Consider the following 57,419-nt stretch of genomic DNA (forward strand, 5'->3'; position numbering starts at 1 on the left):
GCCGAGCGCACGCCGTGTGCCAGCAGCTTGTCGCGCACATAGCGGCCGTTCACATAGCAGTACTGCCAGTCGGCACGCGAGCGGGCAGCATCGGGCAGGCCTGCACGGCCATGAATGCGCATGGGGCCGATGGCCAGATCCACCTCTCGGCTGGTGCGCACGAACTCTTCGCCCAGCACATCGGCGAGGCGCTGTGCCGGCGTGCCCGGTCGCAATTGCTCGACCAGCTTGCCCTCGTGCCACACGCTGAAGCCCACGTCCGGGCGGGCCAGGGCATGGCGGCGAACGGCTTCCAGGCAGTGCGCCAGCTCGGTGGCGTCACTCTTGAGGAACTTGCGGCGTGCCGGCGTGCTGAAAAACAGTTCGCGCACCTCCACGCTGGTGCCCACGGCGCGTGCTGCCGGGCTCAGTTCACCGGAGCGCGCATCCAGGCGATGGGCATGGGCCGCATCCGGCGTGCGGCTGGACAAGGAGGTGTCGGACACCGACGCAATCGCAGCCAGTGCTTCGCCACGGAAACCCATGGTGGCCACATGCTCCAGGTCATCCAGCGAGCGGATCTTGCTGGTGGCATGACGACGCAGGGCCAGGGGGAGCTCTGACACTGGGATACCGCAGCCATCGTCTTCCACGAGGATCTGGCGCACGCCACCGGCCAGCAGCTTCACCGTGATCTGGCTGGCGCCGGAATCCAGGGCGTTGTCAACCAGTTCACGCACGACGGACGCCGGGCGTTCCACCACCTCGCCGGCGGCGATCTGGCTGATCAGTTCGTCAGGCAGCTCCTGGATTGTGCGGCGCGCTGGCGCTGGCTCAGGGGATGAGGTGTCCGAAAAGGCAGGGTCGCGGGCGGGCTCAGGCGTCATCCCGCTATTGTAGAAGCCCCGGCTTCAGGGTGTGGGGCGATCTCGCCGAAGGGCCAATCCCGGCCATAATGCGCCGCCATGGATATCGCACACTTTTTGATTGACTTCATCCTGCACGTCGACAAGCACCTGATGGTGTTCGTTCAGGACTTCGGGCCCTGGGTTTACGCCTTGCTCTTCCTGATCATTTTTGTCGAGACCGGCGTGGTGGTCATGCCTTTCCTGCCCGGTGACTCGTTGTTGTTCGTGGTCGGCACCTTGTGCGGCCTGGACATGATGAGCCTGCCCCTGTCCATCGGGCTGCTGACGGTGGCCGCCATTGCGGGCAATCAAAGCAATTACGCGATCGGGCGCAAGTTGGGGCCGAAAGTCTTCCAGTGGGAGCAATCGCGCTTCTTCAACAAGAAGGCCTTCGAGCAGGCACACGCGTTTTACGAACAATACGGTGGCATCACCGTGGTGATCGCGCGCTTCATGCCCTTCCTGCGTACCTTCGCGCCCTTCGTGGCCGGTGTGTCCGCCATGAGCCGCGGCAAGTTCACGTTCTATGACGTGACCGGTGGCGTCTTGTGGGTGGCCGGTGTGACCCTGGCGGGTTACTTCTTCGGCAACATCCCGTTCGTGAAGACCCATCTGGACAAGATCATCTGGGCGATGATCCTGGTGCCGGGTGCCCTGGCCATATTTGGTACCTGGCGCGCTGGCCGCAAGGCTGCACAGACGACCTGATCGCCTTTACAGGGCGCGGTTGCGCGCCAGTGGCGGGTTCTTGGCGAAGTAGCGCTGGATGCCTTGCAGCAGGGCATCCGCCAGTTCGCGCTGGTAGTCGTCGTCCTGGAGCTTGGCTTCTTCTTCCGGGTTGGAGATGAAGCCGGTCTCGACCAGGATCGAGGGGATGTCCGGTGCCTTGAGCACGGCAAAACCTGCCTGCTCGACCTTGCCTCGGTGCAACTTGCCGATCTTGCCCAGGTGGCCCAGTACGGCATTGCCCAGCTTGATGCTGTCCTTGATCTGGGCGGTGGTGGACATGTCGAGCAAGGTGCGCATCACGGTCGCATCCTTGTTCTTGATGTTGACGCCGCCCACCTGATCGGATGAGTTTTCCTTTTGCGCCATCCAGCGCGCTGCGGCACTCGACGCACCGGTTTCGGACAGTGCGAACACCGATGCGCCACGCGCCTGCGGGTTCATGAAGGCATCGGCGTGGATGGACACGAACAGATCGGCCTGCACACGGCGGGCCTTGATCACACGCTCGTGCAAGGGCACGAAGTAGTCAGACTCCCGCGTCAGCATGGCGCGCATGCCAGGTTGGGCGTTGATCAGGGCGCGCAGCTTGTGCGCCACCTTGAGCACCACTTCCTTTTCATACAGGCCGCTGGGGCCGACCGCGCCGGGGTCTTCGCCGCCATGACCTGCATCCAGGGCGACGACGACCAGCCGTTGGGCGCCAGCCTTGGCGTTGCCAAGCAGGGCGTTGTCGTTGTCGATGCTGGCTTTGTCCGCCGTGCGGTCGCTGCTCCGGTCTCCGCTCTTGTCCTGCGGCTTGTCGCCAGGACGTCCTGGCTGCGCTTTGGCCACCGCCTTGTCTGAGGGGGCAGCAGGTCGCTTGAGGCCACCAATGAAGTCGCCCAGGGCATCGTTCATGGCGTCGGCGGCCTGGTCGGACTGTTGATTGGGCAGGGCGGGGCGTGCGATGCCGGGCGCGGCGGGCGTCGTGGGCGCAGAGATGAAGGCGCCGGGGCTGCCGCCACTGGCCGGCAGGGCAGAAGCGCTGGCCGCCTTGGCGCCGTCGCTGGCCGATGAGGCGCCAGGTGTGGCGGGCGTTGGTGCCGCCGAGGCAGAAGGGGCGCCAGGCTGCGCCTGCAAGGACATGCGCGGATCGGGCGCATGCGTGGGGTACAGGTCAAACACCAGGCGGTGCTGGTAGGCGGCCACGGGTGGCAGGCCGAATACCTGCGGTTTGATGGCCTGCTTGAGATCCAGCACGAGGCGCGCCACCTTGGGTCGGTTCTGGCCAACCCGCACGCCGGCGATGAAGGGGTCGTCGGAGCGCACCTTGCTGACGATGTCACGCAGTTGGGCGCTCAACTCCAGCCCTTCGATGTCGATCACCAGCCGCGTCGGGTTGGACACGGCGAAGAAGGTGGCATTGAGTGGCACATCGGATTCCAGCGTGACCCGCGTGTAGTCCGCTGCCGGCCACACGCGCACGGCCACCAGTTGGGCGCCAAAAGCCAGTTCCTTGGGCCCCAGCACCATGATCAGGGTGCCGCCCAGCGCCTGCTTGAGCAGTTGTCGACGGTGAGACTGGTGCTGCTTATCCATGGCTCAGCGCGCCCAGGGCGTGTTGTCCAACCGGGCTGGCCGCTTCGATGCGCACGTTGCGGCATTCACCCTCATCCAACCGAGGTGGGGGCTGAATGTGGATCTGCAAGTCGGCGCGGGGCAAGAGGCCTTCTGCCTTCTCTGGCCATTCAGCCAGCTTCAGGCCTGGTGCGGCGAAGATGTCGCGAAAGCCGGCGTCTTCCCACTCCTGCGGGTCGTTGAAGCGGTAGAAATCGAAGTGGTGGATGGCCATGCCGGGCACGTCGTGGGGCTCGACCACCGCATAACTGGGGCTCTTGATGCGGCCCTGTACGCCCAGCGCCCGCAGCAGGTGGCGGGTGAAGGTGGTTTTGCCTGCACCCAGGGTGCCATGCAGTTCGATGTAGGCGGAATGCCCGGCCAGCAGCCCAGGTTGCAGCGCTTGTGCCAGTTCGGCAGCCATGGCTGCACATGCGGCCTCATCTTGCCAGATGAAGTCGCGCACCATCGCCGGTACCTTGGCGTTGGGGGCTTGCGGGCTTGCTACGATCGTCACATGCGTCATGTACTTCAGTCACCTCATTCGGACACTCATCCGGGCCTTGTTCCGGATGCCTGTCCGGGGGAATCGGGCCGGACGGCCGACCTCGCTCAGGTCATGGCGAGCTTGCGCCAATGGGCGACAGAACTGGGATTTTCTCAGATTGGCGTAGCTGATGTCGACTTGTCAAGTGCCGAGGCCCCTTTGTTGGACTGGCTGGCGCGTGGTTTCCACGGGGAAATGCACTACATGGCCAGCCATGGGCTCAAGCGGGCCAGGCCTGCAGAGCTCGTCCCAGGGACGCTCAAGGTCATCACGGCACGCATGGATTATCTGCCTTCGAGCTCGCCAGAATCAAATGGCGAGTGGCAGCGTATCGAGTGGGATCGGCTTAATCAGCCCTCAGCCGCCGCGGTGTCGATGTATGCACGGGGACGGGACTATCACAAGGTGCTGCGCAACCGCCTGCAAAAACTGGCGGACAAGCTGGCCGAGCTGATCGGCCCGTTCGGTCACCGCGTGTTCACCGATTCAGCGCCCGTGCTGGAGGTTGAACTGGCCAGCCGAAGTGGTCTGGGTTGGCGTGGCAAACACACCTTGCTGTTGTCACGCGAGGCAGGCTCCACTTTCTTTCTGGGCGAGATCTTTGTCGACATCGACCTGCCGGTGACCGAGCCGGAGTCGGCGCATTGCGGATCCTGTCAGGCGTGCATGGATGTCTGCCCCACACAGGCCATCGTTGGCGAGCGACTGGTGGATGCCCGTCGCTGCATTTCCTATCTCACGATCGAGCAGAGCGGACCCATCCCTGTGGCGCTGCGCCCCTTGATCGGCAATCGCATCTATGGATGCGACGATTGCCAGCTGGCCTGCCCCTGGAACAAGTTCGCGCGCCGAGCCACCGTGCCCGACTTCGATGTGCGCTCAGCCTTGGCCAACCCCACACTCCTGCAGCTTTGGGGCTGGGATGAGGCCACCTTCCTGCGCCTGACGGAAGGCAGCCCGATCAGGCGGATCGGTTACGCCAGCTGGCAGCGCAATATCGCCGTGGCATTGGGTAATGCCTTGAGGGCCGAGCAGGACGCGGCGTCCCGGACGGCCATGCACAGTGCCTTGTCTGGCTGGTTGGCGCAGCCTCCCGCCGGGACGGATGTGGCACTGGTTGGGGAACATGTTCGGTGGGCCCTGGCGCAGGTTTCGACCGATTGATTCGCCTTGCGCCGATATGACGTGCGCACTGCATGGCGTTGTTGCCAGGGTGTCCGAAGTCACGTGGCAGAACGAACGGTTTGACCTATAAAGCCGAAGTTCATTTTCAGGCTAGTGCGCGCGGGGGCTGATGTCTCAGGCGCGTGCAGCGATGCCAAACCCTTTCCAAGGAGGCCTTGCCATGGGCTACAGGGACGATTTCTATTGCGCGGACAACATCCTGGGCTACACGGGTGACATCTCCAAGCCCACGACGGTGACGGTGTATTTCGCGGATGCGGGCGGCGTGAACCCCAAGCTGCAGACTGTCAATGGCGTGCAAAAAGTGGTGGTGAGCTTTGGCCACATTACCCAGGTGCACGATATTGCGGCCAACGTCGGGCGGGAGAAGGTTCGCGAGGCCTATTCGTATTCCATCTGCAATGTGATGTACGAGGGCAAGGAGTGCGCGCAGGAGTGCGTCTATGGCGAGCAGGAACTAAACAAGATCGGCCTGAGAGGGTATGAAACGGAGCAAGGCAAGTCGCGAGATGAACAGCATCTGGACTGGCACATCAGCCGCAATCGCTTCGAATCCGTCTCCGCCGGCAATCGCGCCATTCTGACCGCCGCGATTGGCCGCTGCCCCGACAAGAAAAAGCTGTGAGCCCTTTGGGTGGTTTGCGCACCCTGGCGGGCTTCAGGGTGTCTGCAGCAACTGCTTGAGCAAATCCGGGGTGGGGTAGCCGTCTGCGGGCAAGGCCAGACTGCGTTGAAACTGCTGTAGTGCGCGGCGTGTAGCCGGCCCCATCTGGCCATCCGGCTTGCCACTGTCGAAGCCGCGCTGGTTCAGTGCGTTTTGCATGGCCAGCGTCTCGCTGCGCGTGAGTGGTCGAAGGTCTTTTGGCCAGGGCGCTTGAACACCCGGGCCGCCGGCGATGCGTTGTGCCAGCAGGCAAACCGTCAGGGCATAGCTGGTCGCGTTGTTGTAGCGCAGCACGGCCCTGTAGTTGCGCCCGACGATGAAGGCCGGGCCACGCGCGCCAGCGGGTTGCAGGATGGATGCGTCGGCCAGGTCTGGCAGCGGGGTGTTGTCCATGGCGCGCACGCCTTCTGCAGCCCACTGCGCTGAAGGTTGTCGCACTTGTGGATCTGCACGTGAAGGATCGAAGTCCGCAGGCAGTTGAACCTCCGTGCCCCAAGCCTCCTGCGCGCGCCAGCCCGAACGAGCAAGGAAGTGGGCGGTGGACGAGAGCACGTCGGCCATGCTGCCCCAGATGTCGCGTCGCCCATCGCCATCGGCATCAACGGCATAGGCCAGGTAGGACGAGGGCATGAACTGCGTTTGCCCCATGGCGCCGGCCCAGGAACCCACCATGCGCTCGCGGTCGATGTCCCCGCGTTGAAGGATCCTGAGGGCGGCCAGCAGTTCGCTTTTGGCCCAGGCCTCACGTCGGCCCTCGAATCCCAGGGTGGCCAGGGCGTCAAAGACCGGCACGTCGCCGTAGTTGCTGCCGTAGTTGCTCTCCAGCCCCCATACGGCCATCAGGATCGGCGCAGGCACGCCATAACGCGTGCTGGCCGCGTCTGCCTCGGCCTGAAATTGGGCCAGCTTCTGCTGCCCCTGTGCAATGCGTTGAGTCGAGACGATGGCCTCGATGTAGTCCCACAAGGGCCGGGTGAACTCTGGCTGGGCACGGTCCAGCTCCACTGCTCGTGATCGCAAGTGCACACCGTCCAGCGCGGCGTGCAAGGTGGCGTCATCGATGCCGGCCGCACGAGCTGTATCACGAAAGTTCGCCAGCCACAACGCAAAGCGCTCATCGACGGTTCCCTCAGCGAGCTTGCCTTCGGTCTCCTGAACGGGCGAGGGACCAGTCACCGATGGCGCGCTGGGGCCGGGTGCCTGTGGCACCGTTGGCCTGGTGGTGGGCCCGGATGCGCACCCTGACAGCACGGCAATCACCAGTGCAGTTGAGGCAAGCAGCGTGCGAGGGCATGGAAGGGGCCTTTGTGGCATGGGCGAGCGAAGAAAGTGGCAATGCAAGAGTTGTTCAGCATGCCACACGAGGGCATCGCCCGAGTTTCTGTCGATATGTTGACGTGGTGGCTGTTTATTTGGCCTCGCGCGTGCCATGCTCCACCATTCAACTCAGCGAGAGCTTGCCATGTCCTTCGAACCCTATTTCCACGACGCATCGGCCACGGTGCGTTTTTGGGTGCCATCGGGGGAGTCGGGCATCGGCGCCATGATCGGCAGCGAGATACTCACGTATTGCTTCCGCGGCAGAGGCGATGAGGGCGAGCCCATGAAGGTATACGCCGCGCACCGCGACCAGATCCATGCCGCGGTACTGAAGCGTATGGCCGCTGGTGCCCGGGAGCCTGTGATCCTGAAGCGCCACGATCTGGGTATCTTGGGTTCATGATGGACGGTCGGTCCGACCGCCATCGACCCGGGCGAGCAGAAGATCAGCCGTTGACGAGCACGACCTTGCCTCGCACCTGACGAGAGCCCATCAAGGCAAACGCTTCCTTCAGTTGCGACATGGGCAGCTTGTGCTCGATCACCGGCTTGATCTTGCCTTCCATGTACCAGGCCGCCAGTTGCATCAGGCAGCCCGCGTTGTTCTGCGGTTCGCGTTTGGCGAATTCACCCCAGAAGACGCCCATCACCGAGGCGCCCTTGAGCAGTGGCAGGTTCAAGGGCAGCGAGGGGATCGGGCCGTTGGCAAAGCCGATGACCAGGTGGCGACCACGCCAGGCGATGGAGCGGAAGGCTTGTTCGGTCAGGTCGCCGCCGACCGGGTCATAGACGACGTCGGGGCCCTTGCCTTCGGTGATGACCTTGAGCTCGTCGCGCAGGTTCTGGCTGACGTAGTTGATGGTGGCGTCCGCTCCCAATTCCTTGCACAAGGCGCACTTCTCGTCTGTTGATGCGGCTGCAATCACCTTGGCGCCGGCCGCCTTGGCGATCTGGATGGCCGCTGTGCCCACACCCCCGGCGGCACCCAGTACCAGCACGGTTTCGCCGGCCTTGAGTGCTGCGCGGTCCATCAGGCCGTGATAGGTGGTGCCGTACGTACACAGGAAGGCCGCCGCATCTTCAAACGAGAAGACCGGTGGCAAGGGCATCAACATGGCAGCTGGTGCCACGGTGTGCGTGCCAAAGCCACCCGTGCCCGCAAAACCGGCGACATGGGTGCCCACAGCCAGGTGCTTGACGCCTTCACCGACCGCCTCGACCACGCCGGCGAACTCGGCGCCAGGCACGAAGGGCAGCGGAGGGCGCATCTGGTACTTGCCCTGCACGATCAGCAGATCGGGGAAGTTCAGGCTGGCCGCCTTGATGGCGATGCGGACTTCGCCTTTGCCGGGCTCGGGTGTGGGGCTTTCCTGCCAGGTCAGGGCATCGGGGCCGCTCAATTCGGTACAGGTCCAGGCTTGCATGGTGTTGTCTCCGTGATGGTGTTGGTCTGGCTTGATGGAGTTGTGCCGAGTCGTCAGACGGCATCCTTGGCAAAGGTGTTGCACTGGCGCATGTCGCCGGATTCCATCCCGCGCTTGAACCAGGTCATGCGTTGCTGGCTGGTGCCGTGGGTGAAGCTCTCAGGCGAGACATGGCCGCTGGCGTTGCGCTGCAAGGTGTCGTCGCCGATCTGGGCTGCGGCGTTCATGGCTTCTTCCACATCGCCAGCTTCGATGATCTGGCGCGCCTGTTGTGCATGGTTGGCCCACACGCCGGCATAGCAGTCTGCCTGCAGTTCCAGCCGCACGCTCAGGGCGTTGTATTGCGTCTTGCTCAGGCGATGGCGCATTTCGTCGACCTTGGCCGAGGTGCCCAGCAGATTCTGCACGTGGTGGCCCACCTCGTGGGCGATCACATAGGCTTGTGCGAAATCGCCCGGTGCGCCCAGACGGTCACGCAGCACGTCGTAAAAGCCCAGATCGATGTAGACCTTCTGATCACCCGGGCAGTAGAACGGGCCGGTGGCCGACTGGCCCTGGCCGCAGGCGGTGGGTACCGAACCCCTGAACAGCACGAGCCTGGGGTCCTGATACTGGCCGCCAGCCTGTTTGAACAGTTCGTGCCAGACGTCTTCGGTGTCAGCCAGCACCGTGCGCACGAAACGGGTTTGCTCGTCGTTGGCGGGGGCGTGAGATCTGCTGGCCGCAGGCTGGTGTGCGGGTGATGGCGCGCTCATGCCGCCACCACCGCTGAGCATGTTGAGCACGGTCAGCGGGTTCACGCCCAGAAAGTAGCTGGCAACGAGTGCAACGGCCACCGATCCCAGGCCGATGCCACGGCCCCCGAACGACATGCCCGGGCCTGCGCCACCTCCGGCGCCATCTCTGACGTCCTCGACGTTGTCGCTTTCTCTGTTGCCTTGCCAGCGCATGGTGTCGTCCTTCAAATGCGGCGTGCTTGCCTCGCGGGCATTCTAGGTCCGACATCGGAAACGGCGGGCGTTGGCGCCGCCTAGAATGCCGGGGCTTATGACGACGTCCAACCTGTCCGCTTTCAAGGGGTTTCCGCCCGAGCACGCTACCGATGTGCGCATGCCCCGCAACTGGCTGTGGCTGGTGGCGATCGGTTCACTGGCCTGGCGCCTGTGGGTGTCGGCCGCCTTGCCCTTGACGGGTGATGAAGCCTTGTTTTATTGGTGGGCGCGCTTTCTGGACTATGGCTATTACGATCACCCGCCGATGGTGGCGTGGTGGATCGCTGCGGCGCGCGCGCTGTTGGGTGATGCCAGTTGGGCCGTGCGCCTGCCTGCCACCTTGCTGCCGCTGGGGGTGGGGTGGGCCATGTGGTGGGCCTGGTCGCCCATCAGCCGTGCACGCGCGGCCTGGGCCGTGCTGTTTTACTGGCTGGCGCCCGTCAACTGGCTCAATGCCCTGATTGCCACTGACTCTCCGCTCATTCTCTGGGCGGCCTGGTCTGCTGCGGCCATGGTGCGGGCCGAACATGCCGCATCTCAAGGACAAGGTGGTTGGGCCCTGTACCGCCTGTATGCCCTCAGTGGCTTGTTCATGGCGGCCGCGTTCCTGTCCAAGTACTTTGCGGTGCTGCTGGGTATCGCCTACGTGGTGTATTTCCTGCTGTTTGCGCGCCAGCGCTGGCGAGGCTTTGCCGTGATGGTGTTGTGCGCCTTGCCCGGCGCGGCCCTCAACGTGGTCTGGAACCTGTACCACTGCTGGACCAACATCATGTTCAACCTGTTCAACCGCAACGAGGATGCGGTGGCATCGTGGGATACCGTGCTGAGCTATGTGGGCATGATGGTCTACCTGATCAGCCCTGTGTTGCTGTGGATGGGCTGGAAGCACCGCGCCGCGCTGTTGCGAACGGTTCGTGGTCATGCCCTGTTGAGTTGTGTGGCCGTGGTGCCCTTGCTGCTCTTTGGCCTGATGTCTGCCAAGAAGGTGATCGGCCTGCATTGGGTGATGGGCTTCTACCCATTTGCCTTTGTGTTGCTGGCGCTCGCACTGCCCGATGGCCGGGCCTTGTCGTCCACAGCCAGGGGCCTGACCGTGATCCTGGTGCTGCACCTCGTGGCCTCCGTGTCGCTGTCGGTGATGGGCTTGCATCAATGGCAGCACTTCCGCTACTACCACCGTCTGGTGGAGGCCGCCCGCAGCGAGCAGATGGTGCAGCAGGTACAGGCGCCGGGCGTGGTGCTGGCTTCCAACGGGTATTCATCGGCCGCCATCTTTGGCTATGCCGCCAGGCTGCATGTGCCCGTGCTGGGCATGGGCAGCGTGCATGCGCGCCAGGACGACCTGACCGTGGATTACAGCGCGCTGGAGGGCAAGACGATCCGCGTCATGGCCACACGCGAGCCCTCTGTGGAAGACTATCGCCCGTATTTCGACCAGGTTCGTTTGCTGCGCTATGAGCAGGATGGCGCGCCCTTCTGGGCCGTGGAAGGTGTGAACTTCCACTTTGACATCTACCGTGAGGTGGTCATGGCCGAGGTCAATCGCCGCTACTACCGCTTTCCCTCCTGGTTGCCGGTCAAGGGCTGTGCCTTCTGCCAGCGTCTGTGCGGGGCGGATCGCTGTGCGCCTTGATGCGCGGCGTTTGTCCTGGGCTGCATTTGTACTGGCCTGAGTCGCTCATGAGTCGCCGATGAGTCGGGCATGAGGCCCTACATGTCGCTCAGGCAACCCAGGGCAGGCAGGGGCGGGGATAGAATCGCCGCTCCTGCTGTCCCCCCAAGCTGTTCATCGAGGCCCTTGGTAACCTATGTCTGCTGCGACGGATTCGTCCTTGCCTGTTGTCATCATCGGGGCCGGTCTGGCCGGTTTGACGGTTGCATTGCACCTGGCGGAAACCCAACCCGTGATCGTGCTGGCCAAGCGCCAGCTGGAAGAGGGCGCCACAGCCTGGGCACAGGGCGGCATCGTCGGCGTGCTGGGCAGCGATGACAGCATCGACTCCCATGTGCGTGACACCCAGGAGGCCGGTGCCGGCCTGGTGGACGAGCGCACGGCTGAATTCATTGCCCGCCACAGTGCCGAGGCGGTGGAGTGGCTGGTGGCACGAGGCGTGCCGTTCTCGCCCGATCCGGACGGCCCGCTGGGCCTGCACCTGACGCGTGAAGGTGGCCATGCCGTGCGCCGCATTGCGCACGCGGCCGATGCCACGGGCAAGGCCATCCACGATGTGCTGCTGGCCGAGGTCAAGCGCCATCCCAATATCCAGTTGCGTGAGAAGTGGATGGCGATCGATCTGATCACCAACCGGCATCTCAAGAAGTCCGCGCAGGAGCAGCAGGAGGCACAACGTTGCCACGGCGTGTATGCGCTGGACATCGAAACCCAGCGTGTGGAAACGATGGCCGCGTCGGCTGTGGTGCTGGCCACCGGTGGTGCCGGCAAGGTGTACCGCTACACCACCAATCCTGAGACATCGACGGGTGATGGCATCGCCATGGCCTGGCGTGCGGGCTGCCGTGTGGGCAACATGGAGTTCATCCAGTTCCACCCGACCTGCCTGTACCACCCGCAAGAGCGCAGCTTCCTGATCACCGAAGCGTTGCGAGGCGAAGGCGGCATCCTGCGCTTGCCCGACGGCACCCGCTTCATGCAGGATCACGACGAGCGCGGCGAGCTGGCTCCCCGTGACATCGTCGCCCGCGCCATCGACTTCGAGATGAAGAAGCATGGCGCCGATCACGTCTGGCTGGATGCCACGCACCTGGGTGAAGCCTTCCTCAAAGAGCATTTCCCGACCATCTACGCGCGCTGCCTGTCACTGGGTATCGACATCGCGAAGCAGCCCATTCCGGTTGTGCCGGCCGCCCACTACACCTGTGGTGGCGTGGTGACCGATCTGCATGGCCGTACCGATCTGCCCGGCCTGTATGCCGTGGGCGAAACCACCTACACCGGCCTGCACGGCGCCAACCGCCTGGCCAGCAACTCCTTGCTGGAATGCGTGGTGCTGGGCAGAACGTGTGCCGAAGACGTGCAAGGCCAGATCCCGGCTTCGGCGCCCAAGGTGCCGGCCTGGGACGAAAGCCAGGTGACCGATGCCGATGAGGAAGTGGTCATTGCCCACAACTGGGACGAACTGCGCCTCGTGATGTGGAACTACGTGGGCATCGTGCGCACGACGCGCCGCCTGGAGCGGGCCCTGCATCGCATCAAGCTGCTGCGCAGCGAGATCGACGATTACTACGCGGCCTTCCGTGTGAGCCGCGACCTGCTGGAGCTGCGCAATCTGGTGGATTGCGCCGAGCTCATCGTGCGTTCTGCCTTGTCACGCCAGGAAAGCCGCGGCCTGCATTTCAGCCGCGACTACCCGCGCACCTTGCCGGTCAGCTTCCCGACCATCCTGTGCAAGAAGCCCAAGAAGAAGGACGCCTGGCTGCCCTGAGCGCGCCATGACGCGTCAGTGCGCCGTGAACTGCGTCAACCAGTCCAGGTTGGCGTTGAGCGTCCAGGCCGCGGTGCCAGTCTGCCAGCCCGTGTCCAGGCTGTTCTGATTGCTCAGGCAGCCTTTGGCGCGGAAGTAGCAGTGGTCCGCCGAGCCATCCTGCACTTCGCTTTTGAGCACCATGCGCCAGCCGCTGCCGTCCGGCTGCAGGCAGGTGGTGCCGGTACAGGCGTAGCCGCTCACCGCCACGCTGCTGGCCCTCACGGTTGATTGGCTGCCGCCCCCATAGATGTCGTTTTCGCCGTTGATCACGCGCAGCCTGGCTTGAGGCAAGACGCGGTTGCCGTTGCCCACGCAGGCGTTCACGTTGTAGATGATGTAGTTCTTGTGCGCACCGGAGGCGTAGACGGCTTCCACGCGCGAGTCGAAGTTCTTGGACAGGATGCCCAGCAAGGCCCCCTGGCTGAAGCCGCCGACCACGATGCCCTTGCTGCAATCAGCCTGGTCACGTGAGCACAGGGCTGTAACCGCGCTTTGGGCGCTGGCTTGATCGAAGATGCACTTGCTGCGGGTGTTGAGGGTGTTGCAGTAGCCCATGGCCGAGTTGGCGTACTGGATGGTGGCGGCCACATAGCCACGATCGGCCATGCCTTGCACTGCCGCCATGGCCTGGGCGTTGTCATAGGTGTCGCTCGTACCCACCATGTAGATGAACACGGGATGCCGACTTGAGTCGGCAGGTTCCTTGCCTTTGATCTGGTAGGTGGTGTTGCAACTGCTCGATCCACCTTTGTAGGTGCTCGTGAAGTCCGCGGTGGCAGCGCGCGCAGGCAAGGAAAGGGCCAGCAGGGCGGCAGCAAGTGGGGTGATGGCGGCACGGAGGCCACCGAGGCAGAAAAGGTGCTTGAACATGGGCGTCTCCGATTGAAAGTGGCCCATGCTGGCGCGGCTCACCTGACGACGATGTCGGTGGGTCGACAAAATGCGGGTTTGTTTGCCTCGGGCGAACCCGGGTGTGAGGCTGCTTCCTGTTCGCTCAGCGCCTTGCGCGCATGGCGTAGCGTGCCTGCACGAACTCGAAGGCGAACTTGACGGCGTCCTGGATCAACTGCTCGCTGTCCTGGCGCTCTTTCTCGGTCATGTGGAAGGCGAGGTCCACCTGGTGGCGGATGTAGCGAGGCGGCAGGCGATTGAGCGCCACGCAGGCCACGTCCGGCAGGTGATCCTTCTTGAGAAGCGGGTAGTTCGGCGCCAGATCAAGGACCTGGTCCACCACTTGTTTCTCGTAATAGTTGTGCAGGGTTGTGAAGTCGGCGGCCATGGCGATGGTGTCCATCCCTATCGAGACAAACGGCAGTGTCGCCCAGCCCGGCTTTCCTGTGTCGTGAAAAATGGGGCTTTAAGCGCGGCTTGTTGGCCCAATTTCCAGCGGCCTTGATCAGGCGCCGATGCGCTCCAGCACGCGCAGCGAGAAGTCCACGGCCTTGACGTCCTTGGTCAGCTTGCCGATCGAGATGCGGTCCACGCCGGTCACGGCGATGTCGCGGAGTTGGTCCAGGGTGACGCCACCCGAGACTTCCAGCAAAGCCTCGCCCGCAGCCATTTCCTTGTTGATGGCCACGGCCGCACGCATCATGTCGTAGTCGAAGTTGTCCAGCAGGACGCTCAGTGCACCGGCGGCCAGGGCTTCGCGCAGTTCATCGAGGTTTTCTACTTCGACCTGGATGGTGATCTGTTCGCGCTGCGGCGAGGGCTGGGAGGCCACCAGGGCCTGGGCGTTCTTCACGGCGGCCGTCACGCTGCCGGCGGCGGCGATGTGGTTTTCCTTGATCAGGATGCCGTCATACAGGGCCAGGCGCTGGTTGGCGCCACCACCGATGCGCACGGCGTACTTCTGCGCCAGACGCAGGCCGGGCAGGGTCTTGCGGGTATCGAGCACCACGCAACCACGCGGGTTGGGCGAGGCGCCTTCGATCGCCTTCATGTGGCGATGGGTGAGGGTGGCCACGGCCGACAGCGTCTGCAGGAAGTTGATGCCCGGACGCTCGGCCGTCAGCATGGCGCGTGCATCGCACTCGATCAGGCACACCTCGGTGTCAGGCGACATCAGGGTGCCTTCCGCATAGGCCCAGGTGATGCTGGCTTGGGGGTCGAGCTTGAACAGGCAGGCCTCGAACCAGTCGCGGCCGCACAGCACGGCCTCTTCACGCACGATCAGGCGCGACTTCACGCGCTGGCCGGCGGGTACCAGTTGCGCAGTCCAGTCGCACACGCCGACGTCTTCGAACAGGGCGTCGCGCACATTGCGTTCGCGGGCTTCTTGCAGGGTCTCGTTGTGGTCAAACATGATGGATCGATACCGATGAGTCAGGCCGCGCCGATGTTGGGCACGAAGCCTTGCGCGGGTTTGGTGATGGCGGCCGGGTTTTTCGAGACGAAGTCCAGCATCCGGTCGATGCAGCCATGGGCCTTCACGCGGATGGCTTCTTCCACCGTGATCTCGCCCACGCCCTTTTCCAGGCAGTCCAGCACGCCTTGCAGGCCATTCATGGCCATCCAGGGGCAGTGCGCGCAGCTCTTGCAGGTGGCGCTGTTGCCGGCCGTCGGGGCTTCGATCAACACCTTCGTGGGCGCCATCTGGCGCATGCGGTGCAGGATGCCGTTGTCGGTGGCCACGATGAACTCGGGCGCGTCGGACTCGATCACGGCCTTGAGCAATTGCGAGGTCGAGCCCACCACATCGGCCTGGGCCACCACGCTCTCGGGTGATTCAGGGTGCACCAGCACCAGGGCCTTGGGGTGATCCTTCTTGAGCAGATCCAGCTCCAGGCCCTTGAACTCGTCGTGCACGATGCAGGCGCCGTTCCACATCAGCATGTCGGCGCCGGTTTCCTTCTGGATGTAGCGGCCCAGATGGCGATCGGGTGCCCACAGGATCTTCTCGCCTTGTGCCTTCAGGTGGTTGACGATGGACAGGGCGCAGGAGCTGGTCACCATCCAGTCGGCGCGGGCCTTCACGGCGGCGCTGGTGTTGGCATACACCACGACCTTGCGATCCGGGTGGGCGTCGCAGAATGTGATGAAGTCGTCGGCCGGGCAGCCCAGATCGAGCGAACAGGTGGCGTCCAGATCGGGCATCAGCACGCGCTTGTCGGGGCTCAGGATCTTGGACGATTCGCCCATGAACTTCACGCCGGCCACGATCAGGGTCTGGGCGCTGTGGTCACGGCCAAAGCGCGCCATCTCCAGGGAGTCCGACACGCAGCCACCCGTTTCCTGCGCCAGATCCTGCAGGTCGCCGTCGACGTAGTAGTGGGCCACGAGCACGGCATTGCGCTCTTTCAGCAGGGTTTTGATGCGCGCCTTGATGTCAGCCTTGGCGTCTGCACTCAGCGGGGCAGGCACCTTGGCCCAGGCGTGGGCCGTGCAGGTGGCGCCGGTGGCGTCCTGCAGGTCATAGTCATACGAGACGGTGTTGGCGTCAGTGTGGGCGGAGCTCATGGTGTCGAACGGGAAAGTCGCTTTCTATCGGCCCAGGCTACCAGTTCGCACGATAACCATATGGCGTAGAAGGCAAAGATGATGTCGCTGAGGAAGTGGCCACCTTGCAGCATGCGGCCAAAGCCCACCGCGGCGCCTGTCACCGTGCCGATCAGCAGCCAGCGGCGGCGCCACACGGGGCCGCAGGTCAGGCCCAGGCTCATCAGGGCAAAGCCAGCGGCGGCATGGCTGCTCACGAAGCTGCGATGGTTGGCGGTATCGTCGCCCGGCGTGAAAGGGCCATGATAGGCCTCGGTACCGCCAAACTGCACGACCTGAACGGGGCGAGGGCGGCCCATCAGGCCTTTGCACAGTCCTTCGATCACCAGCCCGTTGCCGAGCAGCGCGCAGCACACGGTCATGGTCGCGAGGTGTCGCCAGGGGCCCATCGCCTTGCGGGCCTGTTCTTCTCGCCCGGTCTTGTGCAGGACGCGGGCGATCAAGGGGGCCAGCATGGCAAACAGCGCCAGTACCAGCACCAGGCCACGGCCAATCAGGGGCGTCCAGTCATAAAGGGCGCGCACCACCACGTCATCACGGTGGAAGAAGCCCTGCTCGGCGTTCCAGTAGTTCACCGACACCAGCAAATCAAGGCCCGGGAACTGCGCAAAGGTGGCGAGCGAGAAGAACAGGCCTGCCCAGATCAGCCGGGTGTCCAGCTCATCGGGGTCCTGCTCTTGAAGATGACGTCTAGAACGGCGTCTGGTCTCACTGATCATCAGTTGTAGAGGGCTTGTCGGCACCACTTTGTTCCAGATAGGTCTTCTGGTCATAGCCCAGGAATCCGCGCAGGAAGAAGAGGTGCATCTCGACGTTGCGATCAGGACCGACCGCAATCGACGTGGATTTCATGTGGCGGATGATGGCAAAACGCTTGGTGATCTCATCCGGCTTGGGATTGCTGGTCAGCAGCAACACGTCTGCACCCACCTTGTTGGGCAGGCTGCGCGTCATCTCATAGTGGTCCTGGCGTTGCTGCTTGGGGTTCCATGCGAGCGTCTGCACGTTGTAGCGGCGCCAGTGGTAGGCGGCTTCCGTGATGAACAGGCGCGAGTCGGTCAAAACCGGCAGGCCGGTGACCACAGGGTCTTCCAGTTCGGGGGCCAGGTCGGCAAAGGCTTCCTGCCAGCCACGCATGCGCACGAGCACGTCGTACTTGGATGGCAAGGTCGGGCCCACCACATCACGCAAATGCAGGGTGATGGAGGTCAGGATCAGGTTGCTGGCCAGCACGGCGATCAGCCAGTTGGCCGGACGCGGCGCGGCCAGGGGCACCAGCGGTGCACTCAGGCGCGAGGCGATCAGCAAGGTGAAGCCAACCATGGAGGGGGCCGCCCAGTTCACGTGCGCATCGGCATACAAGGCCTGCACGATGGCGATGGCCTGCAGAGGGATGCTCATGGCCCACAGGAAACGATAGCTGGACACCGAGGCCAGGTAGTAGGCCGAATTACGCACCACGGGGCGCTTCGCAGCCTGCTCACCTTGCCCGCCAGGCTGGCTGGGCATCGTGGCCTGGGTCGAGTTCTTCCACTGGCTGGGGGGCATCATCTGGCTGGACGCGGCCCACTGGCTGGTGGGGGCCGTGTTGCCAGGCATGCTGGTGCCAGGGGCAGGCTGACGCTTGTACAGCCAGAGGCCTGCGATCACGGCCACGGGGCCGAGCATCAACACCTGACCGGCCAGGAACACCAGCGTGGGCAGAATGCCGCCTGAGCGATCCGATTGCGCCGTCAGTTCGACCGTGTGCTGCAATGTCGGGAAGCCATTGGCGGCATTCCACATCAGGTTGGGCGACAGCAGCGCCAGTGCCACGATCATGGCGACCCAGGGGCCTGGGCGCAACAAGCCGCGTTGCGGGCCATGCACGGCCCACAGCGTCCAGATGGCGGTGATGGCAAAGGCTGCCATGGTGTATTTGCCCATCAGGCCCACGCCGCAGGCCACACCCAGAAGCACCCAATGGCTCATGCGATTGGTGACCTGCGCACGCCACAAGGCCCAGGAGGCCAGCGTCCAGCACAGGATGAGCGGCGCATCGGTTGACGCGAACATGCCCATGAGCCCGACCATCGGGATGGTCATGAACAGGGCCGCCGCCACCATGCCCGTGCGCACGCCGCTGCTGGTTGGCCACAGCGCGCGAGCCAGGCCCACCATGCACAAGGCCGTTGCGGGGTACAGCAGCATGGTCAGGGCCTTCACGCCCAGCACACCGGAGCCGAACAAGGTCGTGCTCAGCCAGATCAGGCCGGCGATCAGCGGTGGCTTGGAGAAGTAACCCCAGGCCAGGTGCTTGGACCAATCCCAGTACTGGGCTTCGTCAAAGAACAGCGAGATGCCGGAGTGACGAACCACCCACAAACGATAGGCGAACAGCACGGCTACCAGGGCCAGCAGTTTCCACATGCGAGGGCCCCAGATCTTGGGCCAGCGTTGTCCTGATGGACGTTTCGCCACCGGTGCAGCGCCGGTGGAAACAACAAGAGCATTGGTGGGTTGGTTCATGGTGTGTGGTCAATGACAACAACAAACAACGTCAATGGGTCTGATGCCAGGCGGTGTCGGCATTCAGGTGCGGCGCTTCACTGGTGTGATACGGCGCCACGTCGCCACGGTCGTAATAAATGCGGATCAGCAACTCGGCCAGCACGCCTGTGGTGAGGAACTGCAACCCACCCAGCACGCAGAAGAAACCCAGCCAGAGCAGCGGTCGCCCGCCGATGTTCTCGCCCATGATTTTCAGCACGGCGAGGTAACTCAGAATCAGGCCGCCCACCAGGCCGACGGCCAGGCCTACGCCGCCGAAGAAGTGGCCAGGGCGACCGGAAAAGCGCAGGAAGAAGTTCACGGCCAGCAAGTCCAGCACCACGCGCAAGGTGCGCGAGATGCCGTATTTGGATTCACCGCGCGTACGCGCATGGTGGCTAACAGGTTCTTCGGCCATGCGCGCAGGCGAGGTCACGGTGGCCATCCATGCAGGGATGAAACGGTGCATCTCACCATACAGGCTCACGCGCTTGAGCACGCTGGCGCGGTAGGCCTTGAGGCTGCAGCCCAGATCCTGGAACTCCAGTTGCGTGATCTTGCGGATCAGACGGTTGGCAATGCGTGAAGGCACCTTGCGCAGCCACAGGCCATCCTGGCGGTTCTGACGCCAGCCGGCGACCAGGTCCAGGTCCTCCTTGAGCAGGCGCGCGACCAGTTTGGGGATGTCCTTGGGGTCGTTTTGCAGGTCACCGTCCAGGGTCACGATGACGTCACCACGGGCAGCATCAATGCCGGCCTGCATGGCGGCCGTCTGGCGGAAGTTGCGCCACAGGTGGATGGGGCGCACGTGGGGGCCGCGCAGGCGAGCCTGTTCATCGAGTGCCTGTTGTGTGCCGTCGCGGCTGCCATCGTTGACGATGATCAGTTCCCATTCGAAGGGGTAGTTGCCCAAAGCATCGTGAACGGCCGTGACGAAGGGTTCGACGTTGTCGACTTCGTTGTACATCGGCACGACCACGGTCAGGCGGTGGTTGGGCACGGCATCGGTAGAGACGGGCTTGGCCGTCGGGGCAACAGTCATGACTTCACTTTCTCGCAAACAAACCCGCCCCTGCTAGTCAGGATGACGAGCAGAGGGCGTACCCTGACGCGCACGGGGCTGGTTGGCCCAGGACAAAACAGATGCCAGTGCGCCCGCCAGGACAGCGCACAGCAGAAAACAGACATGCAGAGCCAGCGCCGCGCTCACCGCGTGCGACAGGGCTGCCGATTGTGCCGGCAGATGGGCGGCCATGCCGGCCCAGACGCCCGCCTCGTAAGTGCCAAAGCCCGCCGGCCCCTGCAGCGGCACGATGGCCGCCAATTCTCCACCCAAAGCACCCGCCCAGGAGGTCAGCCACGGTGCGGTGCTGACAGCTGACAACAAGCAGGCGCCGGCAGCCAGTTTCAGACTCCAGTTGGCCAGCGTGGCCAGCCAGGCCAGCGGGTGGTGATGTTCGGGCTCCAGCAGCGCTTGCCTGAGTTTGAGCATCAAGCTGGCCAGTTTGCCTGTAGCCGGCTCATCGGCATGACGGGCAAACCACGTGCGTGACAGGTAACCCAGGGTCAGCCAGCCCGCCCACATGGCGGCAAAGCCTGCACCACGCAGCCAAAGCGACAGGCCCGGCCACAACAGCAAGCCCAGCACGGCCAGGATCACAACATCCTGCACGCGCATCCAGAGCAGGCAGGCCACGGCACGCGTCACCGGCATGCCCAGTTCGCGCGAGGCCAGCCAGGGAAAACTCAGCTCGCCAGCACGCATGGGCAGCAGATTGATGGCGGCGTTGTGCATGAGGATCACACGCAGGGCATCGGTGCGCACGCCCAGCCAGCGATGCGGTGCCTTGTGATGGCCTTCCAGATTGAGCACAACCTGCAGGCGGGCAGCGCGCAGCACATAGCTGACGAGCAAACCGCCCAGCGTGATGACCCAGGTCGGCCAGCTCGGGCGGGTGAAAGCCTGCGCCACTTGCTCGAACGGGGTGCGCGACAGCAGCCAGACGAGCAAACCCAGCCCCAGGCCCCAGGCCAGGCCCTTTTTGAGCAGGCCACCACGAACCGCACCGGACTGGGCGGGGGTGTCAGTGGCAGATGCGCTGGGTGGTGGCGTCACAGGATCGGGGTATGGCGGACAACCCGCCATTGTCCTGCAACTTGATGCCGGTCTGAAACCGCACCCCCTGAAACGACGGTGGCGCACCCTGGGGTGCGCCACGCGATGGAAGGAAATCTTGGTATCAGTTGCCGTATCGTGGTATCAGATACAGGCCGGGATCAGTGTGCGCCTTCGCGGAACAAGACCACGCTGACGGTTTCGAACAGGATCAGCAGGTCGAGGAACAGCGAATTGTTCTTGACGTAGTACAGGTCGTACTGATGCTTGTGCAGCGCGTCTTCAACCGATGCACCGTAGGCATAACGAACCTGGGCCCAACCGGTCACGCCTGGCTTCACGCTGTGGCGCACGTCGTAGAAGGGGATCTGTTCCTTCAGCTGGGCCACAAAGGTGGGGCGCTCGGGGCGAGGGCCAACCATGCTCATCTCGCCAGCCAGCACGCTGAACAACTGGGGCAGCTCGTCTATGCGGGTCTTGCGGATGAAGGCGCCCACGCGGGTGATGCGCGAGTCATTCTTGGAAGCCCAGACAGCCACGCCGTCCTTTTCGGCGTCAGTGCGCATGCTGCGGAACTTCAGGCACATGAAGCTCTTGCCGCCCAGGCCGACACGTTCCTGACGATAAATGATCGGGCCGTCGCTTTCCAGCTTGATGGCCAGCATGGTCAGCAGCATCACGGGCGAGGCCAGCAGCAGGAGGAAGCCGGAGGTGATCACGTCAAACGCGCGCTTGACGATGATCCGGCCACGACCTTGAGCGAAACCGCGGCCGTAGACCAGGAAGCTGGCCTTGAGGCTGTCCACAGGCACTTCGCCAGTGGTTTGTTCGTAGAAGGCGGCCAGGTCCATCACGGGGATGCCCTGGATGCGTGCCGACAGCAGTTGGTCCATGGGCACGTTGCCGCCGCGCTGTTCCTTGACCGCCACGATGATCTGGTTGATGTCGTGCTTGTTGACGATCTCGTCGATCGAGGTGGCGCGGGGGAAGATGTTGAAACGCTTGTCTTCGGCAGGCAGGACGGACTCACCAGCGGGGTAGAAGCCGATCACGGAGTGGCTGCGCAGGCGGCGAGACTTCAGGTCGGTGGCCACGGCGTGGGCTTCGTTGCCCGTGCCGACGATCAGGATGCGCTGCTGGACCAGCGCGCCGCGCCAGGCCGACATCAGCAGGCCGCGAACAATCAGCAAGCCGATCATCAGGTAGGCCACGGCGAAGCCCATCAGTTGGTGAGCCTGGCTGCCGTCTACAACAGTCTTGACAGCCAGTTGGTAGGCGATGGGGGCGCCCAGGAGGCAACCCAGCACGGCGCGGCCGAGTTTGGCGCGAGTCGTCTTGCGTTCGGAACCTTCGCGATAGACGCCCACCAGGCCGCAGTGCAGGGGGATGAGGAGCGCGAAGCCCAGGCCGGAGCGCAAGGCGCTGGACATGCCCATGGACACGCTGGCGTCTCCGTAGAGATGAGCGATGGTCAGGGCACCCAGCACGATGGCCAGGAAGCTCGTCAGACTGTCTGCAAGCAGTTCAGCCAACGTCGCAATCGAAATGTGATGCTGAAAAACCCGGAACATGATCGCCTCTCAAAGAGACCAGGCCGCTGCAACAAGTGCGACAACCCAACCCAAAGTAGTAAGTTTTTGTAATGGGGGGATTGTCTTCGCACCGGTCGGGTGGCATAACCCTGCGTTCAAGGGGGACCACCCTAAAACTGGGGGGGCAAAGTGACTTTGGTCGTCGCGCCAAACACTAAGCCGATACCGCTTGTCGACCTTTATGTGCATTTTTTAACAATTGCAAGGTCAAACGGGTCGGAGAAACATTCCAGGGTGCAAATCTGGGTAATTGGAAAATATCACTTTCCCGAGTGGCAACGCCCCAGGCGGTACTGACTGCAGCACGGTATCCCGCTTCTTTGACCAAATCCCGGTGTTCACGGGTGTAGTCCGTGTTGGGGCGGCCGTTCGGGTAGGCGAAAAGGGAGGGCGTGCTGCCGGTGATATCACGCAGGGCCTGTCTGTTTCGGACGATGTCTTCGCGCGCCTCGTCCAGACCAATTTTGGTCAGTATCGGGTGAGTATGTGTGTGCCCACCTATCGCCATGCCGTGTGCAGCGAGGTCCTTGACCTGTTCTGGGACCATCATCAACGGTGGACGGGCATTTTGTCCGGCACAGGCTTCCCACAGACGGTCGCAGGTGGCCTGACGTTGCGCCAGGGGTAAATATTTGACGAATTGAACCAGTTCCTTGCTCAACCCCTGCTTCTCGGCGATATTGCTGACCGGCCTCATGCCCAGCCCCAGCCAGCTGAGGTCGAGATGGGGGCCTTGGGCGCGTCGAATCGCTTCAGTCACGACATCGTTGAACATCAAGCCGTTGCCCAGGTAGCCCGTACAGATGAAAAAAGTGGCAGGCAGGCGGTGGCGGCGCAAGATGGGCAGAGCCACGGAGTGGTTGTCTTCATAGCCGTCATCAAAGGTGATGCTCAGGGCCCGCCTGGGCAGCTTGCCTTGTTCCAGCATGTCGAGCGCATCTGGCAGCGGCAAGACGTTGAAGCAACTCCGCGCTGCAGTCATGTGCCCATCAAAACTGGCCGCATCGATCTGATCGGGTGGCTGCAGGGGGTCCGCCTGAGGCAGCACGCGATGGTAGGTCAGGACAGTCAGGCAACCACTGGCGCCGCCGGGTGACAGGAACCCTCCAGCTCCGATGAATGCAAGTGAGGTCAATGGCATGGGGTGACGGCGCAGGCAAAACGTGTAAATTTGTAAACATGATAGCGGCTGCCCGCCGCTTTGCATGCCCCTACCTGAATGGGTTAACGTCAGATGTCACTGATTGGCACGTGCGTCAGGCAGGGTTGGTCAACTGCTCTCTGGGTGCCCGTTGTTTCCACCATGCGGCAAGATGCTCGGTGGTGCGGCTGGCCGTGAGACCATCCCAGAACTTGGGCAGACGACCCTTCTTGCCGCCACCCCTGAGTATTTCGGCCACGGCGCGGTGAATCAGGCTGCTGTTGCAGCCCACCGCGATGTTGGTGCCTTGCTCGACCGTGATGCGCCGCTCGGTGTAGTTGTGCAAGGTCAGGCAGGGCACGCCAAGGATGGTCGACTCTTCCTGAACGGTGGACGAGTCGGTCAACACGCAGGCAGCGGTGCCGATGAGGCCGATCATCTTGTAGTAGGGCACCACGGGGAGCACGCCCAGTTGCGCACCATCAACGCCAGCCAGCAGATGATGCTGGTTGATCAGGCGTCGGGTGGCCTCGTTGGTTACCCAGATCATGGGCAGATCCCGGCTGATGGACTTCAGGATGGCCGTCAGCTCGATCAACGGTTGCAGTTCGGTGCCGATGCCGCCGCCATGAAGATGCACGATGCCGTAGCCTTGCTTGTTCTTGAGCAGTTCGGGCGACTGGTCGAACTGGCGCAAGGTGTACTTGGGCGGCGAGGCTTGCGGCAGCATGGCCCGGACCGTGTCCATGACCAGATTGCCCACAAATTGCACGCGATCGGCAGAAATGCCTTCTCGCGTGAGGTTGTCGTGCGCCACCCACTCGGAGGTCAGCAACAGGTCGGCCATGTGGTCACACATCATGGCGTTGATTTCCTGCGGACGAGACCGGTCGAAGCTGCGCAGGCCAGCCTCCATGTGGATGATGGGCACGCCTTGCCGATGGGCGGCCAGGCTGGCCATCAGTGCTGCATCGTCGCCACCCTGCACGATGAGTGCGGCCGGGTTGTACTCGTGGAGCAGGTGATCAAGTTGCCGCAAGCCATCGGCCATCTGGCCCACAGGCGTGGCTGGCGGGACGCGCAGCACGAAATCGGGTTCGCGCAGGCCCAGGTGTTCGCTCCAGTCACCACTGAGTTCGAACTGTCCGGGTGCATTGATCACCAGCAGCTTGAGCGCAGGCAGGTCGGTGCGTGTGGCGAAGGCCTTCTGAAGTGCCGCAGCCCGGATGCAACCCGTGCGAGAGCCTGCCACCATGAGGAAGGCATGCGTGCGCGGGCCCCGTACGGTGGCTGGATTGAGCAACTCATTGCTGAACTTCGGCGTTTCCAGGGGCGCTTCGACGCTGTCGGTCAGCGTGGGCATCACCAGGGGGCGCTGCGGTTCGGGCAGGTTGACGGCGGTCGGCGCGATGCTGTGGCTGTCGACACGCGTGAGCGTGGGTTCGCCTATCTCCGCACGGATCTCCATGGCGATGCGGGCCACGTCAGCGGAGGTGATGTCATGGCCTTCTGCCAGGAATGTGGCCAGCAGCAGCCGGTTGCACAACAGGTTGATGCGACGAGGAATGCCCGACGTCCACTGGAAGATCTCGTCAAAGGCGTCGTCGTCGAAATGCGGGTGATCGTTCCAGCCGACCTTCTTGAGGCGGTGCTCGATGTAGCGACGCGTTTCGCTGCGGTCCATGGGGCCGAGGTGATACGAGGCGATCACGCGCTGGCGCAACTGCTCGAGGCTGCGCGACAACAGCATGTCGCGCAATTCAGGTTGACCGATCAGGAAGCTTTGCAGCAAGGCCTGGTTGCCGAACTGGAAGTTCGACAGCATGCGCAGTTCTTCAATCGCATCGCGGCTGAGGTTTTGCGCTTCATCGACGATCAGCACGGCACGCTTGTTCTGCGTGGCCAGCAGTGTCAGATAGGCTTCCAGCGTGGCGATCAGCTCTGCCTTGCTTTGCCCCTTGGGCGGGATGCCGAAGGCCGTGATGGTCGAGCGCAACAGGTCGCCGGCTTCCAGTTGGGTGCTCACCAGTTGAGCTGCGACGACCTTGTCATTGTCGATGTCGCTCAGCAAGGTGCGCACGAGCGTGGTCTTGCCGGCGCCGATGTCACCGGTCACCACGATGAAGCCTTCAGCCTGATACAGACCGAACTTCAGGTAGGACAGGGCGCTGCTGTGCCCCCGGCTGTCGAAATAGAAGCTGGGGTCCGGATTGAGCAGGAAAGGGGCCCCGGTCAGGCCGAAATACGACTCATACATCCTGTGTGCATTCTCTAGAAGCGGTACCCCAGTCCCACAAACATCGACGACTCGTCGCTGCTGGTGGTGGATGGCGTGTGCGAGATCTGGTGCTTGAGGCCCATGCTGGCCGTGGCGTCCGATGACAGCGCGGTGTTGAAGGTCGCCCGCCAGGAAAAATCGCGAGACAGGATGGGGGCTTGTCCGTCTGGTGTGTTGACCGCACGTGACCAGCGCAGGCCGCCCGAGATGGTGCTCAGCGGTGTCAGTCGGTGGTTGAGCTGGGTGTCGAAAAAGTATTCCTTGGTGCGCGGTGGCGGCAGCAGGGAGACGGTGGAATCGATCAACAAGGGGTGTGAGCGGTTCAGGCCGGCTGAGAGCGTCAACACGTCGCGGCGCCCCATGACGGCCAGACGCCCGGTCGTGGTTTCTCTCAGCACGGCACCCAGGTCGTAGGCGTCACGTGTGGAACCAATTGTGGTGGGCAGATTGCGAGAAGCAATCAGGTCGGCGACGGCATTCTTCCGTTCGACCGGATTGGTGATGCGCGTCGTCAGCATGGCGTCGTACAGGCTTTGCATCGACGACCCCGCCTGCCAGGTGCCCAGCGACGAGGTGTACGTCTCAGGTTGACGGCGGCTGCTGAACCCCAGGGCAAGCCAGGGCGATCGGTGTGTGGCTTCCACTTGCCAGGCTTTGCCGAAGAAGCGGTCTTCCACCTGGGCCTTGAGCAGCGTGCGCTCACCGGGACGCCACTGGAAGCGTGCGCCCCGAATGGTGTCATCCAGCTTGCGGGTGAGCACCTGCGTGCTTTCCCGGCCGGCAGTCAGGCCCACTTCCAGTTCCGGGCTCAAGGCGTAGAGAACGGAAGCCTTGCCTGATTTCTGCGTGAGGCTGGGGTCGGATTGCCCGGAGATGTGCGTGGTCTGGTAATCCGCATCGAGCTCGTAACCGATGCGTGTGGGCCTGCGCGTCAGCAGCAGGCGATGGTCATCTGCATACGAGTTGGGCCTGGCTGCCAGCGCCGTGCTGTTCTGGGACGACTTCAACCAGGTGCGGCCCAGTCGCGCTTCAACGTGGGTGTCGGCATCCAGCGGGCGGCTGATGTAGGGGCTCAGGCCATAACGCGTGTTGGTGTAGGTGTTGGCGGTGTTGGGCGTCGAGGAACTTGTCGTGGCATTGTTGAAGTTGGCCTGCACCTGCTCGGAGGACACGTTGGCATCCAGGCCCACGCCTTGTCGCAGGATGTCCGTGTGCAGGTTGAGCGCGCCTGACGGCAGGATGCGATCAGGCTGCGTGCCATTTGCATAGTTGACGGCGCTCAGGCGGTACTGGCCCTCAAGCGTGGCGTTGGCGCCCTTGGCTTTCACGTTCACGCCAGCCGTGGCCGTGGTGATCACATCGCTTTGACGCGGGCCGCTGGCGGCTGCATTGACGTTGTCGGTCGACAGGACCTGCAGATCCAGCGTGGGTTGGATTTTGGTTGTTTGTGTCTGCGCCTGGGCCGCGGGCAGCGCGCATCCTCCCGCCAGCAGCAGGCACGCCAGGCTGATGGCGGTCTCAGGGTGCGTAGTAGCCATAAGCACTGGTGCCTTTCGGCCCGCGGTATTTGTTGAGCATGGCCAGTACGACGGGGTGGTTCTCGACCGTTGCAAAAGCCTGCTTGATCGTGCTGGTAGGCGTCTTGCCGGACTCGACCACCATCAGCACCTGGCCCATGTGGGTGGCCAGAACGCGAGACTCCGTGGTCGACAGAACGGGGGGCGTGTCAAAGATGATGACGCGGTCAGCGTACTTGCTGGCCAGCTCTTCCAGCAATTCGTCCATGGTTGCGCTGGCCAACAGTTCGGTCGAGCGGGAGCTTGCCGTGCCCGCTGGCAGCAGTGTCAACTTCGGGATGTTGGTCTTGATCAGGACGTCGGCCAGATCGGTGCCGGGGTGCTCCAGCAGGTCCAGCAGACCCTTCTGTGCGTGCACGCCCATGCGCTCAAGGGCAGATGGGCGAATCACGTCGGCCTCGACCAGCAGCACGGTGTGGTCCAGTTCCATGGCGATGCTGATGGCCAGATTGATGGCTGTTTGCGTCTTGCCTTCGCCAGGGACAGAACTGGTCACCATGATCAGGTTCGCGCGATGGGGGCGCACCGCCGTCTGACCGTGGATGTTTTCCAGCAAAGGGCGCTTGATGATGCGGAACTCTTCTTCGAGTTGCGAGCGGGGGTCTCCGGGCACCATCAAACCGGCGCGGCTCATCCTCAGCAAGTCGAGGTTGACGGTACGGCTGCGTTTGTCACTGCCGGGAGGCAGCACAGGCGGCACGTAGTCAGGCTCGGCGATCATGGAGGCGACCACGTCGGGCGTGAGCGTGTGCAGATCGTCCAGCTCGGCCGACTGGCTTGCCGTGATCGCTGGTGCGACAGTTGGTGCCGGTTGTGCCGCGGCAGGGGGCGGCGCAGCGGTATTGACTGCTGCGGCGGGTGCGGGCGGTGCGGCTTCCGCGGGTGAGCCGGTATTGGCGCCCGAGACGTCAATACCAGCCTGGCGGAGTTGTTCCAGTCGTTTGGCGGCTTGTTCGATCGTGTTCATCTTCTCGCCACCTCAAGGAAGCATGTGCTGCTTGACTGCAATCAACCAGCCCACATTGGCCATCAGGAAGATGGCCATGGCCCCGGCGAAAACGCGGTTGTTGCGGCGCGCCTGCTCGTGGATGGCGGGGCCGACGACCAGCGAGACACTCCCCAGCACCGGGCGTCCGCTGATCTCCTTGAGCTGCCTGGCGTCGTACACCGAAGGGAAAACTTGCGACAGGCCGAATGTGGCTGCTGCGCCGCCAAGCAGAGCAGCAGCAATGGAGGCCAGCGCCACCAGCATGCGGCTGGGTTTGGCGGGGGTGGGCGACACGCGCGGGGGCTCGACGACGCGGAACTCGGCCACCTTGGTCGTCTGGTCGATCTTTTCACCCAGCGAGGCCGATTCCCTTCGCGTCACGAGCTGTTCGTAATTCTTGCGAACCACGTCGTAGTCCCGGTTGAGCTGAGCCAGTTCGGCTTCCACTGCCGGCATGCGGCTGGCCATGGTGCGAGCCTGATCCAGTTGGCCTTGCTGTGCCCCCAACTGGCCTCGCAGCGACGCGACCTTGGCTTCAGCCTCGGCCAGGGTCACGCGAATTTTCTGGAACACCGGGCTGGTGGGGGCGGGCTTCAGCTTGCCGTTGCCAGCTTTGGCGCGGGCGTCCAGTTCGGCGCGACGCTGTTGCTCCAGTTGTGCGATGCTGCGACGCACGGCCACCACATCGGGGTGCTCGTCCGTGTAGCGGCGCATCAGTTCGTCGAGCTGGCGCTTTTGCGCATCCAGACGGGCATCGGTTTCAGCCGTGGGTGATTGCACGGGCAAGCCGCTGGCCTCGGCAGGCATGGTCGGATCTTCGTTGGCCAGTTCCCGACGCAGGGCGTCACGTGCCTGTTCGGCGGCCTGCAGCTCTACACGCAGGCGGGAGACCTCGTCCGAGGAGGTCGACATGCGCGCAAAGTAGTCCTGGTTGGAGGTGCCGGTCAGGCCGAAGTTCTTGATCTTGAAGTCCTTGAGCCGGTTTTCGGCTTCGGTCAGCTTCAGCTCGTAAGACTTGATCTGGTCGTCCAGGAACTGGCGAGCCTGCTCGGAGTCACGCTGCTTGTCCACCACGCCGGATGACACGAACAGGGCCACCAGATCTTCCACCACGCGCTGGGCACGCTGAGGGTTGATGTCGCGGTAGGTGATGGCGAACAGGTTGGCGTCACCTGAGGGCGCTACCTTGATCTCCTTGGTGAAGCGGTCAATGATCTTTTCGCGATCGGCTTCACTGAGGTACTGCAGACCAATGCGTGGGGACTGGATCAGGCGCTCGATGTTGGGGCGGCTGATCAGCGTGCGGGCAATCATGCGGACCTGCTGATCCACGTCCGGCTGAAAGGCCAGACCGTTCATCAGCGGTTTGAGCACGGTTTGCGTGTCGACGAACACGCGCGCTGAGGCTTCGTAGCGGTCTCGCATCACGTAGACCACGCCCGCTCCGAGAAAGGCAATGACCCAGGCAACAGCGACGCCTACCCAGCGCCGCTGCCACATGGCAATCAAAATACTGGAGACTTGCCGGAGAGTATCGTCCATACGGCTGGAAGTACGACTGGGTAATGCCCGTTGGTTTGAATGGATGCGCCGACCGTGTCGGGACGCTGCTGGATATCAGATCCGACTATCAGAACCAGCTTTGGGGCACGATGATGATGTCGCCCGGCTTGATTTCGATATTGGCACTGATGTCGCCACGTTTGAGCAAATCTTTAAGGCGAATGCTGTATTGCTTGCCTTTTTCGGAGCCGCGCACCAGAACGGCGCCATTGCCATCCGCATAATCGGTCAGGCCGCCAGCCTGGATCATCACGTCCAGCAAGGTCATGTTCTGGCGGAAGGGGACGGCCTGGGGTTTGGTCGCTTCACCGACGATGCGAATCTGTTCGGTCGAAATGCCCTGGAAGTTGTTCACGATGACGGTGACCACCGGTTCGCGGATGTACTTCACGAGGGCAGCTTCGATCTCGCGTGACAGATCCGCAGGCTGCTTGCCGGCTGCCATGATGTTTTCAACCAGGGGCAGGGAAATGCGGCCGTCGGGGCGAACTGTGATGTTGGCAGACAGATCGGGGTTGCGCCAGACCACCACGCTCAAGGTGTCCATGGCGCCGATCTTGTAGAGCTGATCAGGTGTGTCGGCATGGGTTGGCGCCGGGGGGTAGCTGCTGAAGCTGCCGCAAGCGCTCAGGCCCAGGGCAACGGCCGCGGCCATGGCCAGGCGGGCCAACGACAAAGGAGAAGAACTGGTCAATCGCATACGCAACCCTCGAAAGTCTATACAGCGTTACCTCGCCGCGAACCGCAGGCACGGCGGAAATCATTCAAGCATAACAGGAGCACACCTTCAACAGGTGCATAACTTGCAGCTCGACTGCAATCTCACCCCTTACTGGGGGTGAGTTGCGAAAAAGTGTCAAGCGTCCTGTTCAATACACGTTTGAGGACGGGGGCGGCCTTTTGCTCGATCAGATTATGAATGAGCCAGGCGCCCGCGAGCATCAGGGCGATCGTTCCCCAGAATATCAGGTGAATATTCAGGTGCCCGTGTGCGTGGTTGAAAATGATATAACCAATATTCTGGTGCAGCAGGTAGAGCGGGTAGGTCAGCGCGCCGGCCGTTATCCAGCGCATCCCGGCCAGTGCGCCAGTTTTTCGCAAGGCAACCAGCAGCAAGATGGCGTAGAAGCTGGTCACCAGCAGGCCGGTGATCACGGGGTCCATTTCCGTGTGGTAGTAATGCCCGAATTCAGCCAGGCCCTTGATGGATTGAATGATCCCCAATATCAGGCTGCACAGAATCATCAGCGCACGCTGAATTGACAAACCCTTGGACCAGACCAGATATATGGTCGCGCCGCCAATAAAGAAGGTGGCGTAGTCTGAAATCAGCAGAAAGCGCAGTTTGCCAATCGGATGCCATTCCAGCGCGATCGTGGCCACCAGCCACGCGATCAGAAAAAACTCCGCGCGGTGAATCTGGCGAATCATCAGCAATATGGTGATGAGCACATAAAACCGGATTTCCAGCGACAGTGACCAGTACACACCGTCAATGGCCGGCGTATGCAGGTAATCGCTGATCATGGTCATGTTGATCAGGTATTGCTTGAAGCTGGCAGCGTAGGTTGGACCGCCCCAGGCGATGCAGACCAGATAGGTGATGGTGCAAGCCGCCCAGAAGGCGGGATACAGCCGGATCACCCGGGAAACAATGAAACCTCGGACGCTGCCGCCGGCTGCTGACATGAGGATCACAAAACCGCTGATCAGGAAAAAGAGCTGAACCCCCAGAAAACCGTACTTGAAAACAGGTGCAAGCCAGGGGTAATTCATGGCGGCCATGTTGTCGGCGGCCATGCCTCGAAAGGCGTAATGAAACAGCAGCACCAGCATGGATGCCACAAATCTCAGCAGGTCAATTTCGTTGACGCGGCCTGGAGGGCGCTTGTCGGTGGGGCTGTGGGGGGTGTCGCTCATGTCGGGCGGCATCCTACCTGCGTCAAGGTGGCGCTTCAATCCATGATTTGGGGGTGCCGCGTTATTGTTCCTGGCGTGTGGGCCTTCAGGGCACAATGTCGGCGCCGCATAAGGCTTGTTGTGTGATTGAAGTGAACGGAATCCGGGGAAAGATGACGGCCAAGAATCTCAAAGTCGCCTTGATGGGGCCTGATATTGACCACCGCCGCAGCCTGGAGGCCATGCTCGGCGCGCAGGTGAAATCACTTTCCTGGATGCCGGACTCGCTCAGCCTGTCCCAAGGCAAGGCGCTGAGCCTGTTCGGGCGTGTCAGGCGAGCCGTGGATCAGCTGACCTATACCCGTGACACCCGTTTTCTGGTGCCGGCCTGCCAGCATCTGGATGAGGGTGGCGCCGACGTGGTGGTGGCCTACTGGGGCACCAACCCGCTGTCGGACATCGTGGCCCTCAAGCGCAAGCGGCCCAAGGTCAAGATCGTGCTGATGGTGCTGTGCTACCCGCTGGCGCTCAACGACGCTGGCGTATCCAGGCAGCATTGGATGATGCGGCATGCTGCCAGATGGCTGGATGGCATCCTTTATGCCAATCCGCAGATGGCGCACTTCTTCGAGACGCAGGTTTTCAAGGCGGGCGGCCCGCGGCCAACGTCTACCGTGCTGTCGCCCTGCTGGCCAGCCTCGTACCAGCCAGGGGCGCGGCCAGCGCCCGCGGCAGACCTTCCCAACATCATTTTTGCGGGTCGCACGGACCTGTCGCACCATACGGTGCATGCGGCCGACGACCTGCGCCCCCTGATGCGCGAGATCCTGGATGCCGGGATCGAGTTGCACCATGGCCGCTCGCCCGAGACCAGTGATGGCCACCCCTTGCGAAAGCCGTTCGATCCGCTGTCTCAGGCTCAGCTAATTGCGAGGATGGCGGCGCACGACGCCAGCCTCATCGCCTACAACACGGACGTCTGCCAGCGTGCCGAGCGTTTTGACCTGACGGTGCCTGATCGCCTGATCACCAGCGTGGCGGCAGGCGTGCCCATCGCCGTCCCCTCCAGGGGCTATACCGGCCCGAAGTCCTACCTCAAGCGCTACCCGGCCGTGTTCGAGTTCGATTCGCCGGCTCACCTGATGAAGCAGTTGCAGGATCGGGGGCGCGTTCAGGAGGCGCGTGACGCGGCCTGGGAGGCGCGGGCGCTTTACACGGCCGAGATGCAGGGTGAGGGCCTGGCCAGTTTCCTGGCATCCCTGCTCTGATCAGGTCGGCTCGGCTGGCAGCCTGGCCAGCCACTTGCGCACATAGGGTGCCAGCCACCCCAATTGCCGAGGCTTGCGCTCCGCCAGTGACAGCAGCATGCGGGCGTCCTTCTGGTGCCACCCACCCACCATCACGCTGGCGGCCATGAATGCCGCGATGTAGATGAAGCCGGCGGCGAACTGGGTCAGGGCTGTGTTCGACCACCACAGCAGAGGCGCCGTGGCGAGCAGACCCAGCAGGCCGGAGATCAGCAGGCCGCGCAGTTCGCGCCAGGGCAGGGTGACATCGAGTTTGCGCACGATGGTGGTTGTGATCACCACCATCACGACGATGCGCGAAATGGCATTGGCCCACACGGCGCCCATCAGGCCGTACATGGGTACCAGCGTGACGGCACAGAACACGCTGATGCCCACGGAGAACAAGGCTACAAAGGCGCGCAGGCGCTGGTTGTCCGTGGTGGTCAGCAAGGCGCCAAAGGCGCTCTCGGCCAGTGTCAGGCCCCCCACCACGACCATGATGCGCAGCACGTTGACCACAGGCTCGTACTTGTCGCCATACATCAGGGCGATGCCGAAGGCGGCCCACAGCAGGCCGATGCCCGCCAGGATCAGGCCCAGGAACACGCAATAACGAATCGCATCCGACAGGATGGTGTTGACCTGCTTCATGCCGCCAGCGCCGTAGGCATGCGCCAGCATGGGCATCAGCAGCGAGGTCAGGCTGGAGGACACCAGCTCCACCCCGCCACGCGTGAGGTTGGTGGCAATCGCGAAGAAGCCCACCTCGGCCGGGCCGATCAGGGAGTTGAGCAGGAAGGTTTCGATGGTCTTGTTGCTCAGCGTGGCCACGGCCACCTGCACGATCGTCCACCACAGGTGGGGCTTGATGCGGTCGATCAGCTCGGGCGAACAAGGCTCGTTGCCCGCGTGGATGCCGTCGCGCTTGAGCATGGGCGCCACCACAAAGACGTGACCGACGCTGATCACCGTGAAAAACAGCAGGTACCAGCTCAGCGGTGACTTGCTCGCCATCAGCACGGCCACACCGATGGTGTAGAGCACGCTCATGATCATCGTGGACCAGGCTTCGACATGGAAGCGCCCGTGTCCCTTGGCCATCGAGACGTCGAACTGGAAGATGGCCTTGGCGACAAAGCTCACCGCCACCACGCCGATGAGCAGGCCCTGGTGGCCCTCCCAGCCGGCGGGCTGGATGAAGGGCAGGGCGATCAGAAAGACGACACACACCGCGGCCAGGCTGAACCATTGGCGTTTGCGCAGCCAGCCGTGCACATTGGCTGCCTCGTCAGGGCGCTCCCGCCCCAGGCATTCCGAGATGAAGCGGATGCCGGATACCCCCAAGCCGTTGTTGCCGATGATGATCAGCAGGCTGGAGAGCCACAGCACGTACACATAGCGCCCGTAGTCCTGTGGCCCCAGTCCGCGGGCAATCAGCGCACTGACCACCAGGCCGAGCGCCACGGTCACGTAGGTGGACGCGGCCATCAGTGCTCCGGCTTTGAATGCAGCGACTCGACTGAAAGGCCTGTTCATGGGGACGTCGTGAAATGGCAAAACGTCGATGTTAGTCGATGCGGCTGGCCACTGGCGGGTGCAGTATCCTCCTGTCCATGGGGTTCGTCGTCTTCCTGATTTATTTGATGCTGATCTACATGCGGCCGATCGAGATGTTCGCGCCGCAGTTGATGGAGCTCAGGCCCATGGTGATCCTGTGGGTCATCGCCTTTGGGGCCGGGCTGGTGTCTTCCTTCAAGCACAAGGAAGAGTTTGCGGCCCGCAAACGCCACATGTGGGTCCTGTGCGGCTTCGTGTTCTGCATCTTCGTGTCCAAGCTGATGGGCAGCGGTTTTGGTGAGGCGATCGACGCCTTGTCCCAGTTCAGCTCGACGGCCTTGTTGTACGTGCTGGTCAGCATGCACGTGAACACGCTGGAGCGCCTGCGGGCAGCTTGCTACGTGATCATGTTCAGCATCTTCGTGCTGTCGATTGCGGCCATTGCTGCGTATCAAACGGGGTACATGCTGGAGCAACTGGTCTATCGCCAGCCGGTGTCCATGGACTCTGCCCTCGTTGCCAAGGATTTGCCGCCCATCCCGGCGGACGACCACTCGGGCGCCTTCATGTACCGTGTGCACAGCGTGGGGTTCTTCGATGACCCCAACGACTTTGCGCAGATGATCGTCTCCTTGCTGCCCTGGCTGGTGTGGCTCTACAAGCCGGGCAAGTGGTTTCGCAACATCTTTGTCGTCGGCATTCCTCTGGCGGTGTTCGGCACGACGATCTTCCTCACGCACTCCCGGGGTTCCCTGCTGGGGATTGCCTCGATGCTGTTCTTCGGTGTGCGCAAGGCTTTGGGGCCCGTCAAGACCGTCATGTTGATCGGTCTGATGGCAGGGGGGGCTGCCGCCAGCGGTTTTCTGGGGGGTCGCAGCCTGTCCACCAAGGAGGAGTCTGCTGAAGGGCGGATCGAGGCCTGGGTGGAAGGGTTCAACATGCTCAGGTCCTCTCCCTTGTTTGGCGTGGGTTACCTCAACTTCACCAATTTCAACTGGCTGACGGCCCACAACGCCTTTGTGTTGTGTTTTGCCGAACTGGGCGTGATCGGCTTTTTCTTCTGGATTGCTTCCATCGTGCTCGCCTTTCAGGCGGCCAACCAGGTGGCGGAAAATGCGCCGGAGGGCAGCGAGATCCGGCAGATGGGGGTGCTCATGCGCGGCTCGCTGGTCGGCTTCATGACCTGCTCCTGGTTCCTGTCCCGCACCTACCAGCCCACGCTGTACGTGTTGCTGGCTTTGTGTGTGGCTTCCTGGCACATCGCGACCAAGTCCAAGGAGGCGGGTGGGGTGGAGGCCGTCACCAAGGACGCCCCTTGGGTGCTGACCACCATCAAGATGATGGTGATCGCCATGTCGGCGGTGCAGGCTTTCATCTTCGTGAATCGCCACTGATCCGGGTGTAGCGAGGGGGTTGGACCCCATGCTAGACTGAAACGTTACAGTTTTGCACGTTGAAAAATGCCACACGCCAGGCGCTGACGTGGGCAACCTTGACCCACCGGAAACATGATGATGGCCCTTGTGATTGTTGGGGTGGCAGTGATGGCTGCGCTGGCTGTGCTGTACCGGGAGGTGCAGAGCAAGAACCTGTTGATCTGGTTCGGCAGCTACTTGCGTCAGGACTGGCGAGCCAGGCCGCAGCCGGGCGTGACGCGCCATCTGATGTTCTGTTTCGTGGATCACTACGAGCCGCGCTGGAAATCGCCCACCTACGAGGTGGAGTGCCAGCGTGTGGCGCGTTGGCGCCAGGACTACCCCAAGCTGTGCGAGGGCCTGAAGGACGCGGATGGCCGCCCACCCGTGCATGGCTTCTTCTATCCGGAAGAAGAGTACCGTCCCGAGCACCTGGATGCGCTGGTCGAGTTGTGCCGCATGGGCCTGGGTGAGATCGATATCCACCTGCATCATGACAATGACACCGATGAAGGCCTGCGCGAAAAGCTGCGCAGTTTCACCAGGACGCTGATCGAGCGTCACGATGCGCTGCCTGTCGACCCTGCAACGGGCAAGGCGCAGTGGTCGTTCATCCATGGCAACTGGTGCCTGGACAACTCGCGTCCTGATGGCCGTTACTGCGGTGTCAACAATGAACTGATCGTGTTGCGTGAAGAGGGCTGCTACGCCGACTTCACCTTGCCTGCAGCCCCCGATGGCTCGCAGACCAGCACCATCAACAGCATCTACTACGCCAAGGATGATCCTTGCTGCCCCAAGTCGCACGACACCGGCAAGCGCGTGAAGGTGGGTGGGCAGACCTGGGGTGATCTGATGATCATTCAGGGGCCTCTGGGCTTCCTGATGAACAACCGCAAGTTCGGCATCCTGCCGCGCATCGAAAACGCCGATATCCGCGCCAGCAGCCCGCCCACACGTGATCGCATCGACACCTGGGTTGAGACGGGTGTGCATGTGGAAGGCCGGCCCGAGTGGGTGTTCGTCAAGATCCACACGCATGGCACGCAAGAGCGCGACATGGATGTGCTGCTGGGCAAGCCCATGCGAGAGGCCTACGAATACCTGCAGACGCGCTACAACGATGGCAAGGACTGGAAGCTGCACTACGTCAGTGCGCGCGAGACCTACAACATCATCAAGGCGGCCGAAGCAGGCAAGGTTGGTGATCCCAACGACTATCGGGACTTCATCATCCAGCGTCCGGCCTTCCGCGCTGGTGCCCATGCTGGTGTGAATGCCGGCGCAAACTGATTGAACGACCTCCGTCAGGTCTCTCGGGAGGGGCTTGGTGGCGTTGGCCGAGTGTGAGGCTCGGCCACTGATACAAGCCTTGAGAAGATGGACTACAGAAAAGAGATCGATGGCCTGCGGGCCCTGGCCGTCCTGCCTGTCATCCTCTTTCACGCCGGCTTCCAGGCGTTCAGTGGCGGCTTTGTCGGTGTAGACGTCTTCTTCGTGATCAGCGGTTATCTGATCACCTCGATCATCCTGGCCGAGCATCGGGAGGGCACTTACTCCCTGGTCAACTTCTATGAGCGCCGGGCTCGGCGGATCCTGCCCGCCTTGTTCGTGGTGATGGCGGCCTGCCTGCCCGTTGCCTGGTTCTGGTTGCTGCCGGAGGACATGAAGAACTTCTCCGAGAGCCTGGTGGCCACCTCGTTCTTCTCGTCCAACATTCTTTTCTGGAAGACCAGCAATTACTTCAGCTCGTCGGCGGAACTCAAGCCCTTGCTCCATACCTGGAGCCTGGCCGTTGAAGAGCAGTACTACGTGTTCTTCCCGATCTTTCTGGCTCTGACCTGGCGCTGGGGTGTGCGCTGGCTGTCGGTGATGCTGGCGGTGGCGGCGGGCGTCAGCCTGTACCTGGCGCATACGCAGGTGCCGGTCGATCCTTCTCGTGCTTTCTACCTGCTGCCCACGCGTTGCTGGGAGCTGTTCATCGGTGCGCTGATCGGTATCTGGCTGTCTGGTGATCGCAAGCCGGTCTTCAGTGCCTGGCTTGCCGAGGCGGGCAGTGCATTGGGCTTGGCGATGCTGGTCTCGGCCATTTTCCTGTTTGACAAGCGCACGCCGTCGCCGAGTCTGTACACGCTGGTGCCCACCTTGGGTACCGCGCTGATCATCCTGTTTGCTTCCGGGCAGACCCTGGTGGGGCGCTTTGTTGGCAACCGGGCTTTCGTGTTCGTTGGTTTGCTCAGCTACAGCGCCTACCTGTGGCATCAACCATTGTTTGCCTTTGCACGTCAGCGCAGCCTGGGTGTCGAGCCGGGCGCAGAGGTCTTCGCGGCGCTGTCACTGGCGTCTGTCTTGCTGGCCTATGTGAGCTGGAAGTACGTCGAGGCGCCCTTCAGAAACCGGCGCCGATTCGGTCGGCAACAGATCTTCCTCTTGTCGGCGATAGGCAGTGCCATGTTCGTGACCGTGGGCCTGATCGGGCACTTCAACAAGGGTTATCCGGCCAGAATGCCTGCGTCGCTCACGATGAAGGACATCGATCTGCCGAAGTCCGATAACGGCTGGTGCTTCTACAGCATTGATTCCAACAGCGAGCTGAGCCAAGGTGCACAGGGCCTTGAGTGCTGGTTGGGCGACAAGACCGCTGGGCGCAAGGGCGTGCTGTTTGGCGACTCGTTTGCGGGGCAGTACGAGCCCTTGTGGGATGCCGTGGGCAAGCAGGCGGGCTTGGCGATTCACGCCGTCACCACGAACTGGTGCTATCCGGCTGCCGGTGAGGGCTACACGGGTACGCTGGCCAGCCGGGCCTACAGGCAGTGCCTGTTCAATCGGCAGTACCTCCAGAGCCATCTGGCCGAGTACGACTTCGCTGTCTTCTCGGGTGACTGGGGTGATGTGCTGGCGCAGGGCAAGTTCGATGAAGTGCAGGCGCTGGTGCGTCAGGCTGCCACCAAGGTGCGTGTGGTCGTCCTGATGAGCAGTCCCAAGCAGTTTGGCGCCAACGTGATGGTGGTCTACAAGAAGAGCCTGCTCCACAAGGCCGATTTCGATCTCTCGCGTATTCCCACCACGGTCGACAAGGAGGCGTCCAGTGCCAACGCCAGATTGCAGGCCCTGGCGCAGCAACTGCCCAATGCGGTGTTCGTGGACCGCGCCTCCATGTTCCAGCTCGATGGTCAGCCGTCCGACTTGACCGCCAACGGTGTGCCTTACAGCTGGGACGGCGCCCACATCAGCATCTACGGCGCCAGGACAGCCGCGCCGAACTTCATGAATTCCCGCGTGTATCAGGACTTCCTGTCGAAGCTGGCTTCACACTGAGGTCCTGATGCTGGCAGGCTGCTCAGGCCTGCTGTTCGGGGCTCGATTCCTTGTGCAGGCGCTTGGTGTTCCAGGCGTAGTGCAGCCACCACCAGGTTGCCTTGATGAGTGGCAGCTTCTCCACGCGGTAGTAGAGATTCCACACGGCAAACGCGGCCGCAAACTTGTTGGCCGAGCGGCTGGCAGGCACCAGCCGGTATCTGGCGAGATCCTCTGGCAGGCGGTGGCCGATCTGGCCTTGCTTCATGACCCATAGCCAGGCCAGGAAGTCTTCCGGCAGTGAGCGCTCGATATCGGGGAACTTGAAGTCGGGCAACTGCTGGTGGTCGATCATGACCGACAGGCAACCGCAGGTACCCTTGCGGCGCACATGCAGTGCGCGGATGTCCATGGTGTCCACGCCTTCGATGCGCTTGCCGATCTTGCTTCCATCATGGCTGATGTGGCAGTAGTCGTGGTAGGTGAAGGCGTAGCCGGTCCGCTTCATGAAGGCCAGCTGGCGCTCCAGCTTTTGCGGCAACCAGAGGTCATCGGCATCCAGAAAGGCCAGATAGCGCCCCTTGGCTTGTGCGATGCCGATGTTGCGGGCTGCGGCAGGACCACCGTTCTTGGGCGCGCGCACGATCTTGTAGCGATCATCGCCAGCGGTCAGTTGCTGTGCCACAGCCACGCTGTCGTCCGTCGAGCAGTCATCGATGATGATGTGTTCGAAGTTCCGCAAGGTCTGTGCACGCGTGCTCGCGATGTGGCCTTCCAGCCAGGCCCGTGCGTTGTACATGGGCGTGATGACGGTGACTTCGATGTCGCTCATTTCGTTCGATGGCTTTTCGGGTCGATGGCTCGACGGTAGAACTGGTCGTATTCGTGGCGCAGCGATTCCGTGGAGGCGTGCTGGCTTACCCACAGTCTGGCATTGTTGCCAAGCAACTGCCGCCGTTCCGGGTGTGACAGCAACTCGTCCAGCGCGCCTTGCAGGGCAGCCACATCGCTGGGCTCCACCAGCAGGCCCGTTGTGCCATCGCGAATGATCTCGGGGTTGCCGCCCACGCGCGTGGCCACGATGGGCAGGCCTGTAGCGCAGGCCTCCAGCAGGGCAATCGACACGCCTTCCGTCTGGGATGGCAGCGTGAACACGTCAAAGCCTGGCAGCAGTTCGGCCACATCGGAGCGCTGGCCCGTGATCAGCACCCGATCTTCAATGCCCAGTTGCCTGGCTTGTTCTCGCAAACGCGTTTCTTCTTCCCCGTAGCCAACGATGACGACCTTGAGCCTGGGGTGGCGTGCAGCGAGCGCCGGCACGGTTTCCAGCAGGACACGGTGGTTCTTGAGCGCCACCAGTCGACCCACGCAGCCCACCACCAGGTCATCGGCCGCCAGCGACAGGCGTTGGCGTGCATCCTCGCGTCGTTCGCTCGACTGCGCAAACTTGGCCACCGGGATGCCATTGAGCACGGTGGTGGCCTTTTGCGGTGGGACCATGCCGCCCAGCACATAGCGGTCATGCACCTGCTTGCCGACCATGGCCACGCCGGCCATGCGCGACAGGGCAAAGCGGAACAGCCAGCGCAGCTTGCGCTCTTTCAGTCGGGTGCCCATGTCATGACAGCTGCCGACAAAAGCGGGGGCGTTCACGGCCAGGGTCAACGCAGTGGCCACGTAATACCCTGGCATGAAGTTGTGTGCATGCACCACATCCACCCGGGGGGACAGGCAGGCGCGGCGCAAGGCCTTGATCACCTGACGGTCCAGGGTGCCTTGCTTGTTGCCGATCATGACCTTGATGCCGGCGGCCTCCAGTTCAGGCGCGAAGCCCTTGGTGGCATTGATGCTGAAGATCTCGACGTGATGACCCGCCTGCATTTGCGCGATGGCCAGATCGGTCACGACGCGCTCAAGCCCGCCAAATTCGAGTGAGTCCACAACGTGGAGAATTCGCATGGCTTGAGACGAAATCAAATTCATGGATCGGGCGGGCAATAAGTCCGTAACACCTGTGAATGCGGGCCCAAATGCCGGCATTTGTCGGGAAACGCCTATGTTACACTGGCTCGGGAGTTGAATATGCCTTCTGAAAAGCTTTCTCGGCACGTCACGCGTGTTCTTTATCACCATCGAACCCAGGGGAAAGCCGTAGAAGGGGTTCATATTCGCGGTATCACCGATGCCCTGCGCGCCGAAGGCGTGGCGGTGGACATCATTTCCCTGCCGGGTGCTGATCCTTACAGCTCGCCCAAGGCCATGTCGCCTACGGCGCAGGCCACCACGCTCATGAGCCTCGTGGCCAAGTTCCCCGAGCCGCTGTTCGAGCTGGCCGAGGTGGGCTACAACCTGGTGTCAGGCTGGCGCGTGTGGCGCTACCTGTCGCGCAATCCAGACGTCAATTTCATTTACGAGCGGTATTCGCTCTTCCTGTTCTCGACGGTGCTGCTGGGCAAACTCAGGGGTTTGCCGGTGATTCTGGAGGTGAACGATTCCGCCTATGTGGTGCGGGTTCGCCCACTGTTTTTCCAGAAACTCTCGGCGGCCATCGAGCGTTGGGTATTCAATAATGCCGACGGTCTGGTATTCGTGTCGACCATTTTCCGTGACCGCGCTCTGGCGTCGCATGGCAAATTGGCTCCAACGATTATCACGCCCAACGCAGCCAATATCGCCAAATTCAGCTTCACGCCGGAGCAGCGTGCTGCTGCACGCGCCAAGTGGGGGCTGGATGGACATGTGGTCTGCGGCTATCTGGGTGCCTTCCTGCCTTGGCACGCCATCGACCAGTTCGTTCACCAGATTGCCGACAAGCTCAAGGATGCGCCGCACCTCAAGCTCCTGCTGGTGGGCGATGGCCCGACATTCCCCGAGCTGCAGGCCTATGTGAAGTCACGCGGCCTGGACAAGCAGGTGATCATGACGGGTCGCGTGGCGCACGACGACGTGCCGGGCCTGCTGGCCGCCATGGACATGGCGGTGCTGCCCAGCGCAGGCGACTACACCTCGCCCGTGAAGTTGTTTGAATTCATGGCGTGCGGCATCGCGCCGATCGCACCGGATTTCGAGCCGGTGAAGGAAGTCCTCAAGGCGGATGAAACCGGCTGGTTCTTCAAGGCTGGTCAGCTGGATGACGCCGTGAGAGCCGTGCTGGAGCGCAGCCAGGATACCGAAGCCTTGCAGCGCGTGGGCAAGGCAGCGCGTGCCTACATCGCTGCGGAACGCCAGTGGCGCCACAACGTGGTCCAGCTGGTCGACTTCTTCCGCAGCTTGCGCCGCGCCTGAGCTCAGTGAGCCTTGCCGCGCAGGCGGGCTCTCACCGGGGTTTCGAACCAGGTGAATGACACATAGGCAAACACGATCACGGCCACGATCGATACGCCCACGCCCAGCACGCTGAGGCCTGTGGCGCGTTCCACTGCCATGCGGATCGGGTACATCAGCAGCGGATGCACCAGGTACATGCCGTATGAGATCTGGCCGATCGTCACGATCGTGCGGAAATTGGCCAGCCTGGCAAACCAGTTGTTGTCAGACGAGCGCAGGATGACCAGCGGGATCATGAAGCCGATCAGCAGGGGTTCCAGTGCATAACCCAGGCTGTACTTGTAGGCTTGAATCTGCTGCAAGGTGGCCGATGTGATGAGCAGCACTGCCAGGGCGGGCAGCACCCATTTGCGTCTGGCCAGACGGGCACTGACCTCCAGCCAGAACTGCTGGCGCAAGAGCATGGCGAGCACGCAGCCCACGGCCAGGTGATCGGCACGTGTCTCCAGGGCTCGATAGAGATAGGCATCCGGTACGTCGAACACCCACATCAGGATGGGGCGGCACAGCCATACCGCCACGATCACGGTGCACATGAAGGGCACCATGCGGATTCGGTGGCGGAACAGTGCCAGCAAGGCAAAGGGCCACAACAGGTAGAACTGCTCTTCGACGGCCAGCGACCAGCACGGCGACAGGAAGTGCGTGGCGGCACCCGTCAGGCCCTGGTAATAGTTCAGCACGTAAAAGCAAGCGGCGACCACGGCTTCCCAGGGGACGGGCAGATGGCGCAAGGTCAGGTAGGTGATGCCCAGCAGCACGTAGGCATAGAAGGCCGGCAGCAGACGTGCGGCACGACGTCGGTAGAAGTCCATCAGGTTGATGTCCTGATGCTTGTCCAGTTCATGCAGCAGCATCCAGGTGATCAGGAAGCCGCTGAGTACGAAGAAGATTTCCACCCCGATGCCGCCGTTGAAGAGTGCGATGGGGCCCAGCCAGGTCATGCCGGAGTGGTCAACCAGTACCAGGAGCACGGAAATCGCGCGCAGGAAGTCCAGCCCTGGGATGCGGCTGCCTCGCAGTGCCTTGAACAGCTGGGCGGCTTGAGGCTCTGCCGTCTGGATGGGGTTGGAGGGTGCTTGGCTCATGGCGCGGTCAGGGTGCTGCGGGGGCGCTGGTCAGTTTGAGGACGTGCGGCGCCAGCAACTGGGCCATGCGGGCTGCACCCGCGTCCGTGAAGTGCACGAAGTCTGCGAAGTTGTCCGGGCCAGGCGGGATGGCCTTGTCGACGTCCACCATCTCCAGATCCATTTCTTGTGCCAGCTCCTTGATGGCAGCGTTGGTGCGCTGCTCCAGATCGATGAAGCCTTCTTCCTTGAGTTCGGGATAGAAGCGCCGCCAGGCCGTCATCATGGGTCTGTCACTGTCGCGCAAGGTCGTGCCGAAGTAGGTGGCGTGGGTGGCCAGCAGCACCTGGGCGCCAGCCTGATGGGCGGTGCGCACGGCGCACGCCAGATCGGTCTTGAACGACTGGATGTTGCTCTCGGGCACCTTGTCCACCACGGTGATGCCTTGCACGGACTTGGCAATGTCATGCTGTCGCCACATCGTCATGATGCTGGGCGGCAGGACCTTCTTGCTCAACTGTTCTACCTTGCCGGTGAGGCGAATGCGATCCTTGATGCCAATCTGATCAGGAACCGGGCTGCTGGGTTGATCGCACAGGGGCTTTTCGCTGCCGATGTAGTTGGCCGGGCTGGGATAGATCACCACGACCTTGGCCTTGAACTGCTTGATGCCACGGTCCAGGTAGCCCCATCGGCCAATGCGCACGCCGGGGATGGCCAGGTTGATGACGTTGTAGCGTTGTGCGCCTGCAGCCTCATTGAGGCGGGTCTCCAGCACGCGGGGGTATTCGTGATCGGGGCTTTCGTAGATGCCGAAGGTCTCGGATGCGCCGAACGTGACCACATTGATGCGCCCTGCCTGCGGCGAGGGGCCGCGGTAGCCCCATTCATTCATCGTCCATTTGCCAAACCTTGCATTCGGCTTGCCTTCGCGGCCGAATGGGCTGGGCTGGAACACCGACGAGATCGTGTAAGGCTTCCACAGTGGCGCGTCTTCGTTGATGGCGTCGTCGATGCGGGCGGCCATCTCCATGGTGGCCAGGCCCAAAGCACCGTAAAACAGACAGCTCAGTATGCGTTTCATGCTTGCTGCGGCCTTGTCAGAACTGGAAGTAAACGAAGGACTGCGCCTTGCCGCCGAGGAACAGGATCATGTAGAGCATGCTGGCATAGGCCACGGTGCGAACCGCTGCGTGCACGCGAACCGGGTTGAGGAAGAACAGTTCATGCGTGCGCCACTGGATCAACTGAACCAGGACCAGTGGCGACACGATCCATCCGATGGTTTTCAAGGTGGCCGTGTCCAGGCCTTCCAGCGGGTTCATCAGCGCTGCGCTCATGTGCAGGATCTGCTCCATGGAGGTGGCGCGGAACAGCAGCCAGCCGTAACAGGTCATCGCGAACATCGAGGCCCACTTGATGGCAATCCACAGTGGTTTGACGGGCTGGGCCGGGCCATCCACGCGCGCCAGAAACGGGGCCGAGATGCGATGAATCACCAGGATGGCGCCGTGATAGAAGCCCCACAGGACGAAGTTCCATGCTGCGCCGTGCCACAGCCCCCCGAGCAGCATCGTGATCATCAGATTGCGGTTGGTCATCCACTTGCCCTGACGGTTGCCACCCAGGGGCTTGTAGAGATAGTCGCGCAGCCAGTTCGACAGGCTGATGTGCCAGCGACGCCAGAACTCCGATGGATTCATGGAAACATAGGGCAGATTGAAGTTCAAGGTGAATTCGAAGCCCATCAGCTTGGCAATGCCCCGGGCGATGTCCGTGTAGCCGGAGAAGTCGCCATAGATCTGGAAGGTGAAGGCCAGCACGCCAATCAAGGTGTCACCACCAGTCGGGTTGGGTGAGCTGAACACCCGGTCCACGATGGGCGATAGGTTGTCGGCGATGAAGACCTTCTTGAAGAAGCCCCAGGCCATCAGGTGCAGGCCTTCCACAACCTGTTGCGGATTGAACTTGCGCGGGTGGACCACCTGCGGCAGCAGCAGGGAAGCCCGCTGAATGGGGCCTGCCACGAGGTGCGGGAAATAGAGCACGGCCAGGAAGAAATCCCAGAATGAGCGCGTGGGGTGCAATTCACCCCGATAGACGTCGATCGTGTAGGACAACGCCTGGAATGTGTAGAAGGAGATCGCGACAGGCAGGACGATGTTGAGCGTCTGCAGATCGGGCTGGAAGCCAAGCTGGATCAGCACGGCTTGCATCGACTGTACGAAGAAGTTGAAGTACTTGAAGAAGCCCAGCAGGGCGAGGTTCGCCACCACGCTGATGGTGACCAGCTTCTTGCGCTGGACCGGGTCGCGGCTGTTTTCCAGCTGGGTGGAAATCCAGTAGTCCAGCGAGGTGGTGCACAACAGCGGAGCCAGGAAGCGCCAATCCCAGCAGGCGTAGAAAACGCAGCTGGCGAGCACGAGGAAGGCATTTTGTCCGCGATGGGGGAGGCAGAAATAAACCGCCAGAACAATCGGGAGGAAGAGAAATAGAAACTCGACGGAATTGAACAGCAAGTCGTTTACTCCCCTATTGTTGGCGCTTCAAGGCGTAAGCCGGCCATCCGATTCGGACAGCCGGCGATGATAAGGGTAATCCTCTCGATATTAATCGGCGAAACCTGCCGCTTGTTGAAGTGGAGACCCCCAAAGTAAACGAGGAGACCCTCGAACAAGGTGTTCGGTCGGGTCTCCTCGCGGAGAGGCTGAGAGACTCAGCCTGTCTGCCTGTTTGTGCCTGTCAGGGCAATGCGGGGGCAGTGAAGGGGCTTGTCACTGGTTCGCCTGCAGGGGTCAGCGAGCGTGTCGTCACTTCGGTCGGCAGCGGCGCCTTCAGGGAGTAGAAGGGCGAGCTGGGCTTCAGGGAGTAGTCGCCAGCAGCGAAGTTGTTGAAACCAGGATCGTTGGTCTGCTTGGTCAGCCCATCGTGGCCAGTGCCGTTGTACTTGGTGCCGGTGTACAGGTTGGGGTTGTTGGGCGACGATGCATAGTTGCCATAGTTGGGCATCGCTTCGATGTACTTGTTGATCCAGTTGGCAGGCTTGACCGTGCTGGTTGAGCTGTCAACAAAGGTCGGGAAGTTCGCCACACCACTCCAGAAGAACAGCGAGAAGTTGGCTGCCGTACCTGTTGTCGTGGCCGAGGTGGCGTACATCAGGTTGTTCAGCGCGTTGACCACGGTGCCACGGTTGTAGTTGAGCATCTCGAACAGAGGTGCGCCATCACGACCGTACATCTGGTAGTCGTACTTCGAGATCACACGGTTGCTGTAGAAGAAGATCTTGCCGTAGCGGTACTGCTTCTGGAAGCCGAAGTCGCCATCACCGTGACCGATCACGATGCCGCCGTTGCCACCGATCAGGCGCTGGACGAACACGTTGTTGTAGATGAAGGCGTACTTCACCAGATCTTCGCCCTGGGCGTCCTTCTGAATTGCTTCATAGGGGCCGTTCGACTCCGGATCGCGCAGCGAGATGTTGTGCATCGCGCTGTCGATGAAGTTGTTGCGGAAGATGATGCCGGCCGAGCGGTCCTTGATGTTGTCTGCGGACGTGCCCTTGGGACGGCCGAAGTAGTTGTGCTCGTAGATGGTACCGATCGCTTCCGTGTAAGCGTTGTGCAGGCTGGTGTTGCCGTCAATGCCGTTGTCGTGGAAGTAGTTGTTGCGCACCAGGATATTGCGCGATTGACGAGCATTACCCAGGTAGTCAGGAGCCGGTGCCATGTAGTCCTGGTCAGACTTCAGGAACAAGCCGATACCGCTGTTGGCCAGTTCGCAGTCGGTGATGGCCAGGTGCTCAGCAGGGGCCACGTAGATGCCTGAGGTAAAGGACGCATAGGTCTTGACCGTGCCGGACAGCGATGTATAGGTGGCCGGTGTGCGCACGTTCTGAACCGTCAGGCCCTTGATGTGCAGGTAGCCTGGCTTGTAGCCGTAGGTGGCCGAGGTCAGGCCGTTGCCGATGTTGATGGGGCGGCTGATGATGATCATGCCGAAGCCATCGAACACCGAGGACATGCCGGTGCCGGTTGCTGGTGGTGAGATGGCGCCAGCGCCGTCGAACACGGGGCGCTCGCCATTGGGGCCAGGGACACCCATGATGGTGATGTACTTGTTCTTCTCGCCACGGGCACCAATGAAGATGATGTCCTTGTAGGCTGCGGGACGGTAGTAGATCTTGACCACGTCACAAGGCAACAGCCTGATCCATGGCACGTCACGCGGTGTTGTGTAGGCCTTGCCGGGGCCAACTTCAAAGGTCAGGCCCTCTGTAGCGCCGCAAGCAGAGCGGCTGGGGTACTCAGCCTTGTGATCCCAGGCGGTCGGTGTTTCGATGCGTGTCAGATTGGGCAACGCACGAGACTGCATCGGGTTGGTAGCCAGGGGCTGCGTTGCAGGCGCGGGGGCTGGAGCAGGGGCGGGCGCCGGAGCTGGCGCGGGGGCTGGAGCAGGTGCTGGCGCTGGCGCGGGAGCTGGGGCCGGGGCGGGGGCTGGCGCAGGAGCAGGGGCGGGAGCGGGAGCAGGTGCTGGCGCGGGAGCTGGGGCCGGAGCAGGTGCAGGCGCTGGCGCCGGTGCGGGAGCTGGGGCCGGAGCAGGAACGGGGTCAGGCACGCCTGCCGAGGTGCTGGGCTGTGTGGCTGTGTTCAGAGCCGCTGTGCTGGTGGAGTCGGCGCCGCCTCCGCCACCGCAGCCCACAACAGCTGCGCTCAGGCTCATGACGGCGATGCAGCTATTGATGAACTTCAGACGCTCCTGGAGCGTGGAGGGGGACAGTTTCTCGATGGACCCAATCTGGGTGGTGCTGGACAACAGTTTCAAGGTGTACCTCTCGGGTGGACACGACGTTCATCAATGAAGCGAACTTTATTCAAGATTTCGATCGCTGCTCGCACGCATTTGTATGCAGTCGTATCGGAGGTGTTGGGGTTGATCTCGAGAACTGGGAGGGAATACCCCCGCATTTCGAGAATTACATCTATTGGATTTCGGACCGGGTGCGCATTAACTCACAAATTGTTTTGTGGTTTTGCCGCCTTGTTTCACGATGCGCAATCCCCGGGATGGGGGCTAATTGATGCAACTTGATTCAATTGCCGATGGAGGCATGGCGTGAACGGCCAAAAGCACTATTTCCGATGGCTCCTCTGGATCAGTTGTTCGCACACGTTCAGGGTTTCGCTGGCGACGTCATCCCAGCTACGGCGTATGCCGCTGGCAATCGCCTGATGATCCCAGGGCGTATCCAGCGCCTGCTTGAGAGCCTGGGTCAGTGCTTCGACATTCTTCGGTGGAATGAGAATGCCATTGTTTTTGTGGAGAATTTCTCGGGTGCCGCCGACGTCGGTGGCCACCACGGGACGACCGCAGGCCACCCCCTCCACCACAACGTTTGGATACCCTTCAGACCAGCTGGGCAGGGTGAGCACGTCACTGGCGGCAAGCCATTGCGCGACCTGAACCGGTTGCAATCCGCCCGGCAGAAAAACCTTGTCCAGCAATTGTTTTTCGCTCAGCAAGGCTTTCAGTCGATCTTCCAGTACACCTGAACCTATCAGGGCAAGACGCAAATTGGGGCGCGTTCGGGCCATATCCCCGAAAGATGTCACCAGTTCGATCAGGCCTTTGGCTTCGATGAAACGGCCCACATAGGCAATGACCTCCGAATTCTGAGGAATATTCAATGCGCCGCGAGCGGTTGACTTGTCACGCAATTGAAATACTTCGGTATTGAAGCCATTGACGATGACGTGAATCTTGTCCGGATTGGTGCCGTATTTGTCCGCCGCATAATGGCGCATGGCATCGCTGACCACAATCACCGAGTCACAGTGTTTCAGGGTATGCCGTGTCATCATGGTATTGATGCCCTGACGGACGTGAATGTCCGAACCCAGGGCGCCAATCACGCAAGGCACGCCCAGTGCGCGTGCACTGCGTAATGCGGCATGGCCGTCCGGATATACCCAGTAACCAATGACAATGTCCGGTTTGAAGGCGCGAATTCTGGGTGTCAATTGGCGACTGATGACCACACCATTGAGCCCGCGTGATACCACGGGCAGGGCTGGGTACGAGAAGGCATCGACATCCAGATCAGGCAGGCTGTAGTTGTCCGACAGGTCGCCGTACACGTAGGTGCGGGGGCGCAGCATCGACAGCTTGGGGTAGCGAGCCTGGGGCAGAAATACCTTCACGTCCGCCAGTTTGGACAGTGATTTGGCGGTTTCGTAAATAAAACGCCCTCGAGTTTGATCGTAGGGCATCGGGAGTATCGGAGTGACCAGGGCGATACGGCGGCGGGGCATTGCGTTGAATACGAGGGGTTAGGCTCTGTACGTCAGAACGGAGGCGATAGAATGACCCGGCAAACCCACAGGCCGTGGCAGATAAGGTCTGCGCGATTGTGGCATGAACGGGCTGCTTGAGCCCGGCGGGCAATAATTTGTGATCTGGACGGAGATGTCGATGGCGACCAATTTTGCAACTTGCGACCTGTGCGACGAGCACAAGAACGACAGCGATGGCGCATTTCGCGTGCTGCCACCTGTGTTCAAGGACTATGGCAAGCGCATCAAGTTTTCGGGCCAGGTGGCCACGGTGAAATGTTTCGAGGACAACACCCTGGTCAAGGCGGCTGTTGACTCGCCGGGCCTGGGCCGCGTGCTGGTGGTGGACGGTGGGGCCTCGGTGCGTCGCGCGCTGGTCGGCGGCAACCTCGGCAAGGCCGCAGCGAAGAATGGCTGGGCTGGCGTGATCGTGGATGGTTGCGTCCGTGATTCCGCCGAACTGGCCGAGTGCGATGTAGGCATCCGTGCGCTGGGCCTGATGCCTTTGCCCACCGAAAAGCGCAACGAAGGTCAGAAGGACATCGCCGTGCAGATCCAGGGCGTCTGGGTGCGCCCCGGTGACTGGCTGTATGCCGACGAGGATGGCATTGTCATCATGGACAAGCCCAAGGCCTGATCCTGTCCGAGGAGGTCCTTCAGCGAACGACCTCCAGCACGCGATCCAGTCCGCCTTCGTTGATGGCGATCATGGCTTGTTCGCGCACCTTGGGCTTGGCGTGGTAGGCCACGCTCAGGCCCGAGACCCCCATCATCAACAGATCGTTGGCACCGTCGCCCACGGCGATCGATTGCCTGGGGTCGCAGCCAATGCGGGCGCACAGTGCCAGCAGGTGCTGCTTCTTGGCCTCGCCGTCGACGATGTCGCCCAGCACCTCACCTGTCAGCAGGCCGCCTTCGATGGCCAGGGTGTTGGAGTGGGCCTCGTGCATGCCCAGGCGCTCCTTGACCCGATCTGCGAAGTAGGTGAAGCCGCCGGAGACCAGCAGGGTCTGCAGGCCCGCGGCCTTGGCGGCGTTGATCAACTCGGGCGCGCCCGGGTTGATCTTCAGGCGCTGCGTGTAGACCTCTTGCAGGGCTTCAGCCGGCACGCCCTTGAGCAGGGCCACGCGGCGGCGCAGGCTGTCCTTGAAATCCGTGATTTCGCCTCGCATCGCCGCTTCGGTGATGGCGGCCACTTCGGCCTTCTTGCCCACGGCATCGGCGATTTCATCGATGCACTCGATGCTGATGAGCGTGGAGTCCATGTCGAAGGCGATGGCCTTGAAAGACGACAGGCTCAGAGCAGGCGTGAAACCTTGGATGACGAGGCCGGGGGCGAATTCTGTGGCGGACATGGCGGTACGGTCTGGCGCGATCGGTGTGGCGCAAGGCTGGCGAAAAGGGGGGATTATCCCCGCCTTGCAGCTCGCGCATATGCTGGCGACATGTCTGGCGCCACTTCTTCCATTCGCAAACAGGAATTTGCCAACTTCATCGTGGAGTTGATGGCGGCCTGGGCGCCGGTTCAGGCCCGGCGCATGTTTGGCGGCTTCGGGGTCTACCGGGACGGGCTGATGTTCGCCATCCTGATCGAGGACACCTTGTATTTCAAGGTAGACGACGAGTCCGAGCCTCTGTTTGCGCAGCGCGGCCTGGCGCGTTTCAGTTATGAATCCAAGGGGCGCACGGCCTCGTTGCGCTACTGCGAGGCACCGCCCGAGGCTTATGACGAGCCCGCGCACATGGCGACCTGGGCCAGGTTGGCTTACGACTGCGCGGTGCGGCAGCAAAACAGGAAGATGCCGGCTTCGCGGGCGAGAAAGTCTGTACGGCTTGATACGCCTGTCACGCCTGAAGCTCAGGCTGCCGGCGCGGTCGATTCGTCCGTTTCCATGATGAGAAACCTCGGGCCCAAGAGCCAGGAGATGCTGGCCAAGGCCGGTATCGTGCACGACGAGGATTTGCGACGCCTGGGCGCCGTGGTCGCCTATGCCCGCACCAAGGCGGTTTGCCCCCAGGCCAGCCTGAACCTGTTGTGGGCCCTGGAGGGGGCGTTGACGGATCGGGATTGGAAAGTGGTGGCCGACACGGAGCGTGCGAGTTTGTTGATGGCGCTGGAGGACGTGCAGCGGCACATGCTTTGAGATAATCCGCGCCTATGCTGCGAATCACCGAACTGCGCCTGCCCCTGAACCACGCCGAGGGCGACTTGCGTCCTGCCATCGTCAAGCGACTGGGGATCAAGGACGCACAACTCCAGAACTTCACTGTTTTCAAGCGCAGCTACGACGCGCGCAAGAAGACGGCCATCGTGCTGATCTACACCGTGGACTGCGCTTTCACCAGCAGTGACGTCGAGCAGGGGCTGTTCAAGCGTCTGGGCCAGGATCAGCACATCCGTCCGACGCCGGACACCAGCTACAAGTTCCTGGGCCATGCGCCAGCCGACTTCCGCCAGGAAAAGCGCCCCATCGTGATTGGCTTCGGCCCCTGCGGGATCTTCGCGGCCTTGATCCTGGCGCAGATGGGTTTGCGCCCGATCGTGCTGGAGCGCGGCAAGGAGGTGCGTCAGCGCACCAAGGACACCTGGGGGCTGTGGCGTCAAAGCGAGCTCAACCCGGAATCCAATGTGCAGTTTGGCGAAGGCGGTGCCGGCACCTTCTCGGACGGCAAGCTCTACAGCCAGATCAGCGATCCACGTCATCTGACACGCAAGGTGCTGACCGAGTTCGTCAAGGCTGGTGCACCTGAAGAGATCCTGTACGTGGCCAAGCCTCACATCGGCACCTTCCGGCTGGTGAGCATGGTCGAGAAGATGCGCGCCGATATCGAGGCGCTGGGCGGCGAGATTCGCTTTCAGCACCACGTCACGGACGTGATGATCGACCAGGGGCAGGTGCGTGGCGTGACCCTGGAAGGCGGCCAGCAGATCGAGGCTGATCATGTGGTGCTGGCGCTGGGACACAGTGCGCGCGACACCTTCAAGATGCTGCATGAGCGCGGCGTCTACATGGAGGCCAAGCCGTTTTCGATCGGTTACCGCGTGGAGCATCCGCAAAGCATCATCGACAAGGCGCGCTTCGGTCCCAACGCAGGTAACGAGATCCTGGGCGCGGCGGATTACAAGCTGGTCCACCATGCCAGCAACGGCCGTGCGGTCTACAGCTTCTGCATGTGCCCAGGCGGCACGGTGGTGGCGGCCACGTCTGAACCGAACCGTGTGGTCACCAATGGCATGAGCCAGTATTCGCGCAACGAGCGCAACGCCAACGCGGGCATCGTGGTGGGCATCTCGCCGCAGGACTATCGACAGGATGGTCTGCACGAAGGTCCTGTGAACCCGCTCGATGGCATCGCCTTTCAACGCTTCTGGGAGTCGCGTGCGTATGAGCTGGGCGAGGGCGGCTACATGGCGCCCGGGCAACTCGTGGGTGACTTCATCAAGGGGCAGCGCAGCAAGGTGCTGGGCAACGTGATGCCGTCCTACAAGCCCGGCGTGACGCTGACCGATCTGGCGCAGCCGGGTAACGGCAGCCTGCCGGACTACGCCCTGGCCGCCATCCGCGAAGCCCTGCCTGCGTTCGAAAAGCAGATCAAGGGCTTCTCCATGCCTGACGCCATGCTCACGGGTGTTGAAACGCGCACTTCATCGCCATTGCGCATCACGCGTGGTCGCGACTACCAGAGCCTCAATGTCAAGGGCCTGTATCCCGCCGGTGAAGGTGCGGGGTATGCAGGCGGCATCATGTCCGCCGGGGTTGATGGCATCGAGGTGGCTGAAGCGGTGGGCGTCGCGATCCTGGGAGTCAGCGCCGCCAGAGGCCCAGATAGCCTTTGACTGGTGTGGCGCCTTCCAACCTGAGCACGGTCGGCTGCATGGCCACGATCTCGAAGCCATGGCCTTGCGCCAGCGCCGACATGTACGCAGGAGACTGGCTGTAGCGGCCGGTTCGCTCAAGGCGATACGGGGTATCGTCCGTGGCTGAATCCGTTTGCCCATCGTCGTTGCTCAGCGCCTCGATGGAAAAGGCCAGCAAGCCTTGCGGGCGCAGTACCCGTCTGGCTTGTCCGATGAGTTCATCCAGTTTGCCAATGTAGATGAACACGTCCGCACAGGTGATGAGGTCGTAGCTGGCCTCGGGTTCTGCCTGCAGCATGCTGTGGATCTCGGCGCACTCCAGTCGCTGATAGAGGCTTCTGGATCGGGCCTTGTCCAGCATCCGGCTGGACAGGTCCACCCCGACGAGCTTTCTGGTCAGCGGCGCGATGCTGGCTGCGACCAAACCGGTGCCGCACCCCAGATCCAGGACATCCCATTTCTCTGCTGGCGGCGCCGCATGCGCCTGGATCAATTCGGTCAGGTGCGCGGGCACTTCATAGTGCAACTCGCCTTGAAGGTGCTTGTCAAAGTTGTCGGCGTAGTCGTTGAAGACCTTGGTGACGTACAGGGCCGGTGCCTGGGGTGTCGTGTGGTTGCGCCGCATGTCGACCATGTGCTGGGCGTAGCCGTCGTCCGGGCGGAGTTCAAGAAGCCGCTGGAACAGGGTCAGTGCCTCGGCCTGATTGCCCTGCCCGCGGACGACCTCTGCGAGGTTGCTGATGGCCTCCGCAAAGTCCGGCTTGAGTTCGATGGCGCGTCGGTAGCAGGCATCCGCGTAGGCCATGTTACCCATGGCCCTGTGTGTGCTGCCCAGATTGTTGAAGGCTTCCCAGTCCATCGGCGCCAGCGAAGCGGCCTGTTGCATGGGCCACAGTGCTTCCGACGTGCGACCGAGTTGCTGGAGCGCCGCCCCCAGTAACTTCCAGCCAAAGCCGTCGTTGGGGTAGCGTGTGCTCAGGTCTCGGGCGTAACGTTCCAGTTCGGTGAAATTCGACTGGTGGTACAGGGTGATGGCAATCTGCCGTTCAAGCTGGCTGGATCCAGTGGGGCGCGGTGCGGCCGGCCTGGCCGCAAATATATGGGGCTGGTTTCGACTTTTCATGGCTGTTCTCCACGAAAAAGTATCCAACAGCCTTTGGCATCAGTTTTTGATGGGTTGCCCTAAGGTTCGCAGCAGATCGCGCACGTACTGGGCGCGGTCCTTCGGATCCGACAGCGCTTTTTCAATCCGCAGCTTGTCGTTGCCAGCCAGTTTGATCTGCTTGTTCTTCTGCACCAGCTCGATGATGCGCAGGGGCTCCACGGGCGGGTTGGGGCGGAAGGTGATGTTGATGATGCCGGGTGCGGCGTCGATCTTGATCACGCCATAAGGCTTGGCCTGCAGGCGCAGCTTGTGCGTGTCGAACAGGGCCTGGGCCTGTGGGGGCAGCTTGCCGAAGCGGTCCACGATTTCTTCCAGCATGGTCTCGATCTTGTCGAGCGAATCGGCGGTGGCCAGGCGCTTGTACAGGCTCAGTCGCACATGCACATCGCCGCAGTAGGCGTCAGGCAGCAGGGCGGGCGCATGCAGGTTGATGTCGGTGTTGCTGCCAAACAGGCCCGATGGCGACAGCAGGTCGGGTTCCTTGCCTGACTTGAGCGCGCGCACGGCTTCGCCCAGCATCTCGTTGTAGAGCTGGAAGCCCACTTCCATCATGTTGCCGCTCTGGTTGTCGCCCAGCACCTCACCGGCGCCGCGGATCTCCAGATCGTGCATGGCCAGGTAGAAGCCGGAACCCAGCTCTTCCATGTTCTGGATGGCGTCCAGGCGTTGGGCGGCCTGCTTGGTCAGCCCTTCGATGTCGGGCACCATCAGATAGGCATAAGCCTGGTGGTGGGAGCGGCCCACGCGGCCACGCAACTGGTGCAACTGCGCCAGGCCGAACTTGTCGGCGCGGCTGATCACGATGGTGTTGGCCGAGGGCACGTCGATGCCGGTTTCGATGATGGTCGAGCACAGCAGCACGTTGTGGCGCTGGGCCACGAAGTCGCGCATCACGCGTTCCAGCTCGCGCTCGGGCATCTGGCCGTGGGCGATGGCGATGCGGGCTTCGGGGATGAGTTCGGTGAGCTTGTCACGCCGGTTCTCGATGGTCTCCACTTCGTTGTGCAGGAAGTAGACCTGGCCGCCACGCTTCAACTCACGCAGCACGGCCTCTCGGATGGTGTTGCTGCTTTCGGATCTCACGAAAGTCTTGATGGCCAGGCGGCGTTGTGGGGCGGTGGCGATGACGGACAGATCACGCAGGCCTTCCATCGCCATGCCCAGCGTACGCGGGATGGGGGTGGCCGTGAGCGTGAGCACGTCGATGTCGGCGCGCATGGCCTTGATGGCTTCCTTGTGGCGCACCCCGAAGCGGTGTTCTTCGTCGATGATCAGCAGGCCCAGGCGTTTGAACTTGACCGTGTCGCTCAGCAGTTTGTGCGTGCCGATGACGATGTCGATCGTGCCGTCTGCCAGGCCCTGCATGGCGGCCTTGATTTCCTTGGCCGAGCGGAAGCGCGACATCTCGGCCACCTTCACGGGCCACTGCGAGAAGCGGTCGGAGATGTTCTGGTAATGCTGTTCGGCCAGCAAGGTGGTGGGCGCCAGCAGCACGACCTGTTTGCCACCGGTGACGGCCACAAACGCCGCACGCAAGGCCACTTCGGTCTTGCCGAAGCCCACGTCACCGCAGACCAGGCGGTCCATGGGGCGAGGGCTGATCATGTCCTGGATGACGGCGTGGATGGCGGCGCGCTGATCGGCCGTTTCTTCAAAGCCGAAGCTGGCGGCGAAAGCTTCGTAATCCTGCGCCGAGAAGCGGAAGGCAAAGCCTTCACGTGCGGCACGACGTGCATACAGATTGAGCAGTTCGGCAGCGGTGTCGCGTACCTGCTCGGCGGCCTTGCGCTTGGCCTTGTCCCATTGGGGCGAGCCCAGCTTGTGCAGCGGTGCTTCGTCTGCGCTGACGCCGGTGTAGCGGCTGATCAGGTGCAGTTGCGACACCGGTACATACAGCACGGCCTTGTCGGCGTATTCCAGGTGCAGGAACTCGGAAGGGCCATCGCCCAGATCGAGGTTGATCAGGCCCTGGTAGCGGCCGATGCCGTGGTTGCTGTGCACCACAGGGTCGCCCACATTCAGCTCGCTCAGGTCCTTGATGAGCGAATCCAGATCGGTGACCTGCTCGGACTTGCGGCGCCGGCGCGTGGTGGGCGTGGCGTCG

General features: G+C 62.3%; 47 protein-coding genes (1 of these 47 running past the window's edge). 14 read left to right on the top strand and 33 right to left on the bottom strand.

Features of this window, described 5'->3' with window-relative positions; translation table 11 throughout:
* On the bottom strand, positions 1-866 hold an 866-nt coding region (gene mutL, locus VFW93_RS17615), incomplete at its 3' end, for a DNA mismatch repair endonuclease MutL (protein WP_329695257.1).
* Between the two features lie 78 nt (positions 867-944).
* Here mutL and VFW93_RS17620 point away from each other — a divergent pair.
* Positions 945-1,595, top strand: coding sequence for a VTT domain-containing protein (locus tag VFW93_RS17620; RefSeq protein WP_329695258.1), 651 nt, complete (start codon positions 945-947; stop codon positions 1,593-1,595).
* A gap of 6 nt (positions 1,596-1,601) precedes the next feature.
* Here VFW93_RS17620 and VFW93_RS17625 read toward each other — a convergent pair whose 3' ends face one another.
* Positions 1,602-3,194 carry an N-acetylmuramoyl-L-alanine amidase gene (locus tag VFW93_RS17625; protein WP_329695259.1) on the bottom strand — a complete coding sequence of 531 codons (1,593 nt, stop codon included), beginning with the start codon at positions 3,192-3,194 and terminating at the stop codon, positions 1,602-1,604.
* Positions 3,187-3,681: a tRNA (adenosine(37)-N6)-threonylcarbamoyltransferase complex ATPase subunit type 1 TsaE gene (tsaE, locus tag VFW93_RS17630; RefSeq protein ID WP_329695313.1), complete on the bottom strand. Its 495-nt coding sequence runs from the start codon at positions 3,679-3,681 to the stop codon at positions 3,187-3,189. Before tsaE ends, VFW93_RS17625 begins: the two co-directional genes overlap by 8 nt.
* 150 nt (positions 3,682-3,831) lie before the next feature.
* Between tsaE and queG the strand changes: the two genes are divergently transcribed.
* Together queG and VFW93_RS17640 are read left to right on the top strand one after the other, a co-directional pair.
* Positions 3,832-4,923, top strand: coding sequence for a tRNA epoxyqueuosine(34) reductase QueG (queG, locus tag VFW93_RS17635; protein WP_329695260.1), 1,092 nt, complete (start codon positions 3,832-3,834; stop codon positions 4,921-4,923).
* A 181-nt stretch (positions 4,924-5,104) separates the two neighbouring features.
* Positions 5,105-5,569 carry a hypothetical protein gene (locus tag VFW93_RS17640; RefSeq protein ID WP_329695261.1) on the top strand — a complete coding sequence of 155 codons (465 nt, stop codon included), beginning with the start codon at positions 5,105-5,107 and terminating at the stop codon, positions 5,567-5,569.
* A gap of 33 nt (positions 5,570-5,602) precedes the next feature.
* On the opposite strand, the gene VFW93_RS17645 is transcribed toward VFW93_RS17640, so the two are convergent.
* Complete coding sequence (locus tag VFW93_RS17645) at positions 5,603-6,922, bottom strand: lytic murein transglycosylase (RefSeq protein ID WP_414639724.1); 1,320 nt, start codon at positions 6,920-6,922, stop codon at positions 5,603-5,605.
* A gap of 148 nt (positions 6,923-7,070) precedes the next feature.
* Between VFW93_RS17645 and VFW93_RS17650 the strand changes: the two genes are divergently transcribed.
* The gene (locus tag VFW93_RS17650; protein WP_329695263.1) at positions 7,071-7,331 is read left to right on the top strand and encodes a DUF1488 family protein; all 261 of its coding nucleotides are present in this window, start codon (positions 7,071-7,073) and stop codon (positions 7,329-7,331) included.
* 43 nt (positions 7,332-7,374) lie between these two features.
* On the opposite strand, the gene VFW93_RS17655 is transcribed toward VFW93_RS17650, so the two are convergent.
* Positions 7,375-8,352, bottom strand: coding sequence for an NADPH:quinone oxidoreductase family protein (locus VFW93_RS17655; protein WP_329695264.1), 978 nt, complete (start codon positions 8,350-8,352; stop codon positions 7,375-7,377).
* A 53-nt stretch (positions 8,353-8,405) separates the two neighbouring features.
* Complete coding sequence (ypfJ, locus tag VFW93_RS17660; protein ID WP_329695265.1) at positions 8,406-9,302, bottom strand: KPN_02809 family neutral zinc metallopeptidase; 897 nt, start codon at positions 9,300-9,302, stop codon at positions 8,406-8,408.
* Positions 9,303-9,399: 97 nt separating this feature from the next.
* Here ypfJ and VFW93_RS17665 point away from each other — a divergent pair, with 97 nt between their 5' ends.
* Positions 9,400-10,977, top strand: a complete 1,578-nt coding sequence (locus tag VFW93_RS17665; protein ID WP_329695266.1) for an ArnT family glycosyltransferase — start codon at positions 9,400-9,402, stop codon at positions 10,975-10,977.
* Positions 10,978-11,152: 175 nt separating this feature from the next.
* The gene (gene nadB / locus VFW93_RS17670) at positions 11,153-12,787 is read left to right on the top strand and encodes an L-aspartate oxidase (RefSeq protein ID WP_329695267.1); all 1,635 of its coding nucleotides are present in this window, start codon (positions 11,153-11,155) and stop codon (positions 12,785-12,787) included.
* Between the two features lie 15 nt (positions 12,788-12,802).
* Here nadB and VFW93_RS17675 read toward each other — a convergent pair whose 3' ends face one another.
* The 16 genes from VFW93_RS17675 to VFW93_RS17750 form a co-directional block, all read right to left on the bottom strand.
* Positions 12,803-13,699, bottom strand: a complete 897-nt coding sequence (locus tag VFW93_RS17675; RefSeq protein WP_329695268.1) for a hypothetical protein — start codon at positions 13,697-13,699, stop codon at positions 12,803-12,805.
* A 124-nt stretch (positions 13,700-13,823) separates the two neighbouring features.
* Positions 13,824-14,123, bottom strand: a complete 300-nt coding sequence (locus VFW93_RS17680) for a late competence development ComFB family protein (protein ID WP_290676256.1) — start codon at positions 14,121-14,123, stop codon at positions 13,824-13,826.
* Between the two features lie 102 nt (positions 14,124-14,225).
* The gene (gene nadC, locus VFW93_RS17685; RefSeq protein ID WP_329695269.1) at positions 14,226-15,134 is read right to left on the bottom strand and encodes a carboxylating nicotinate-nucleotide diphosphorylase; all 909 of its coding nucleotides are present in this window, start codon (positions 15,132-15,134) and stop codon (positions 14,226-14,228) included.
* A gap of 20 nt (positions 15,135-15,154) precedes the next feature.
* Positions 15,155-16,288, bottom strand: coding sequence for a quinolinate synthase NadA (gene nadA / locus VFW93_RS17690; protein WP_329695270.1), 1,134 nt, complete (start codon positions 16,286-16,288; stop codon positions 15,155-15,157).
* Complete coding sequence (locus VFW93_RS17695; RefSeq protein ID WP_329695271.1) at positions 16,285-17,046, bottom strand: phosphatase PAP2 family protein; 762 nt, start codon at positions 17,044-17,046, stop codon at positions 16,285-16,287. Before VFW93_RS17695 ends, nadA begins: the two co-directional genes overlap by 4 nt.
* Complete coding sequence (locus tag VFW93_RS17700) at positions 17,036-18,736, bottom strand: glycosyltransferase family 39 protein (RefSeq protein WP_329695272.1); 1,701 nt, start codon at positions 18,734-18,736, stop codon at positions 17,036-17,038. Before VFW93_RS17700 ends, VFW93_RS17695 begins: the two co-directional genes overlap by 11 nt.
* A gap of 130 nt (positions 18,737-18,866) precedes the next feature.
* On the bottom strand, positions 18,867-19,898 hold the full coding sequence (locus tag VFW93_RS17705) for a glycosyltransferase family 2 protein (protein WP_329695273.1): 1,032 nt from the start codon (positions 19,896-19,898) through the stop codon (positions 18,867-18,869).
* 33 nt (positions 19,899-19,931) lie between these two features.
* Positions 19,932-20,972: a lysylphosphatidylglycerol synthase transmembrane domain-containing protein gene (locus VFW93_RS17710; protein WP_329695274.1), complete on the bottom strand. Its 1,041-nt coding sequence runs from the start codon at positions 20,970-20,972 to the stop codon at positions 19,932-19,934.
* Between the two features lie 161 nt (positions 20,973-21,133).
* Positions 21,134-22,504, bottom strand: coding sequence for a TIGR03013 family XrtA/PEP-CTERM system glycosyltransferase (locus VFW93_RS17715; protein WP_329695275.1), 1,371 nt, complete (start codon positions 22,502-22,504; stop codon positions 21,134-21,136).
* Positions 22,505-22,718: 214 nt separating this feature from the next.
* Entirely contained in the window at positions 22,719-23,705 is a 987-nt protein-coding gene (locus tag VFW93_RS17720) for a polysaccharide deacetylase family protein (protein WP_329695276.1), read from the bottom strand.
* Positions 23,706-23,820: 115 nt separating this feature from the next.
* Positions 23,821-25,962, bottom strand: a complete 2,142-nt coding sequence (locus tag VFW93_RS17725) for an XrtA/PEP-CTERM system-associated ATPase (protein WP_329695277.1) — start codon at positions 25,960-25,962, stop codon at positions 23,821-23,823.
* 14 nt (positions 25,963-25,976) lie between these two features.
* Complete coding sequence (locus tag VFW93_RS17730) at positions 25,977-27,521, bottom strand: TIGR03016 family PEP-CTERM system-associated outer membrane protein (protein ID WP_329695278.1); 1,545 nt, start codon at positions 27,519-27,521, stop codon at positions 25,977-25,979.
* Positions 27,502-28,527: an XrtA-associated tyrosine autokinase gene (locus VFW93_RS17735; protein WP_329695279.1), complete on the bottom strand. Its 1,026-nt coding sequence runs from the start codon at positions 28,525-28,527 to the stop codon at positions 27,502-27,504. Before VFW93_RS17735 ends, VFW93_RS17730 begins: the two co-directional genes overlap by 20 nt.
* A 12-nt stretch (positions 28,528-28,539) precedes the next feature.
* Positions 28,540-30,090 (bottom strand): XrtA system polysaccharide chain length determinant, encoded by a 1,551-nt coding sequence (locus VFW93_RS17740; RefSeq protein WP_329695280.1) that lies wholly within the window; start codon positions 30,088-30,090, stop codon positions 28,540-28,542.
* 88 nt (positions 30,091-30,178) lie between these two features.
* The gene (locus tag VFW93_RS17745) at positions 30,179-30,811 is read right to left on the bottom strand and encodes an XrtA/PEP-CTERM system exopolysaccharide export protein (protein ID WP_329695281.1); all 633 of its coding nucleotides are present in this window, start codon (positions 30,809-30,811) and stop codon (positions 30,179-30,181) included.
* 122 nt (positions 30,812-30,933) lie between these two features.
* The gene (locus VFW93_RS17750) at positions 30,934-32,031 is read right to left on the bottom strand and encodes an acyltransferase (protein ID WP_329695282.1); all 1,098 of its coding nucleotides are present in this window, start codon (positions 32,029-32,031) and stop codon (positions 30,934-30,936) included.
* Between the two features lie 152 nt (positions 32,032-32,183).
* Here VFW93_RS17750 and VFW93_RS17755 point away from each other — a divergent pair, with 152 nt between their 5' ends.
* Complete coding sequence (locus VFW93_RS17755) at positions 32,184-33,278, top strand: hypothetical protein (protein WP_329695283.1); 1,095 nt, start codon at positions 32,184-32,186, stop codon at positions 33,276-33,278.
* Here VFW93_RS17755 and VFW93_RS17760 read toward each other — a convergent pair whose 3' ends face one another.
* A complete protein-coding gene (locus VFW93_RS17760; protein ID WP_329695284.1) occupies positions 33,279-34,787 on the bottom strand; it encodes a lipopolysaccharide biosynthesis protein in 1,509 nt (502 codons plus the stop codon).
* 125 nt (positions 34,788-34,912) lie between these two features.
* Here VFW93_RS17760 and VFW93_RS17765 point away from each other — a divergent pair, with 125 nt between their 5' ends.
* The 3 genes from VFW93_RS17765 (at position 34,913) to VFW93_RS17775 (ending at position 39,589) form a co-directional block, all read left to right on the top strand.
* Positions 34,913-36,250, top strand: a complete 1,338-nt coding sequence (locus VFW93_RS17765; RefSeq protein ID WP_329695285.1) for an O-antigen ligase family protein — start codon at positions 34,913-34,915, stop codon at positions 36,248-36,250.
* Between the two features lie 150 nt (positions 36,251-36,400).
* Positions 36,401-37,564 carry a hypothetical protein gene (locus tag VFW93_RS17770; protein ID WP_329695286.1) on the top strand — a complete coding sequence of 388 codons (1,164 nt, stop codon included), beginning with the start codon at positions 36,401-36,403 and terminating at the stop codon, positions 37,562-37,564.
* A gap of 87 nt (positions 37,565-37,651) precedes the next feature.
* Positions 37,652-39,589 carry an acyltransferase family protein gene (locus tag VFW93_RS17775; RefSeq protein ID WP_329695287.1) on the top strand — a complete coding sequence of 646 codons (1,938 nt, stop codon included), beginning with the start codon at positions 37,652-37,654 and terminating at the stop codon, positions 39,587-39,589.
* Between the two features lie 22 nt (positions 39,590-39,611).
* Here the strand turns inward: VFW93_RS17775 and VFW93_RS17780 are convergent, their stop codons facing one another.
* Both VFW93_RS17780 and VFW93_RS17785 read right to left on the bottom strand, forming a co-directional pair.
* Positions 39,612-40,400 carry a glycosyltransferase family 2 protein gene (locus tag VFW93_RS17780; protein ID WP_329695288.1) on the bottom strand — a complete coding sequence of 263 codons (789 nt, stop codon included), beginning with the start codon at positions 40,398-40,400 and terminating at the stop codon, positions 39,612-39,614.
* A complete protein-coding gene (locus tag VFW93_RS17785; protein WP_329695289.1) occupies positions 40,397-41,734 on the bottom strand; it encodes a glycosyltransferase in 1,338 nt (445 codons plus the stop codon). The genes VFW93_RS17780 and VFW93_RS17785 overlap by 4 nt, the downstream gene beginning before the upstream one ends.
* On the opposite strand from VFW93_RS17785, the gene VFW93_RS17790 reads away from it, so the two are divergent.
* Complete coding sequence (locus VFW93_RS17790; protein WP_329695290.1) at positions 41,651-42,853, top strand: glycosyltransferase family 4 protein; 1,203 nt, start codon at positions 41,651-41,653, stop codon at positions 42,851-42,853. The two genes, VFW93_RS17785 and VFW93_RS17790, sit on opposite strands and share 84 nt — an antisense overlap.
* A gap of 2 nt (positions 42,854-42,855) precedes the next feature.
* On the opposite strand, the gene VFW93_RS17795 is transcribed toward VFW93_RS17790, so the two are convergent.
* The 5 genes from VFW93_RS17795 to VFW93_RS17815 form a co-directional block, all read right to left on the bottom strand.
* Positions 42,856-43,983: an acyltransferase gene (locus VFW93_RS17795; RefSeq protein WP_329695291.1), complete on the bottom strand. Its 1,128-nt coding sequence runs from the start codon at positions 43,981-43,983 to the stop codon at positions 42,856-42,858.
* A 7-nt stretch (positions 43,984-43,990) separates the two neighbouring features.
* Positions 43,991-45,046, bottom strand: a complete 1,056-nt coding sequence (locus VFW93_RS17800; protein WP_329695292.1) for an SGNH/GDSL hydrolase family protein — start codon at positions 45,044-45,046, stop codon at positions 43,991-43,993.
* Positions 45,047-45,062: 16 nt separating this feature from the next.
* A complete protein-coding gene (locus tag VFW93_RS17805) occupies positions 45,063-46,385 on the bottom strand; it encodes an MBOAT family O-acyltransferase (protein WP_329695293.1) in 1,323 nt (440 codons plus the stop codon).
* A gap of 319 nt (positions 46,386-46,704) precedes the next feature.
* Entirely contained in the window at positions 46,705-48,333 is a 1,629-nt protein-coding gene (locus VFW93_RS17810; protein WP_329695294.1) for a hypothetical protein, read from the bottom strand.
* 758 nt (positions 48,334-49,091) lie between these two features.
* Positions 49,092-50,228: a glycosyltransferase gene (locus tag VFW93_RS17815; RefSeq protein WP_329695295.1), complete on the bottom strand. Its 1,137-nt coding sequence runs from the start codon at positions 50,226-50,228 to the stop codon at positions 49,092-49,094.
* A gap of 196 nt (positions 50,229-50,424) precedes the next feature.
* Here VFW93_RS17815 and rraA point away from each other — a divergent pair, with 196 nt between their 5' ends.
* Entirely contained in the window at positions 50,425-50,928 is a 504-nt protein-coding gene (rraA, locus tag VFW93_RS17820; RefSeq protein ID WP_329695296.1) for a ribonuclease E activity regulator RraA, read from the top strand.
* Between the two features lie 19 nt (positions 50,929-50,947).
* Here the strand turns inward: rraA and serB are convergent, their stop codons facing one another.
* Complete coding sequence (gene serB, locus VFW93_RS17825; protein WP_329695297.1) at positions 50,948-51,646, bottom strand: phosphoserine phosphatase SerB; 699 nt, start codon at positions 51,644-51,646, stop codon at positions 50,948-50,950.
* A 90-nt stretch (positions 51,647-51,736) separates the two neighbouring features.
* Here serB and VFW93_RS17830 point away from each other — a divergent pair, with 90 nt between their 5' ends.
* Together VFW93_RS17830 and VFW93_RS17835 are read left to right on the top strand one after the other, a co-directional pair.
* Positions 51,737-52,435: a TfoX/Sxy family DNA transformation protein gene (locus tag VFW93_RS17830; RefSeq protein ID WP_329695298.1), complete on the top strand. Its 699-nt coding sequence runs from the start codon at positions 51,737-51,739 to the stop codon at positions 52,433-52,435.
* Positions 52,436-52,449: 14 nt separating this feature from the next.
* The gene (locus VFW93_RS17835; protein ID WP_329695299.1) at positions 52,450-54,129 is read left to right on the top strand and encodes an NAD(P)/FAD-dependent oxidoreductase; all 1,680 of its coding nucleotides are present in this window, start codon (positions 52,450-52,452) and stop codon (positions 54,127-54,129) included.
* Here VFW93_RS17835 and VFW93_RS17840 read toward each other — a convergent pair.
* Complete coding sequence (locus tag VFW93_RS17840) at positions 54,098-55,273, bottom strand: methyltransferase domain-containing protein (RefSeq protein ID WP_329695300.1); 1,176 nt, start codon at positions 55,271-55,273, stop codon at positions 54,098-54,100. The genes VFW93_RS17835 and VFW93_RS17840 overlap by 32 nt on opposite strands.
* A gap of 39 nt (positions 55,274-55,312) precedes the next feature.
* Positions 55,313-57,419, bottom strand: partial view of a transcription-repair coupling factor gene (gene mfd / locus VFW93_RS17845; RefSeq protein WP_329695301.1) — the 3' portion only. Its footprint extends 1,379 nt past the window's final position; the window shows 2,107 of its 3,486 coding nt (coding positions 1,380-3,486); its start codon lies off the right edge, out of view; its stop codon occupies positions 55,313-55,315.

Source organism: Aquabacterium sp. (assembly GCF_036279675.1).
GTDB lineage: Bacteria > Pseudomonadota > Gammaproteobacteria > Burkholderiales > Burkholderiaceae_C > Aquabacterium.

Excerpts from the sequence above, each read along its gene's own strand:
- VFW93_RS17620 (WP_329695258.1), top strand. The coding sequence starts at position 945 with ATGGATATCGCACACTTTTTGATTGACTTCATCCTGCACGTCGACAAG.
- VFW93_RS17625 (WP_329695259.1), bottom strand. The coding sequence starts at position 3,194 with ATGGATAAGCAGCACCAGTCTCACCGTCGACAACTGCTCAAGCAGGCG.
- tsaE (WP_329695313.1), bottom strand. The coding sequence starts at position 3,681 with ATGGTGCGCGACTTCATCTGGCAAGATGAGGCCGCATGTGCAGCCATG.
- queG (WP_329695260.1), top strand. The coding sequence starts at position 3,832 with ATGGCGAGCTTGCGCCAATGGGCGACAGAACTGGGATTTTCTCAGATT.
- VFW93_RS17640 (WP_329695261.1), top strand. The coding sequence starts at position 5,105 with ATGGGCTACAGGGACGATTTCTATTGCGCGGACAACATCCTGGGCTAC.
- VFW93_RS17645 (WP_414639724.1), bottom strand. The coding sequence starts at position 6,922 with ATGCCACAAAGGCCCCTTCCATGCCCTCGCACGCTGCTTGCCTCAACT.
- VFW93_RS17650 (WP_329695263.1), top strand. The coding sequence starts at position 7,071 with ATGTCCTTCGAACCCTATTTCCACGACGCATCGGCCACGGTGCGTTTT.
- VFW93_RS17655 (WP_329695264.1), bottom strand. The coding sequence starts at position 8,352 with ATGCAAGCCTGGACCTGTACCGAATTGAGCGGCCCCGATGCCCTGACC.
- ypfJ (WP_329695265.1), bottom strand. The coding sequence starts at position 9,302 with ATGCGCTGGCAAGGCAACAGAGAAAGCGACAACGTCGAGGACGTCAGA.
- VFW93_RS17665 (WP_329695266.1), top strand. The coding sequence starts at position 9,400 with ATGACGACGTCCAACCTGTCCGCTTTCAAGGGGTTTCCGCCCGAGCAC.
- nadB (WP_329695267.1), top strand. The coding sequence starts at position 11,153 with ATGTCTGCTGCGACGGATTCGTCCTTGCCTGTTGTCATCATCGGGGCC.
- VFW93_RS17675 (WP_329695268.1), bottom strand. The coding sequence starts at position 13,699 with ATGTTCAAGCACCTTTTCTGCCTCGGTGGCCTCCGTGCCGCCATCACC.
- VFW93_RS17680 (WP_290676256.1), bottom strand. The coding sequence starts at position 14,123 with ATGGACACCATCGCCATGGCCGCCGACTTCACAACCCTGCACAACTAT.
- nadC (WP_329695269.1), bottom strand. The coding sequence starts at position 15,134 with ATGTTTGACCACAACGAGACCCTGCAAGAAGCCCGCGAACGCAATGTG.
- nadA (WP_329695270.1), bottom strand. The coding sequence starts at position 16,288 with ATGAGCTCCGCCCACACTGACGCCAACACCGTCTCGTATGACTATGAC.
- VFW93_RS17695 (WP_329695271.1), bottom strand. The coding sequence starts at position 17,046 with ATGATCAGTGAGACCAGACGCCGTTCTAGACGTCATCTTCAAGAGCAG.
- VFW93_RS17700 (WP_329695272.1), bottom strand. The coding sequence starts at position 18,736 with ATGTGGAAACTGCTGGCCCTGGTAGCCGTGCTGTTCGCCTATCGTTTG.
- VFW93_RS17705 (WP_329695273.1), bottom strand. The coding sequence starts at position 19,898 with ATGACTGTTGCCCCGACGGCCAAGCCCGTCTCTACCGATGCCGTGCCC.
- VFW93_RS17720 (WP_329695276.1), bottom strand. The coding sequence starts at position 23,705 with ATGCCATTGACCTCACTTGCATTCATCGGAGCTGGAGGGTTCCTGTCA.
- VFW93_RS17725 (WP_329695277.1), bottom strand. The coding sequence starts at position 25,962 with ATGTATGAGTCGTATTTCGGCCTGACCGGGGCCCCTTTCCTGCTCAAT.
- VFW93_RS17730 (WP_329695278.1), bottom strand. The coding sequence starts at position 27,521 with ATGGCTACTACGCACCCTGAGACCGCCATCAGCCTGGCGTGCCTGCTG.
- VFW93_RS17735 (WP_329695279.1), bottom strand. The coding sequence starts at position 28,527 with ATGAACACGATCGAACAAGCCGCCAAACGACTGGAACAACTCCGCCAG.
- VFW93_RS17740 (WP_329695280.1), bottom strand. The coding sequence starts at position 30,090 with ATGGACGATACTCTCCGGCAAGTCTCCAGTATTTTGATTGCCATGTGG.
- VFW93_RS17745 (WP_329695281.1), bottom strand. The coding sequence starts at position 30,811 with ATGCGATTGACCAGTTCTTCTCCTTTGTCGTTGGCCCGCCTGGCCATG.
- VFW93_RS17750 (WP_329695282.1), bottom strand. The coding sequence starts at position 32,031 with ATGAGCGACACCCCCCACAGCCCCACCGACAAGCGCCCTCCAGGCCGC.
- VFW93_RS17755 (WP_329695283.1), top strand. The coding sequence starts at position 32,184 with ATGACGGCCAAGAATCTCAAAGTCGCCTTGATGGGGCCTGATATTGAC.
- VFW93_RS17760 (WP_329695284.1), bottom strand. The coding sequence starts at position 34,787 with ATGGCCGCGTCCACCTACGTGACCGTGGCGCTCGGCCTGGTGGTCAGT.
- VFW93_RS17765 (WP_329695285.1), top strand. The coding sequence starts at position 34,913 with ATGGGGTTCGTCGTCTTCCTGATTTATTTGATGCTGATCTACATGCGG.
- VFW93_RS17770 (WP_329695286.1), top strand. The coding sequence starts at position 36,401 with ATGGCTGCGCTGGCTGTGCTGTACCGGGAGGTGCAGAGCAAGAACCTG.
- VFW93_RS17775 (WP_329695287.1), top strand. The coding sequence starts at position 37,652 with ATGGACTACAGAAAAGAGATCGATGGCCTGCGGGCCCTGGCCGTCCTG.
- VFW93_RS17780 (WP_329695288.1), bottom strand. The coding sequence starts at position 40,400 with ATGAGCGACATCGAAGTCACCGTCATCACGCCCATGTACAACGCACGG.
- VFW93_RS17790 (WP_329695290.1), top strand. The coding sequence starts at position 41,651 with ATGCCTTCTGAAAAGCTTTCTCGGCACGTCACGCGTGTTCTTTATCAC.
- VFW93_RS17785 (WP_329695289.1), bottom strand. The coding sequence starts at position 41,734 with ATGAACCCCTTCTACGGCTTTCCCCTGGGTTCGATGGTGATAAAGAAC.
- VFW93_RS17795 (WP_329695291.1), bottom strand. The coding sequence starts at position 43,983 with ATGAGCCAAGCACCCTCCAACCCCATCCAGACGGCAGAGCCTCAAGCC.
- VFW93_RS17800 (WP_329695292.1), bottom strand. The coding sequence starts at position 45,046 with ATGAAACGCATACTGAGCTGTCTGTTTTACGGTGCTTTGGGCCTGGCC.
- VFW93_RS17810 (WP_329695294.1), bottom strand. The coding sequence starts at position 48,333 with ATGCAGTCTCGTGCGTTGCCCAATCTGACACGCATCGAAACACCGACC.
- VFW93_RS17815 (WP_329695295.1), bottom strand. The coding sequence starts at position 50,228 with ATGCCCTACGATCAAACTCGAGGGCGTTTTATTTACGAAACCGCCAAA.
- rraA (WP_329695296.1), top strand. The coding sequence starts at position 50,425 with ATGTCGATGGCGACCAATTTTGCAACTTGCGACCTGTGCGACGAGCAC.
- serB (WP_329695297.1), bottom strand. The coding sequence starts at position 51,646 with ATGTCCGCCACAGAATTCGCCCCCGGCCTCGTCATCCAAGGTTTCACG.
- VFW93_RS17830 (WP_329695298.1), top strand. The coding sequence starts at position 51,737 with ATGTCTGGCGCCACTTCTTCCATTCGCAAACAGGAATTTGCCAACTTC.
- VFW93_RS17835 (WP_329695299.1), top strand. The coding sequence starts at position 52,450 with ATGCTGCGAATCACCGAACTGCGCCTGCCCCTGAACCACGCCGAGGGC.
- VFW93_RS17840 (WP_329695300.1), bottom strand. The coding sequence starts at position 55,273 with ATGAAAAGTCGAAACCAGCCCCATATATTTGCGGCCAGGCCGGCCGCA.